The sequence below is a fragment of the Pseudomonas sp. 05L36 genome, from assembly GCF_056398125.1.
In genome coordinates this window covers 53,944-108,220 of sequence record NZ_JBFTOU010000005.1, presented here as the reverse complement: position 1 = coordinate 108,220, position 54,277 = coordinate 53,944, and the positions used below count along the sequence as shown (strand labels likewise).

Here is a 54,277-nt window from a genome sequence, read left to right as displayed (position 1 = left end):
CGTCGTGCATTACCTCACCGGTTGGCTGACCCTGCACAGCCTGCTGATGGTGCAATGGGCGCTCTTCATTGTGCTGTGCCTGGTGTTCCGCCTGCCGAACGTCACCACCCATCTGATCCCGCGCTCGGTGCGCCACTGGCGCGCCTCGAACCTGGCGCGCCGGCAGTTCCTGGAGCAGAACCTGCACCACACCGAGGGCAGCACTGGCGTGCTGATTTTCGTCTCCGAGGCCGAGCGTTATGTGGAGATCCTGGTGGATGAAGGGATTTCCAGTCGCCTGGACAACAAGAACTGGGACGCCATTGTCGCCACGTTCACCCAACAGGTGAAGCAGGGGCAGACGCTGCAAGGGTTTGTCAGCTGCATCGAAGCCTGTGGCGAATTGCTCAAAGTGCATGTGCCAGTGACCCATGCGCGCAATGAGTTGCCGAACCGGTTGGTAGTACTCGGCTAAGACTTTTCATCGTGTTATGTAGCGCTCGCCGCTACAACTCCCGTCGATTGTTCGGGTTCGGCCTGATCGTCAGTATTTCTCTCTAACAGTGGACGCCCAGCGACGGGTGTTCCCGCAAAGAGGGATTCTTATGTCAACCCAACAATCGAATGACTCTTTGGCGCGGGTAGCACCCGGCGGAGAGGGAAGTACACCAACGGCGAAGCTGACGGCGAAAGAAACACAAATCCTGATGTGGTGTTTCAAGGGCAAGACTTCCTGGGAAATCGCCAGGATCGAGAATTGCGCGGAATCTACCGTTAATTTTCACTTCGCCAATATTCGCCGAAAGTTCGACGTCAGCACTCGCAGTTCTGCCTTGCTCAAGGCGATCGAGTCGGGAGCGATCATCGTGGATTCGGTCGTTGCGCGAGGTGCACATGAGCCTGACTGATTCGACCTACAACGGTATCAGTGGGCTCATGTTGGGAATGGGGATTGCATCACTGCCAGTGGTTGATGGCGAGGTACTGTTTGGTGCAATGCTCGGCGCGTGGCTGGTTACAACCACTCGCACTGACTTCAAGGCCTGGCAACGCATCGGTTCCTGGTCGCTGTCTGCGGGTGTCGGTTACCTCTTCACGCCTGTCGCACATCCGCTGGTGCCTTTTCTGACAGCAGGCGTGACAGCCTTTCTTTGCGCACTGGTTGTTATTCCTATCAGCATCAAGTTCATGCAATGGATCGATAGCGTCGGTATCGGCGAAATCATTCGACACCTGCGAAGGCGAAGATGAGGGGCCATGAATGGATTGCTTTGGTGTGGGTGGCGGGCGCGGCATGTCTTGAAGCTATGAAACTTCGGATTACATAGGTCATCAAGTTTCATTCGAAGGTTTAAGTGTTGCCAGAATGGAGGCCATTTCGGAAAGCCTGAGTTCCATATCACGCAGTCGTTGCTTTTCCTCGAGTGCGTGTTGTATGGCGCAGCGATCATCTTCGTCGAGCAACCGCCAGAGCGTGAGAATGGTGTTTTCCCGTGTTGTGCTTTCCTGATTGGCTTCCGAAGAATTAGTAACTGTTTGTCTCAAAATCGGACCTTCGCCCAGCAGCAACCAATCAAGGGAGATACCCCGAGTTTGAGCAATTTCTACGCATAATGAGTACGGCGTGCTGTCGCGGCCTTTCCAGCTACTAAGGGTTTGCGGGCTGATCTGTAGCGCCGAAGATAAAGAAACATCGGTTTTAGTACCTGTAATTTGCTTTAAACGAGCCAGAACAGCTTGTGATTTTTTGCTACGCAATTTGAGCCTCTTCCTTTTGACATATGCTTTTTGAGTGACTAATTTATGCGTAATGAGTACTTTTTTTCTTGTAACTAATCAATCATCAAAGATGAGTCAGAAGAATACGATGTCGAAACTTCCTAATGCTATCAGGGTGATTTCCTACGAGCATGGCTCGAACCCATTACGCGACTGCCCGATGCACTTCCTTATGTCTGGCAGACACTGTTCGCAAGACCGGAGCGCCGCGATGAAACTCTCAAGCAGTATTGCGTTTGATCAGGTTGATTGCCACCCAATGACCGTCGGGAATCAAGCATGAGTACTTATAAAATGGTGTGCCCGCACTGCTTGAACAGGATGCGCATCCGCACCAGCGAAGGCCGACATATTTTCCTGCGGGTGGCGTATCTGCAATGCACGTCGGAAGTTTGCGGTTGGTCCGTGCGTGCCGAATTTGAAATGACCCATGAACTTTCGCCCAGTGGCATGCCCAATCCGGCCGTACGCCTGCCTTGCGCCGGACCCGATTTGCGCCGTGCCGCCCGGCCCGTAGCAATCAATCCTGCCACGACAGACGTGCCGCAGGAGACGTGAGCATGAAGGTCATCGATGAAAATGCAGATATGAATGAGGAACTGTTGGCTATAGCCCAAGCGTTTCTGGGGCGCCATGAAAGTGAAGGGGGGAACGATGATCAAGTCCTGTTTTGTCGCGCGGTGAAGCATCTGCAGAATATGGATGTACCGATGTACCTGGCGGAAAGGCTGGTCAGCCGTGCCTACGGCGTACTCAAGTCGTGCAACGACCGGCGGCGCCTGGATATCGATGCCAGTTCCGAAACGGTCGCCGTGGTGACGGACCCTGCCAATGGCCTGACTTGGGCGGTGCCAGTGGGGCTGATCGTCAAACACATCATCAACTCGCCGAATAACCGCAGGCTTCGCCTGGTGGAACCCTGAGTTTTCAGCGGTTGTATTGAGGTCCTGGGCACCATGACTGGGACCTGCCGCAAAATAACCCCGTGCCCAAAGTCCTCGTCCCCCTTAAAATACCGGCATTCTCCGATTTGCATCGCCTGAGGCCGTTTTTCCATGTCCGTCACCGCCACTCCCGCCAGCCTCGCGCCGGATCATCACGCCCAGTTCATCGACCTGGTGCAAACCAGCCTCGAGCAAAATGCGTTCATCAAACTGGTGCTGGCCAAGTACGTGGGCGATGAAACGGACCTGCAGCGGATCATCATCAAACCGGTGACGGTCAAGGCGCTGCCTTGCCTGTCCTTCGTCTACCGCTACAAGACCCGCGACATCACCAAGAACCTGCCGCTGGCCGAAGGCGTGGCGAGCATTGCCGAGCTGCTGCCAGCGTCGTTCAAAAATGCGCATTTGTTGGCGTTGACCGACGAAGCCCAGCTCGAATACAGCAAAAAGGGCAAGTCATCGCTGTTCAAGAGCAAACCTCAACAATTGCGCGAAGTGCCATCGGCCGAGCACAACCGTGAAAAAAACCGTTTTCTTGACCTGAGCCGGCCGTTTCTCGCCGACCTGGGTGTGACCAACAAGCAGCATGAACTGATCCCGGCGATGTCGCGCAAGTGGAAGCAGATCAACAAGTTCATCGAAGTGTTCAGCCATGCGCTGACCTCGTCGCCCCTGGCGCTGGACAAACCAGTGCGCGTGGCAGACTTCGGATCGGGCAAGGGTTACCTGACCTTCGCAATCCACGACTATCTGCGCAACACCTTGAAGGCCCAAGGCGAGGTGACCGGTGTCGAACTGCGTGAAGACATGGTCACCCTGTGCAATACAGCGGCCGCCAAGCTTGAGCACCCCGGCCTGGTGTTCAAGTGCGGTGACGTGCGCAGCGTGGCGCCGAGCGAGCTGGACGTGATGATCGCCCTGCATGCCTGCGATATCGCCACTGACTATGCGATCCACACCGGCATCCGTTCCGGCGCGGCGATCATCATGTGCTCGCCGTGCTGCCACAAGCAGATCCGCCTGCAAATCCAGAGCCCGGTGCTGCTCAAGCCGATGCTGCAATACGGTCTGCACTTGGGCCAGCAGGCGGAAATGGTCACCGACAGTTTGCGCGCGTTGTTCCTTGAGGCCTGCGGCTACGAGACCAAAGTGTTCGAGTTCATCTCACTGGACCACACCAACAAGAACAAGATGATCCTGGCGGTCAAACGCGCCGAGCCGGTGGCCCCGGCCTTGTTGCTGGCGAAGATTCAGGAGCTGAAGGATTTCTATCACATCAGCGAGCATTGCCTGGAAACCTTGCTGCGCGCTGACGGTTACCTCTAATCCCCCCACAATCCTGTAGGAGCTGGCTTGCCAGCGAAAGCGATCTCAAGGACGCCTTCGCCGGCAAGCCGGCTCCTACAGGTTATGCGGTAGCAACCCGCGCCGGGCGCACTGCTGTCTTGCGCCCGAGCATCACCGTCACGATCACCCCGCCAGCAAACAGCCAGGTAATCGGCTCCACATGTTCACCGAAAAACAGCGCCGAGAAGGCGATGGTGAAGAAAATCTGTAGCAACTGGATCTGGCTGACCCGGGCAATGCCGCCCATGGCCAGCCCGGCGTACCAGGCGAAGAAGCCGATGAACTGCGAAAATAGCGAAACATAACCGAAGGCCCACCAGGTCTTGGCGGAAACCTCGCCCTGATGCTGCAGCGCCAGATACACCACCGGGCCGATCAGCAGCGGCGTCGACAACACCAGCGCCCAGCAGATCACCTGCCAGCCACCCATCTCCCTGGCCAGTCGGCCTCCCTCGGCGTAGCCCAATCCGCCCACTGCAATGGCACCAAGCATCAGCAAATCTCCGGCCTGAATGCTGCCGGCACCGCTGATCAGTGCATAACCGAGCACCAACGCGCTGCCCAATGCCGCGCAGGCCCAGAAGGCTTTCGAAGGCCGCTCATGGGACAACCACGCGGCATACAGTGCCACGCACAGCGGCTGCAAACCGTTGACCAGCGCACCGTGGGACGCCGGCAAGGTTTGCATGGCCCAGGCCGACAATACCGGGAAGCCGAGAATCACCCCGGCCACCACCAGCGTCAGGCCTTTGACCTGCTTCCAGGTCGGCCATTTTTCCCGGTGCCACAGCAACAGCAACGCCGCAGGAACCGCCGCAAACAGTGCCCGGCCCAGGCCGTTGAGCAGCGGGTGCAGTTCCTGCACGACGATCCGCGTGAAGGGCAGGGTGAGGCTGAAGATCACAACGCCGAGCAGGCCCAGGGCCATGCCGGTGTTTTCGCGCGAGGACATGATGGCAACCAGAATCGTGGAAGGTGGGAGGTGGTGTTATCTAGCCATAAACCCGGTGTAAGCCGCTGTTACAGCTAGGTGCAGAGTTATCCGTACAGTTGCGAGCCTTCGGCAGCTCCTACAGTGGTCCTGTGCATTCGTAGTAGCCGGTTGTTACCCGCCCAGCCGGATAAGGACTACCTTGAATACTCCTGCAAGCCCACTTCCAGAGGAGTCCTCCCCATGGCTGCGAAAAAAATTCTGATGCTGGTCGGTGATTACGTCGAAGACTATGAAGTGATGGTGCCGTTCCAGGCGCTGCTGATGGTCGGCCATACGGTACACGCCGTTTGCCCGGACAAAGCCGCCGGCCAGACTGTGCGCACGGCGATCCATGACTTTGAAGGCGACCAGACCTACAGTGAAAAACCCGGTCACCTGTTTGCCCTGAACTTTGATTTCGCCAAGGTCAACGCCGTCGATTATGACGCCGTGCTGATTCCGGGCGGCCGTGCGCCGGAGTATCTGCGCCTGAACGAAAAAGTCCTGGAACTGGTGCGCGCATTCGACAAGGCCGGCAAACCTATCGCCGCCGTGTGCCATGGCGCGCAGTTGCTGGCGGCCGCGGGTGTTCTCGAAGGTCGCGAGTGCAGCGCTTATCCAGCCTGCGCCCCGGAAGTGCGCCTGGCGGGCGGTACGTATATCGACATTCCGGTGACGGACGGCCATGTTCAGGGCAATCTGGCCACGGCTCCGGCCTGGCCTGCACACCCGAACTGGCTGGCCGGTTTCCTGGGGTTGCTAGGTACCAAAATCACGCTGTAACGAGGGATAGGTCCATGTGCGAGCTGTACGTCAAAGCCGACCCGATACTCTACGAATCGCGCTCCCGCTCGCTGCGCATCTGCGGGGTGGTCACCACCCTGCGGCTGGAGAATCAGTTTTGGGACATCCTCAGCGAAATCGCCGAAGTCGACGGCATGACCACCAACCAATTGATCGCCAAGCTGTATGAAGAGGTGATGGACTATCGCGGTGAGGTGGTCAATTTCGCTTCGTTCCTGCGGGTGAGTTGTACGCGGTATCTGAGCCAGCGGCGGACATCGGCGCCGGAGTTGTCGGTGGTGCGGGCAGTGGTGAAATAGCTGCAACCGCATTGCCCCTTTCGCGAGCAAGCTCGCTCCCACAGGGGTCACGCTGAACCTGTGGGAGCGAGCTTGCTCGCGATGGGGCCGGTACAGGCGACAGAAACACCAGGCTGGTCTTTACTGTGAAGCGCGCAACCTCTCAATCACCCAGGAGAAAGAGCATGTCCGGATGGTATGAAGTGAGCAAAAGCAGCAATGGCCAGTTCAGGTTTGTCCTGAAGGCGGCCAACGCCGAGACCATTCTGACCAGCGAGCTGTACACCACCCACGCCGCCGCCGACAAAGGCATCGCCTCGGTCCAGGCCAACAGCCAGCTGGATGAACGTTACGAGAAGAAAACCACCAAGGATGGCCATCCGTATTTCAACCTCAAGGCGGGCAACCACGAGATCATCGGCAGCAGCGAGGCTTATTCCTCCGCTGCAGCCATGGAGAAAGGTATCGCCAGCGTGAAGGCCAACGGCTCGACCAAGGTGGTCAAGGACAAGACGTTGCCGGTGTTTTGAGTACAGCTTTCAAATCCAGCACAAATCCCTGTGGGGGAATGCATTCCAATGTAGGAGCGAGCCTGCTCGCGATAGCGGCAGCTGCGTCGCCGCTAAACCTCGACCGGAACCGCCAGCTTCGGACCACCCAGCCCATGGCTCTTCGAATCAAAAAACCGCAACTCAACCCCCGTCCCCTCAAACACCTTCGCGTAATGCCGTTTCTGGTGCTGGATGAAGGCCTTGCTGCGCGGGTAAATCGAGATCGCCAGCACCTGCGGTTTCGCCAGGCGCAAGGCGTGGATGATATGTCTGTCCTGCTCCCCCAACGCATGGCCGAAGATGCACAGTGCCTGGCCGTGACCGAGTAGTTGCTCGTAGCAGAACGACAGATAGTCCGAACTGCGGATGGTCTTGAGCTTGTCCGCGCTCGGCCCTTCGTTGACGAACAGCGGCACGTCGTCGAGGGTCTTGATCGTGTTGTTGATGGCGAAATTGCCCAGCAACGTGCCCTCGGTCGACATCAGCTTGCGCGCCGTGCCGTCCTGGTTGCGCACCAGGTGCAGGCCTCCGTGCAGGTACAGCAAACGGGTTTTGTCGGTGGCCGTGTCGCTCAGGTCGAAACCGGGTTCGCCTCCCTGGAACAGGTCGGTAATCGCCCCAGGTTGGTGTTGCACCGCCCAGTAGGAGAGCAAGTCGTAATTGGTGGTGAACACCGTGCGATAACTGGTCAGTTCCTGATTGATCGTCGCCAGCGTCGAAGGCACCACCAGCCGCCACGGGATATGTAGCGCATGCACGGTGTTGATCAGCGCTTCCTTGATCGCGTAATAGCGATTGCGTGGGGCGGCGGAGCTGACAGCCAGGGCCTTGTTAACCCGGCTGGTGGTTTTCAGTGCGCTCAATACCTGCTCGAAACTGCGGGTCTGCAGCGCATCGAACACGCTCAGCTCGGACGGGCTCAGGGGTTTTTCTTCAACGGTGCGGGCGTTTTCGAACAGCGACTCGTAGCCGAAATCGTCCCACACCGCGCGACTGGCGCCGTTGCCCACCAGCAAACCACTGAACGAAGCGGTGTTGCGCAAGACGTTCCAGTCTTCAAGTTGGGCATCGACATCCTGGAAATCGGTCATTGCGGTCTTCGTCTCACGGCAAAAGGTCTGTGGGCGGCGACTTTATCACGACCGGTGCCCGGACCACGGCACGACGCGGGCGAAGAACGCTATGCTGCGACTTTGCCTGAGCCGACTTCGCCGAGTACCCGATGCTGCAAAAAAGCCTGATCCGCCGTCTCGACCTGATCACTCTGCAACTGTTCGTCGCCGTCCATGAAGAAGGCACGCTGACCCGTGCCGCCTCGCGCGAAGCGATTGCCGTCTCGGCGGCGAGCAAGCGCTTGATGGAGCTGGAGGAGGCGCTGGGCATCAGTCTGTTCGTGCGCCAGGCCAAGGGCATGTCACTGACGCCGGCCGGTGAAACCCTGCTGCACCATGCCCGGCAGATGTTGTTCAACGTCGAAAAAATGGGCCTTGAACTGGGCGAGCACAGCCACGGTGTGCGCGGCTATGTGCGGATGCTCGCCAACCTGTCGGCGATCATTCAGTTTTTGCCCGAGGACCTGCGGGATTTTTCCGAGCGTCACCCACAGGTCAAGACCGACCTCGAAGAACGGCCCAGCGCCGGGGTGATTCAGGGCGTGCTCGACGGGGTGGCCGACCTCGGGATCTGTTCCATCGACAGTGACATCAAGGGCCTGCACAGCGTGCTGTATCGCCAGGACAAACTGGTGGTGTTGATGCCGCCCCATCATCCATTGGCGAGCCGGTCGAGCGTGGCGTTCGCCGATACGCTGGGCAGTGATTACGTTGGCTTGCATGCCGCCAGTTCGATCAACATGCGTACCCATGCCGCAGCCCGTGAGGCCGGCAAGGTGTTGCGGGTGCGCATTCATGTGCCAGGGTTCGATGCCATGTGCCGGATGATCCAGGCCAACATGGGGATTGGCATCCTTCCGCAGCGGGCCTATGAATTGTTTGGCCGGGCACTGGGCTTGCACGCGGTGCCGTTGACGGACGAATGGTCGGACCGGGCCTTGATTCTGGTGGTGCGCGATGAGGCGTTGCTGTCGCCGGTGAGCCGGATGTTGTTTGAGCATTTGCGGGGTTCAGCCTGATAGTTCTCGGCTGAATGGGCGGGCCTCATCGCGAGCAGGCTCGCTCCTACAGGGGATGTGTGATCGCCACGAATCAACTGTAGGAGTGAGCCTGCTCGCGATGGCGGACTGAAGGTCGCGATAATCCTCTTGTCGAGCGTTCGCATTTCGCGAACGCCCGTTGCTAACTGAAGGTTGGATTCCCGAGCCCCCTGTCCTCTAGCCTTGGCGCATATTCCAAGAACAAGAGGTACCCCGCGATGACTGCCCCCTTGAGTGCGATCAAAGTGATCGAGATCGGCACGCTGATCGCCGCGCCATTTGCGGCGCGCATGCTGGCCGAGTTCGGCGCCGAGGTGATCAAGATCGAAGCCATGGGCCAGGGCGATCCCCTGCGCAAATGGCGCAAGCTGCACGAAGGCACCTCGTTGTGGTGGTACCTGCAATCACGCAACAAGAAGTCCCTGGCGCTGAACCTCAAATCCCCCGAAGGTATAGAACTGGTCAAGCAACTGGCGACCAGCGCCGATGTGCTGATCGAAAACCTGCGCCCCGGCGCCCTGGAGAAACTGGGCCTCGGTTGGGACGTGTTGCACGCGCTCAATCCCAACCTGACGCTGGTGCGGATTTCCGGTTACGGCCAGACCGGCCCGTACCGCGATCGTCCGGGTTTTGGCGCCATCGGCGAGGCCATGGGCGGCATCCGCTACACCACCGGCACGCCAGGTTCGCCGCCGGCGCGGGTTGGCGTGAGCCTTGGCGATTCCCTGGCTTCGTTGCATGCGGTGATCGGTGCGCTGATGTCGCTGCTAAGGGTCAAGACCGGGCAGGGCGGCGGGCAAATCGTTGATGTGTCCCTGGCCGAAAGCGTGTTCAACGTCATGGAAAGCCTGGTGCCGGAATACGACATGCTTGGCCATGTGCGCGAACGTAGCGGCGGTGCCTTGCCGGGTATTGCGCCGTCCAACACTTACCTGACGGCTGATGGCGCCTACGTGGTGATTGCCGGCAACAGCGATCCGATCTACAAGCGCCTGATGCAAACCATCGGCCGCGCCGATCTGGCCGAGGCGGCGGAATTCGCTCACAACGACGGGCGTGCGGCCAAAAGCAATCTGCTTGATGCCGCCATCACCCACTGGACCAGCAGTCTGCCCATCGACGAAGTACTGGCCGCCCTGGAAGCCGCCGAAGTCCCGGCCGGGCGCATCTATTCGGTGGCCGACATCGTCGCCGATCCGCACTATCAGGCGCGGGACATGCTGCTCAATGCCGAGCTGCCCGGTGGCGCCACGGTGAAGATGCCGGGCATCGTGCCGAAACTCTCCGAGACGCCCGGCGGCGTGAACTGGTCCGGCCCCGGGCTGGGCCAGCACACCGACGGCATCCTCGCGCAATTGGGCCTGACCGCGATGGACATCGAACGCCTGAAAGTCGAAGGAGTGGTGCAATGATCACTGATTATTCCGATAGCCTGATCGTGCAGGAAGTGTCCCCGCGCGACGGTTTGCAAATCGAGCCGACCTGGGTTGAAACCGACGACAAGATTGCCTTGATCGATCAATTGTCGCAGGCCGGATTCAGCCGCATCGAAGCCGGTTCGTTCGTGTCACCCAAAGCCATTCCTGCACTGCGCGATGGCGAACTGGTGTTCAAGGGCATCGCCCGGCAACCGGGGGTGATCTACGTCGCGCTAATCCCCAACCTCAAAGGCGCGCAACGGGCACTGGCGTGCCGTGCCGATGAGCTGAACCTGGTGATGTCTGCCAGCCAGACTCATAACCGGGCGAACATGCGCATGGGTTGTGAAGATTCATTGGCCGCGTTCGGCGAGATTGTGCAGTTCGTCGGCGACAGTACCGTGCGACTCAACGCCAGCATCGCCACCACCTTCGGCTGCCCGTTCGAGGGCAAGATCGATGAGGACCGTGTACTGCACATCGTTGAGGCCTATCAGGAGCTCGGCATCCAGGGCATCACCCTGGCCGACACGACGGGCATGGCCAACCCGCGTCAGGTCGACCGACTGGTGCGCCGGGTGCTGCAGCGGGTGTCCCCGACGGACCTGACCCTGCACTTTCACAACACCCGCGGCCTCGGCCTGTGCAACGTGCTGGCCGCCTACGAGGCCGGTGCCCGGCGCTTCGACGCGGCCCTCGGTGGTCTCGGCGGCTGCCCGTTTGCGCCGGGGGCGTCGGGAAACATCTGCACCGAGGATCTGGTGAACCTGTGCGATGAAGTCGGCATTCACACCGGTATCGATTTGCCGCTGCTACTGAAACTGTCCCGAGGACTGCCGGCGCTGCTCGGCCATGAAGTGCCTGGACAACTGGCCAAGGCCGGGCGCAATTGTGATTTGCACCCGATCCCCACCTGACACCACAGAGCCCCTGTGGGAGCGAGCTTGCTCGCGATGACTGAGTCACAGTCAACATCAATGTTGGCTGACCCGACGCAATCGCGAGCAAGCTCGCTCCCACAGTAAAAAACACCTCAACCAGACAACAAAAACAATCGGACACCCACGGGAAGTCCGCCTGGAGAACTGCAATGAGCCTGAATGCACTGGAGGCCGGCGCGAGCCCGGCCGTTAGCCACGACACCGAAAAAGCCTTGGTCAGTAAAGTCGCCTGGCGCCTGATGCCGCTGATCATGGTCTGCTACCTGTTCGCCTTTTTCGACCGCATCAACATCAGCTTCGCCAAGTTTCAGCTGCAGACCGACCTGAGCCTGAGCGACACCGCGTACGGCCTCGGCGCCGGGTTGTTCGTGGTCGGTTACGTGATTTTCGAAGTGCCGAGCAACATGATGCTGTACAAGGTCGGCGCACGCCGCTGGATCGCCCGGATCATGATGTCCTGGGGCCTGGCCACGGCGGCCATGGTGTTCGTCAACAGCGAATGGCAGTTCTACGTGCTGCGCTTCGTGATCGGTGCGATGGAGGCGGGGTTTGCCCCGGGCGTGCTGTACTACCTGACCCTGTGGTTCCCGCAGCACTATCGCGGGCGTATCACCTCGATGCTGTTCCTGTCGTCGGCGTTCGCCGGCCTGGTGGGCGCGCCGTTCTCGGGGCTTGTGCTGCAACACCTCGACGGCGTGCTGCAAATGCGCGGCTGGCACTGGCTGTTCCTGCTCGGTGGCGTGCCGTGCATCGGCCTCGGTTTGCTGGTGCTGACCCTGCTCAAGGACCGCATCGAAGACGCCCATTGGCTGACGCCTTCGGAGAAGACCCTGCTGGCCAGCCGCATCGCCCAGCATGAGCCGCACAAGAGCGGTGGTTCGCTGCTCGCCGCGCTGCGGATTCCGGGTTTCCTGACCTTGGGCCTGATCTATTTCCTGATTCAGGTGGCGTCCTACGGCTTGAATTTCTGGGCGCCACAACTGATCCGCAGCGCAGGGACCGAAAGTCCGGTGATGATCGGCTTGCTGACAGCCATCCCGTACATCTGCGGTGCCATCAGCATGGTGGTGATCGGACGCCTGTCCGATGCTTCTGGCGAGCGCCGCAAGTTTGTCGCCGGTCTGGTGGCGGTCGGTGCGATCGGGTTCTTCTGCGCGGGGATCTTCGCCAACCACACGACCTTCCTGATTGTCGCGTTGGGCCTGCTCGGTGCCGGGATCATCGCCTCCATCCCGAGCTTCTGGACCTTGCCGCCGAAACTGCTGGCCGGTGCCGGCGCGGGCGCTGCCGGCGGGATTGCGGTGATCAACACCCTGGGCCAGTTCGGCGGCATCGTCAGCCCGGTGATGGTCGGCCGGATCAAGGACCTGACCGGCAGCACCACGCCGGCGCTGTATGTCATCGGTGTCTGTGCGCTGATCGCGGTGGCGCTGTTGCTGTGGGGATTGCCGCAGAAGTTGCGCACACTCGATAAGTTTTAAAAGATCGCAGCCTTCGGCAGCTCCTACACGGACCACGCATCCCCGTAGGAGCTGCCGGAGGCTGCGATCTTTTGATCTTCAAGAAGTCGCTGTCATCGCTTTTTCCGCACCGGCACTAAACTGAATCAACACCACCCCTGCCATCAACAGCGCCACCCCAAACACCTTCGGCAAGGTGACCTGCCGCTCCACCAACCCAAACCAGCCAAAGTGATCCAGCAACAACGACGCCACCACTTGCCCCGCCATCGCCAATGCCATGAACCCCGCGGCCCCGAGTTTGGGCAGCAGCACCAACGCCAGGGAAATAAAACACACCCCAAACGCGCCACCGGCCCACATCCAGAGCGGCGCCTTGCTGATGAACGCCAGTGACGGCAACGGCAAGCGCATTGCAACGATGATCGGCAACAACACCACAACACTCACCAGCAACGAGGCGAGCGTCGCCCACAACGGATGGCCCAACCCGCGCCCGAGATTGACGTTGATGGCGCTCTGAAACGGCACCACCGCCCCGGCGATTATCGCCAGCCCTATCAGACCGACCCAATGCAACGTACTCATGTTCATGCTCCAACAGGTTTTGCTGGACTCTAGGGTATTCGTCGCGCAGATTTAAATTCCGTTTTGCTATTCAGAACATGCAGCAGATGAATGATCTTCGACGCATCGACCTCAATTTGCTGGTAATCCTCGACGCCTTGCTCAGCGAGCAACACGTGACCCGGGCGGCCGAGCGTCTGCACTTGAGCCAGCCAGCGGTCAGTCATGCGCTGGCGCGATTGCGTGACCTGCTCGGCGATCCCCTGCTGGTGCGCGCCGGTGCCAGCCTAGTACCGACTCCGCGAGCGCTGGAACTGGTGGCACCGCTGGCCGAAGCCTTGGCCCAGGTGCAAGCGCTGCTGGCGCCGAACGCCTTCGATCCCGCGATCACCCAGCGCACCTTCCGCCTGGCGATGTCCGACTACGGCGCCGCCATTGTCCTGCCGGGGCTGATCCGAGCGTTGCGCCGCGAAGCGCCGGGCATTGACCTGCAAATCAGCCATGGCAGCCGCGAAAGCATGCTCGAAGGGGTGCTCAACGGTGACATTGATGTCGCCGCCGGTGTATTCCCGGAAATGCCCAACGAGTTGCGCAGCACGCCGATGTTCGAAGAGCACTACGCCTGCCTGCTGGACCGCAAAAGCCTGCCCGCCGATGGTGTACTCGACCTGCCCACTTATCTGGCACGCCCTCACGTCCTGCTGGAGATGCGCGGCAGCGGCACCCCGGAAATCGAGCGGGCGCTGACCGCATTGCGCGAACGCCGGCGTGTCGCCATCAGCCTGCCACACTGGAGCGTCGCCCCGCAGCTCATCAGCGGTACCGACCTGATCCTCACCGTCGCATCGCGCGGCTTACGCGATATCGATGAGTCCACATTGGTTGTCGTGCCACCGCCGTTTCACATTCCATCGTTCACTTTTGTGTTGGCGTGGCATACACGGCGGGGTGGGGATCAGGCATTGAACTGGTTGAATCGGAGGATTGGGGAGGGGATCGAACGCTAGAAGCTTTTCTAAAATGGCCTTTACCAATTGGAAGGTGGCAGGCGACGCGTATGAAAAACTCGTAGTACCTGAAGCCGACCTTGGCGAACCCGGTAGGGAATCAAATAGGGGCGATCAGGCATGACCCATTCCCGGGTACCGGGTAAGCGTCCTTCACGACCCGTCGCTGGAAATCGCGCAAGGTGATCGACACTGGCGAGAATCGCTCGAACAAAATCTGCTGCAGCTTCTGGATTCTCGATGGCGATGTAGGCGGCTTCGTCATCCAGATTCTTTAACGCCGTACGCAACCACTCAACGCGCATTCGCCGTCCACTTGTCAGCCATTGCGTTTACTTCTTCTTGTGTCGCGAAGTCACCTTCATCGGCTTCTTTCAAGGCTTTCTGAATTTCCTCGATTTGCCACGCTTCACGGGCCAGGTATTCACGCAGCGCATCCACGGCCAGAAATGATTTGCTGCGGCCCGTTGCCTTGGAAAGACTCGCGAGGGTATCGGCGATTTCGTCTGGTATGCGCAGGGACATAACTGACATGGTGGTCTCGATGTAGTGGTTTGTAATACAACATACTACACCGTCATCAGTGAGGCGGGGCCAGCCCGTTCGTCTGTCGAGATGTTTCAGTCGACAGGCAATGACCTGATATAGACTGGCGACCATTCACCACGCCGTTCAAAAGGACTCCCCATGACCCCATCGTTGCTAATGGCCGTGCTTGCCTCGGGTTTTATCTACGGCATCACCCCCGGTCCGGGTGTGCTGGCGGTGTTCGGCATTGGCGCGGCCCATGGGCGACGGGCCGGGGCGGGGTTTCTGTGCGGGCATTTGCTCGGCGATGTGATCTGGTGCAGTACGGCGCTGATCGCGATTGTCGGTGCGCGAGAGATCGGCAGTACCGCGTTCGACGTGCTCGGTGTGCTCAGCGGCCTGTACCTGTTCTGGCTCGGCTGGCGTGCGGTGCGCGCCCGGCGCAGCAGCGCTGATGCGCCACGGGGGCCGGCGCGGCAACCGTTCTGGCACGGCATTCTGTTCGGTTTGACCAATCCGAAGGCCTATCCGGTGGCCGTGGCGACGTTCACGGCACTGTTGTCGAGCCGCGCGGAACTGCTCAACTGGTCAATGCTGCCGGCGCTGATCGCCCTGAGTTTCGTCGGCGGGTTGCTCGCCTACGCTATTCTCATTGGCGTTGTCGGTGCGCGGCGAGTGCGCAGCTTGTACCAGCGTCATGAACTGGCAATCACCCGGTTGTGCGGGGTGATGTTCATCGGTTTCGCCATTAACGCGCTGGTCCATGCGTTGCCGGGGCTGATGCCGAACAAGGCTTGAATATGATCACAAGGATGCAAGGCCGACAGGGCAGGGATGATTGATAAGCGCTGCATTATCGGGACACCCACGCTGAACCATGGAAAACCGAAATTCCGCGCCGCTGGCGAGCTACATCGATCTGTTGCTGGACGCCGTCTGTGCGGTGGATAAACAGGGCCGCTTCGTCTTTGTCAGTGCGGCGTGCGAGCGCATATTCGGCTACAGCGCGGATGAGATGATCGGCCAGCCGATGATCGACATGGTGCACCCGGCCGATCGCCAGCGAACCCTCGATGCCGCCCGGGAAATCATGGGTGGCGAGCCCAAGCTCAACTTCGAAAACCGCTACCTGCGCAAGGATGGTCGCGTGGTGCACATCCTCTGGTCGGCGCGCTGGTCCGAGGACGATCAATTGCGCATCGCGGTGGCCCGCGACATAACCGAGCGCAAGCAGGCCGAATCCCGGCAGGCCGCGCTGTATGCGATTTCCGAGGCGGCCCATGCGGCAGAGGATCTGCTGGCGTTGTTCAAACGCATCCACATGATCATCGGCGAATGGTTGCCGGCACTGAATTTTTCCGTGGCACTGTACGACGAGCGCTGCGCACAGTTGAATTTCCCTTATCACGTCGATGACCACGAGCCACAGCCCGAACAGCCCGGAACAATGACCGGGCGCCTGTGCGCCGAAGTGATCCGCACGGGGCAGCCGATCCTGTTGACCCCGGACCAGTGCACACCGCCTGCCGGCTTCGAAGCGCTGTTAACCGAGCAGAACGCACCGTGTTGGCTGGGTGTGCCGCTGAACTCGCAAAACGGCACCATCGGTGCGTTGATCGTCAAAAGCATTCCGGGCGGCGAGCGCTACACCGAGCAAGACAAGGAACTGCTGCAATACGTCTGCGCCCAGGTCGCAACCGCCATCGAGCGCAAGCAACTGCATGCCCGCCTGCAATACATGGCCCAGTACGACCAACTGACCCAGTTACCCAACCGCGAACTGCTGCGCGACCGGCTCAAGGCATCACTGCAAGTGGCCCGGGAAGACCGCGGGCGCATGGCGCTGTTGTACGTCGACCTCGACCGCTTCAAGCACGTCAACGACACCCATGGCCACGCGGTCGGCGACATGCTGCTGCAAGCGGTGGCCAACCGGCTCAAGGGCTGCGTGCGGGAAACCGACACCGTGGCACGCATCGGCGGCGATGAGTTCGTGGTGTTGCTGCACAGCATTCGCGCTGCGGACGATACCGACATCGTGGTCGAGAAAATCCGTCAGGTCCTGGTCCAGCCCCTGCGTCTGGACGGGCACAGCCTGAACATCCAGCCAAGTATCGGCGTCGCCCGATACCCCGATCACGGCACCGAAGAGAAGCAATTGTTCAGGCATGCCGACGAAGCGATGTATTGCGCCAAACGCGAGCATCACCTGCGACTGGTCTGAAAACCAGGCACCGTTCGTCGTGGTATCCACATAATTTTCTAAACCTTTTGGGACGCGCAACTTCAGATTCTATGGGGGCTACAGCTCGCCGCGACTATCACCAAGAGGAAGAGAATCATGCCTAGCTCAAGAAACTCGAACTCGGGGAATTTCGCCAACGATCGAACGAAGGCTTCTGAAGCCGGTCGCAAGGGTGGGAAAACCACCACCACGACCGTCGAAAAAGACCCGGCGAAACCCGACATGGGCCGCAAGGGCGGTCAGAAATCCCGCTAAAGGATGCGGGTGGTTTTGATTGAGAAGCGGGGGCGAAAGCTCCCGTTTGAACTTTTCAAGGAGGGCGCGACCATGAACCGGATGGCCACCCGATTATGTAATGCCAGTTTTGCCACGTTATTGGGGCTGTTTGCCAGTAGCGTCTTTGCCCAGTCATCCGCCGAATTCATCGACGAAGCCTCGGCCAAAGGCATGGCCGACATCGAAGCCAGTCGTCTGGCGCACCAGAAATCCGAGTCCAAAGAGGTCAAGGACTACACCATCGTCGTCATCAACGACCGCACCACTGCGAACCAGCACCTGGCGAAAATCGCCAGGCAACTGGATTTGCCCGTCGCCCCGCGCGAAGAAATTGTCGAAAAGGCCAAAGCCCTGATGCCACAAGCCATGGATGGGACGACCTTTGATGAGGCCTATGCAGCCAGTCAGGTGAAGACCACCCAGGAAGCCATCGATCAGTTGCAGCAGGAAGCACAGACCACCGACGTGCCGGAAATCAAGGCGTTCGCCGAAGAAACCCTGCCCAAATTGCAAAATCATCTGCAAATGGCCAAGGCATTGCAGGCCAAAAGTTGAGCACAAGGATTGAACATAAACGGCGCGGGATTTCGGTCACGCGCCGTTTTTCTGTTCGGCACTGATCCAGATGCGGCTTGGGGTTTTGTGTTGGATTTTTCAGGCAGTGGCGGTCGAATGAAAATTCGATGTGACCGAAAAGGTGATTTTCTGAAACCTTTAGCGGTGCTTGCCGCGGTATCGTAGCGGCCCGAGGACAACGCACCGACAGGAGAACGCAATGAGTTGGTCCGCCAAACAGTACGTCGCTTTTGAAGATGAACGCACCCGTCCCGCCCGTGACCTGCTGGCGGCCATTCCTGCCGGGGACGTGCGTACGGCCGTCGACATCGGTTGCGGGCCTGGTAACTCCACCGAGTTGCTGGTGGAGCGCTTTGCCGGCGCCTCGGTGCAGGGGCTGGACAGTTCGACCGACATGATCGAAGCCGCCCGCAAGCGTCTGCCGCAAGTACGTTTCGACATCGCGGACATTGATAGCTGGAGCGGCACTGGCCCGTTCGATGTGATATTTGCCAACGCGGTATTGCAGTGGCTGCCTGATCACGCGACGCTGTTGCCTTCGCTGGTGGACAAGCTTGCACCAGGTGGCACCTTGGGCATTCAGATGCCGGACAACCTCAATGAGCCTTCACACCGTTTAATGCGCGAAGTGGCAGCTCATGGCCCTTGGGCCACCAAACTGGCCGGTGCTGCCGGGCAACGCACGGAAATGGCTGATGCCGGTGGCTATTACTCGATGTTGAAGCCCCACTGCGCCCGCGTCGATGTGTGGCGCACCACCTATCATCATCCGCTCGCGGACGGTGCGTCGGGTGTCGTCGAGTGGTTCAAGGGCAGCGGGTTGCGGCCGTTCCTCGACCCGCTGGACGAAGCGGAACGGGCGCAGTATCTGAAGCGGTATCAAGCGGCTATCGAACAGGCGTATCCGGCTTTGGCCGATGGTTCGGTGCTGTTGCCGTTCCCACGACTGTTTATCGTCGCAACCCGCTGATGCGAAAAAGCGACAGACTTATCCGTCCCTTTTTTATCCATCAACGCTGAGCGCCGACCAACATCATCATGGGCCGCTCCCGCTCTTCGGCAAGGGCCGGTTGCGCCGCCACCTCGGCATCGCTCGGCCCCCATTCGTCGACGTGCTGAATGCTGAATCCAGCGCCAATCAGCGTGTTGAGCAACGTGCCAATGGTGCGATGCTGTTTGATCACACCGTCCGCCAGCCAATTGGTCACGCGCTCGCCTTCACTCTGATAAGCGTCCACGGGCCAGCTCTTGCTGCCTTGGGCATCGATGATCCAGCCAGGATTACGCGGTGCCATGAAGATCGGATGTTCGATGGAAAACACGAAATGCGAACCGGGTTTGAGGGCTGCGTGGACACTGGCGAACAACCCCGGCAAGTCCTTGATGTAATGCAGCGCCAGGGAGCTGTAGGCCAGATCGAAACTGGCGGTGGGCAGATTGAGCTGCTCCAGATCGGCGCGCTCATAACGGATGTTCGAAGCGGATCTGGTTTTGCGCGCCTGCTCCAGCATCTTCTGCGAAACATCCAGGCCGAGCACGCTTTCGGCGCCTTGCTCACTGGCCCAGCGACAAAACCAACCGTAGCCGCAAGCGAGATCCACTACCTTCAGACCCTGCATTGGCGGCAGCATGGCCTTCAGTGCAGGCCATTCCGGCGCGGCATCGAGACCGCCGATGGAGCGGGCCATCTGGCTGTAGCCCTGGAAGAATTTAGGGTCGTCGTAGATGTTTTGGGTCATGTTTGGGACCTCTCATGGGATTGTTCACATGACAGCACAATTTTCCCGTGAGTGATGGCAACCCGTGGCGAGGGAGCTTGCTCCCGTTGGACTGCGTAGCAGTCCCTTTCGGGGTCGTGCCCTATGAGATGAAAGGTGCTTTTTCCAATATCCAGGCCGAGCAAGTCCAAGATATCCATGAGAGGTCTCCGCAAATCAGTGAGAAGCCCGGTAAGTTTAGATTTAACGGGGTTCCCGTACTGGGCTGACCATCTCATTAGGGTGGTGGCTGTACGCGGGTTGGCGAACCGGGCAACGGCAAAACCGGCAGACCCGAAGGTCTCCCACGCACAGCTACCGAAAAAAGGCAGCCAAGTGCGATTAAAAACGCTCCGAGTTAAGCTCGAAGGTTCCTATGCCGCTGACATCGAGTCGCCAAACCCGATACGCCATTTGGGCGCGCTCGGACTTTAGGGCTCATGACAAAGGCACAGCAATGCGCAAGTGTACGGACAATTCCTAGTGTCGTGTAGGACGCGGCTTTTTCTTGAAAATTGCCTGCAGCGCTTCACTAAATTCCCGCCCATAAAAAAACCGGCCACTTGGGGCCGGTTGATATATCAATGTAATAGGGTCATCAGCCTTGCTGCAGCACCTTGAGAGCAGCCGACGCCAAAAAACCCGAACGGCTTTTCTCTTCCGGGTGGTGCAGCACGTACTCATCGATTCGGTTGAGCAGGTAGCCGGGTAGTGTGATGTTCAGCTTCTGGGCCTTGCCCAGGTATTTAGTGACGTCGATGTCCACCAGTGCCCACGCACAGCCCGCGTACTTCGGATTAGCTGCATGCAGGGTCACTTTGTTGGCAGACGGAATGGGTGAACCATCTTCGGCCAGAATCTCGAAATGGCCCTCAATGGCTTCTCGGGCCATGGCCATCGCGTCGTCCAGATCTTCCCCAGCGGAAAAGCAGCCCGGAATGTCGGGGACTTCCACGCCCCAGGCGTGTTGGTCGTCGCCCATTGAAATTGCAATTGGGTACAGCATGTTGATTGTCCTCCACGTACGTAGCGCATTGGGCTCCTCAGAGCAGCGCCTGTTGCAAAATACTGATGGCCGTTTTCTTGAGCAGATCTTTCTTCGGGTGAGGGACAGTCACCAACCCCGGCTTGGTCGGATGCTTGAAGTGATGATGGCTGCCTCTGATACGTACCAGATACCAACCGTCCGCAATGATTTGGCTTATCAAAAATCGGCTATTCACATCACCTCCTTGTGGTGTGCTTGTGGTTACTATACCTACTAAAATATTTGAATCAACACTATAACCACCGAAATCGTCCTGGGGTCGATCGCATAGGGCGATAGGGATCGAGTCTAGGAGGGCTCTGCGGCCATGGCTTCAGGCATGGCCGAATTGAAGTGATATGTGTATTGCAAGGATTTGCCGCGCAGGCGTATGCGCGGGCAACAGGTGCGCCAGTCGTCTGCCAGGAGACGAAATCCTTTACGGAGGCGAGAAAAACGCTAACAGGACAGCGACTTTATGGCGAAACACTAATTTTTTGGTGAAAAAGCCAAATTCAAGATAGCCGGTGTCGGACCGAGGCATTGTTCACTCGCCACATGTTCAGTGTCACGCTTAACGGATTGGCGTTAGCCATCGCGAGAGGTTTCTGGTCGCGGCATTGCTGATGCAAAGAAGGGACAGACGTCGCTCAGCGTCATCTGTCCTTTTTTTGACCACTGTGAAAATCACTGCGGCTTACTTTTCTTTGAGCGCCTGGCACTCAAGTATTCAAAAATAAACGAAGCAAAGCCGAACAACCCGATCATTGAAACGATCATCATTCCCAACTCTGACCTGTCCATGGTGATCTCGGGGCAAAGGGTGAGCCGGGAGAATAAGGTATCTCCCGTCCGGCTCAACGCAGCGCTATTGCTTCTTTACGAGCAGGGGCGGATCTGTACCAAAACTATACGAGCGCTTGGCCCGGCGGGTCGATTTTGCGCTGTGAATGCAGGGTGAGCCTCGTGGCGCTATACGCCAACTGAGCTAACCTTTGGGTAGCAGGTTGGTATCCGACGAGAACAACTAGACTATGAAAAAATCAGTAAAAGCCATCGATTCCCCAGCAAAAATACTTAAAGCGGAATGGCCAAACTTAGTGTTGTGGGCTTTTTTGTTGTCGCCGATAATAATTAGATTGATCACAAACCATCGATACTCGAAAATTGATTTGTTGGCCATGTATACCACTGCTATTTCAGTGTTGTGGCTTTTGGCGATTCGATTCGCTTCGTTCAATCAGTTCAAAACTCACGTCGTTCTGCTTCCGTTCTATTTGTTGGCGGCCGTCGATCTATTCCTTGTTCTGAATTTCAATTCGAGATTAACGGCGGCCTATCTATTTATCGGTCTGAACAGCTACAAGGAAACGGGCGATTTTTTGCTGACTTATTGGCGGCCGGTGACCATTGTTTTGATAATATTCGTCGCTTTCTATGGGGTAGGGCTCATAGGCTTGTATAAGCGTGAATTTTATAAAAGCAAGGGTGTTTTTATTTTGGTAATTAGTGCCTTGCTTTTGGGGTATGGCGCGTATTTTTATAAAACAGTCAAATTCAATTCTTTCGGGAAACCTGCGGTCCTGGATCTCATTGCAAAAGATCAAAGCACGCCCGCCGGGTACTTATCGCAAGTCGGCCTCACTACTTACTTGTATTTGCAATCGGAGCAGTTTATCAAGCGGCGCCGGGAATCGGAGGTGGAAATAACCAGTGTTTCGAATGAGTCAAATATAGAAACTGTTGTTTTTGTAATCGGTGAGTCATCGCGGCCGCAAAATTGGTCTCTCTACGGATATGACAAGGAGACCACCCCGAATCTCGACAGGCTGGCAGGGATTTACAAGTTCAATCGCATGTGTACGACAGCCCCATATACTTCGGCCGCCGTTCCCTCAATGCTCAGCCTTGAGCCCATATCGGATTGGAATGCCATTGCGTCAAAAAAATCCTTGGTGGGTATATATCGCGCAGCCGGTTACATGACCTATTGGTTGTCAGTGCAGGAAGTCGATAGTTTCGGCGGAATAATTCCGCAAATAGCAGCAGAGGCACAAAGTAGTCAATATTTTGAAAGGAGCTATGACGGAGCAATGATGCCGGAATATGAAAAAATATTAAACAACGGCGCTACGCAAAAACAAGCCATATTTATCCATATCAAGGGCAGTCATTTCGAGTACTCGCGCCGGTATCCAGATGACTTCAAAAAATTCAAGCCGTCAAGCAATAGCGTAAAAGATAAAATCGCCGCGGATTATGATAATTCCATCTTGTATACGGACTGGCTGTTAAGCTCGATTATTGATCAATTGAAATTGAGTCAAAGACCATCGATATTGTTTTATTCATCGGACCATGGCGAAAATATCATGGATGATAGTCGAGGGCTGTTGGGTCATGGAATTGGCAATAAGTATGATATGTTGGTTTCGGCGTTTGTCTGGGCGTCCGATAATATTTCAAGCGAGCAAGCGCTCAAGCTTTCAAAGTTAAAGGAAAGGGAAAATCAAAGAGCTAGCATTTCGTCCTTGTCGCATACGCTTTTGAATATCACTGGCATTCTCACGAGTGAATACAAGAGTTCGAATGATTTGCTAAGTGATGATTTTGTGACATCGAAATGTCCACACCTGCTCGGCTCAGAATATGTTCCAACGTTTGATTTTGATGCGCGTTAGACCGGCCAGATCGTTTTCCGACGGGGCAACATGAAGTGGCGTGGCGGTATGGCGAAGGGAGGATTTGGTCTGCCGCTAGATGGTGAGACTAAACGTCCCCCAATGTGCCCCTCAGCTCGTTGACGATGCGTACGGACGCTGCTGGAAGCCTTGAAAATAGTGGAGCGGGTGAAGGGAATCGAACCCTCGTTATCAGCTTGGGAAGCTGGAGTAATGCCATTATACGACACCCGCTCAGAGCGGCTGACTTTGTACCAGATACGCGCGGGGATTTGAAGTTTTTCTTTGCACCAAATGGCTTTAGCGCAGGTGAAACGATGCATAGACCGCATGGCGGTCGTTCGCGGGCAAGCCTCGCTCCTACAGAAATGCGATTAACGCTGCGGGGCGAAGCTTGCTCGCGATGACTCTATTTCAGATTGCCAATGCATGGTGGTCCTGGACGTAGTGGTAACGCGGTCGGCTTTCGTGTTGTGAAGGTTTCAGGAAGCCCATCAGTGCGTTGCGGCTGTCTCGGCAGGCGGCTTTGTGCTCCATGTCGAGAAAGTGGCCGGTGGCCTGGAGGGTGCTGAATGTGCTGTGTTGTACGTGGCTGGCGAACAACCGGGCGTCGTCGGCGGCGGTGTATTCATCCCATTCGCCGTTGAGGAACAGCACTGGCACGTCGATTTTTTTCGCCGCATGCAGGTAGCACTGGCGGTCGCTGTGCAGCACGTCGTTGATGTGGAAGTGCATCTGCCCGTACTCATGTTCGGCCAGGGAGCTGACGTGGCGATAGTTGAAGCGCTTGAACAACGACGGCAGGTGTTTGCCGATGGTGTCGTTCACCAGGTGTCCGACCCGGTCGCGGTCCAGGTTGCCGAGGTGTTCGACGCCGCGCTCGAGGTAGTCGAGCATGTGTGCGTTGATCACCGGAGAGAACGAGCTGATCACGGCTTTTTCGATGCGCCGTGGTCGTTGCGACAACGCCATCATGGTCGCGGCGCCACCCCAGGAAAACGACAGCACGTGCTCGGCGGCGAAGTGGTCGATCAGCTCAAGCAGGATCTGCCCTTCGATTTCCTTTGTGAGCATTTTCTCATGCAGGTTGTGGGCTTTTGACCGGCCCGCGTAGGGCTGGTCGTAGCAGACGACGTTGAACTGCGGATGGAGGTTTTTCACGGTCTGTGCAAACGACGCAGTCGTGGCCATCGAGCCGTTGACCAAGATAATGGTCTTCTCTGCGGCGTCTGCGCGATAGAACTCCGTGTAAACCCGATACTGACCCTGTATATCCAGCACAGCGATTTCTGGCCTCATGTCATAAGACTCCTGGCAAGCGGGTATGCGCGCAATAGAGATTGCACGAGCTTTGTGACAGGTAGGCATACGCCTGGAATTTGAGAGGCCCATGTCGATCCATTGCAGGCAGGTCGACGGGTATTGTTATTGGCGGGCAGTCTGCCGGATGAGGCCGGAACCCTTGGGTTCCTAGCGGCAAAAAGTTTCTTAGAAGTATGTGGTGACTCGTCGGTCACATTTCGGCCGACGTCCTGATTCAAGCAGGGGTCACGTCATCGCGCAAGTGCTGTTGGTAAATTGTTCTACAACTTCTGCTCAGCGGTCGCGTGTTTAGACCGATCCGATCTCTTCATCGGTCATTGGGCGGTATTCGCCCGGTTCCAACGCGTCATCGAGCACCAACGGCCCCATGCGTTCGCGGTGCAGGCGCATCACCTTGTTGTTGAAGTGGCCGAACATGCGCTTGACCTGGTGATAACGGCCCTCGACGATGCTCAGGCGTGCGCATTTTGCCCCGAGCAGCTCTAGCCCGGCCGGTTGCGTGGTGAGGTCTTCGAAGGCGAAGTACAGCCCTTCGCTGAACTTGATCGCGTATTCGGGGCCGATGTCCTGTTCGGTTTCGACGTAATAGACCTTGGGCAGTTTGGTCTGTGGTTGGGTCAAGCGTCGCGACCAGCTGCCGTCGTTGGTGATCAGCATCAGACCGGTAGTATTGAAATCCAGGCGTCCGGCGATGTGCAGTTCTTCCTTGTCCGGTTCATGAATCAGGTCGAGCACGGTCGGGTGCTGCGGGTCCTTGGTAGCGCTGACGCAACCGGCAGGTTTGTGCAGCATGAAGTGGCGCAGGGGTTTACCGACTTGCAGCACGTCGTTGTCGACTTCGACGCGGCTGAATTCGCGGACTTCACTGTGCGGGTCGCTGACGACTTTTCCGTCAACCCTGACGCGTTTTTCCACCAGCAACAGGCGTACCTGCTTACGGTTGAAGCACGGCAGATTGCTGAGGAAACGGTCGACGCGCATGACTAAGGATCAGTGAGGAAAGGGGCGCGCATCTTACTAGAACGATTCGGGCGCTGCTTGCAACTGCGTCTCGACTTCGGCGCAACGCGGGCACAGGCACGAGGCGTTGCGTAGTTCCGTCGGCAGCGCCTGGAGCACCGCCGGGTCGATGCTGACGCCGTAGCACCAGCAGGCGCGGTCGGCGGTTCGCGGGTCAGCCAGAGTGCAGTCGTTGGGGGCGCCGCAGGCGGGGCAGAGATCAGGCTGGTTCATGGACGGAGTGAGACTTCTCTACGCAGGTTCGGTTGCGGCCACTTTGTTTGGCCCGATACATCGCATGATCCGCCCGTGACAGCAGGCTGTGCAAGGTGTCATCGGGCTGTGGGGAAATAACTGCTGGATTCATAGGGTAAATCGGCTGGGACCAGGTGCCGCGGTGCCTGGGCTGATGCCTTCGCTGGCAAGCCAGCTCCTACCAGTTCTGCGCTAACCCTGTAGGAGCTGGCTTGCCAGCGAATCGAAAGATCACAGCAGTGTTTTCAGATACATCCGCCAGCCGCCAAAGTGGCTGATGTTCACCGCACCCTCCAGCCCATACGCCTCACAGATAAACCCGCTCTCCCAGCGACCATCCGCCAGTTGCACCTTGCCCAGCCCCAGCGGTGCCGGAATCCCGGTCAGGAACGAGCCGAGTTCACGGCTTGGCAGCTCCCAGACCTCCACCGCAATCGCCACGCCGCCATCCTTCACCCGGACCATGCCCGGACGAAACGGCGAGCCGCCGGCCAGGGCATAGAGTTGATAGTCCGGCGAGCTGAATGTCGATTCCAGCAACCGGGCACCGCGCTGCTTGAGCTGCCAGTTCAACGCCAGCCCGTCCAGGTGCGCGCCGCAGACCACCAGCCGCGCCCGATCATGGCGTGCGACCGGCGCCGGTGCAGCTGCGGCCAAGCCTTGCTGACGCTGCAAGGCATCCGCCACGCTCAGCAGATACTGATCGGTGAAGGCCCGGCCAAACAGCGTCACGCCCCAGGGCATGCCGTTGTCCATGAAGGCGCTGGGCACGGCGACGGCGGCGTAGTCGAGCAGGTTCATGAAGTTGGTGTAGTAGCCCAGTTCCGAATTGCGCAGCACCGGTTCGGCCTCGAGTTCCGCCAGCGTCACCGGGCGGCCGATGGTCGGCGTGACGACACAATCGAGGCCCTCCAGCGCGTTGTCGCACAGGGCTTTGAGCGCTTGCAGGCGGTATTGGGCGCGAAAGGTTTGCACGCCGTCGACGGCGGGTGCCTTGGCCAATACGGCGCGAATCACTGGCAACACGGCCTCGGGGTTTTGCGCCATCAACTCACCGGCCACGCTGTAGCGCTCGGCCACCCACGGGCCTTCATAGAGCAAGCGGGCGGCCTCCAGAAATGGCGACAGGTCCAGTTCCACCGCTTCGCCACCCAAGGCCTTGAGGTGGTCGATGGCATCACCGAACAACAGCGGGCCTTCAGGGCAACCGAAAAATTGCAGGTCCTGCGCACGCGGCACGCCGAAACGGAACGGCCGCGGTGTGCCGAACGCCGAGCCGTCGTTCCACAACGGGTTGCTGCGGCTGTATTCGTCCCGTGGATCGAGGCGCGCGGTGAGTGCCAGCAACTGACTGGCCTCCCGCGCGGTGGCGGTGAACGTGGTGACGCAATCCAGCGTACGACAGGCCGGTACGACGCCGGCCGTTGAGATCAGGCCCTTGGTGGCTTTCAGGCCGATCAGATTATTCAACGCCGCCGGCACACGCCCGGAGCCTGCTGTGTCGGTGCCCAGGGAAAAACTCGCGATCCCGAGCGCCACCACCAGCGACGAACCGGCGCTGGAACCGCCCGACGGGTATTCCGGCAACACGCTGTTGGGGCACGCGCCGTACGGTGAGCGGCTGCCGTTGAGCCCGGTGGCGAACTGGTCGAGGTTGGTCTTGCCCAGCGGAATCGCACCGAGGGCCAGCAGTTGTTCGACGATGGTCGCCGAACGCTCCGGCACATAGGCAAATGCCGGGCACGCCGCCGTGGTCGGAATGCCCGCCAGGTCGATGTTGTCCTTGATCGCAAACGGCACGCCGTACAGCGGCAGGCTGTCGAGGTCGCGACCGTCGAGGGCGGCGAGGTAGGGCTCCAGTTCATCGACACTGAGCAAGTGGATGAACAGGTGATAGTCCGGGTTCAGCGCAGCGGCTTTGTCCCGCAGTTGCAGCAGTAATTGTCGTGGCGTGGTGCGGCCGTCGCGATAAGCGCCACGCACGGCGTCGAGTTGCAGATTGATGTTCATGGAATGAGTCCTTTTCAAAATGGGTTCAGTCGAGTTCCAGCACCACGACGCGCTGTCCGGCGCGCACCGCCGAACCCGGTTGCACGCGAATCTCGCGCACCACGCCGGCCATCGGCGCGAGCAGGGGGATTTCCATCTTCATCGACTCCAGGATCACCAGCACGTCACCGGCCTCGACGCGGCTGCCGACCTCGACCTGAACCTGCCAGAGGTTGCCGGCGATGTGGCTGTCGACGCTCTGTTGGCCGCCGGCCAGCGGCGTCTCTTCGGTCGTCTCCAGGGCCGGTTCTTCACTGTCGAAATGCGCCTGGCCGCTGGCGATCCAGCGTTCGCGCTCGGCATTGAATGCGCCTTTTTGCTGATCGCGAAACGCGTCGATGGTCTCGGCTTCCTGCGCCAGAAACGCCTGGTAATCCGCAAGGTTCAACTGACTGTGCTCGATGTTCAGGTCGAAGCGCCCGAGGGGGAAATCCCGGCGAATGCGCAGCAGTTCATCGGCGCTGACCGGGTAGAAACGGATCTGGTCGAAAAACCGCAGCAACCACGGTTTGCCATCGAACGCGGCAACGTCGCGGTAGCGGTTCCACATCTGCAACGTACGCCCGACAAACTGATAACCGCCGGGGCCTTCCATACCGTAGACGCACATGTAGGCGCCACCGATGCCCACCGAGTTTTCCGCGGTCCAGGTGCGCGCCGGGTTGTACTTGGTGGTGACCAGGCGATGACGCGGGTCGAGCGGGGTGGCGACCGGTGCGCCGAGGTAGACGTCACCCAGGCCCATCACCAGATAGCTGGCGTCGAACACCGTGCGTCGCACTTCATTGAGGTTCGGCAGGTCGTTGATGCGGCGGATGAACTCCAGGTTGCTCGGGCACCAGGGGGCGTCCTTACGCACGGTGGTCATGTATTTCTCGATGGCCAGCTGGCACGCCGGGTCATCCCAGGAAAGCGGCAGATGCACGATGCGCGACGGTACTTGCAGGTCTTTGGCTGCGCACACGGCGTCCCATTCGCCGGCAACGATGCCGAGCAGATCCGGTAGTGATAGTTGCTCGGGCTGATAATGGATTTGCAGTGAGCGGATGCCGGGGGTGAGGTCGGTCACACCGTGCAGGTGTTTGCTTTCCAGCGCCTGCATGAGGGCGTGGGCGCGGAAGCGCAGGACGAGGTCCAGTTCGGGGGCGCCGATTTCCAGCAGCAGGTGGGTGTCGCCCGAGAGCCTCGCCACCAGACGCGTGTCGTCCCGCCCCAAATCCAATACCACAGGCGACACAACCCCTTGTAGGAGCTGGCTTGCCAGCGAAGGGGCCCTGTCAGTCAACATTGATGTCGCTGACACACCGTTTTCGCTGGCAAGCCAGCTCCTACAGTGATCCCATTTCAAGGCGAGGGCTCGGGCAGTTTTGATATCGACCGGCAGGAACTGCACCTTGTCCCCCGCCTTGAGCTGCCCCAACTGCCAAAGATCCGCCTCGATCACCGTCACCGGGCACACGAACCCGCCGAGACTCGGACCATCCGGGCCGAGGATCACCGGCATGTCACCGGTAAAATCCACCGCGCCGATCGCGTACGGATTGTCGTGGATGTTCGACGGATGCAAACCGGCTTCACCTCCGTCGGCGCGCACCCACTCAGGCTTCGGTCCGATCAGGCGAACGCCCGTGCGGCTGGAGTTGAAATGCACTTCCCACTGCGTGGCGAAGAAGGTGCCGATGTAGTTTTCGGTGAAATATTCCGGAGCCCCGTGGGGGCCGTAAATCACTCGAATTCGCCGAACCGCAGGCAGTTCGGTGAGCTGATCTTCAGCCAGTTGCTGACCGGCGCTGTGGTCATTCAGGGCTGACAGGTGCAATACGTCACCGGCTCGCAAGGCGCGGCCACCGTGGCCGCCGAATTGGCCAAGGGTGAAGGTGCTTTTGCTGCCCAGATAATCCGGCACTTGCAGGCCGCCATGCAGGCTCAGATAGCTGCGGGCACCGGCTCCGACAATGGTGCCGAGGCTCAGGGTGGCGCCTGCCGGAACCATCAACGCAGTGTTCATCGGTACGCTTTCGCCATTGAGCCGCAATGGAATCATGGCGCCGGTCACGGCTACTACCGTCTCGCAATTGAAGCGCAGCAACGGCCCGCTCATGGTGATTTCCAGCGCCGCGGCGCCTTCTTCGTTGCCCAGCAAACGGTTGCCCAAACGCAGCGCGCGACTGTCCATCGGCCCCGACGGCGGTACACCCACCGCCCAGTAACCGAGGCGACCGGGATAGTCCTGCACGCTGGTCTGGGTGCCAGCACTGAGCACCTCGAACGTGTTGGCCTGATACACCAGACCCTCCAGGCAACGGGTCCATGGCTGGCCGCTGGCGAAAGGCGCATCGAGCAGAATCTGCCGCAGGTAATCGCGGTTGGTTTCCACGCCATAGAGCAGGCTGTCGCCCAGCGCCTGATGCAGGTCCGCAGTGGCTTCTTCGCGAGTCGGCGCCCAACTGATGACCTTGGCGATCATCGGGTCGAAGTAGGGCGGGATCTCGCAGCCAGCCTCGACCCAGGTGTCGATGCGCAGTTGAATGCCATTGGCCGGCGGGAAATCCACGGCGGTGAGCAAGCCTGGGCTCGGTTGAAAATCGCGCCCCGGATCCTCCGCGTATAACCGTGCCTGAATCGCATGACCCTGCGGTTTCAAACACTTTGCCAGATCGCTCAGCGGCGGCAGGTCACCGGCCGCCAGTTGCACCATCCAGCGCACCAGGTCGACCCCCCAAACCTGTTCGGTGACACCGTGTTCCACCTGCAAGCGGGTGTTCACTTCCAGAAAGTAGAAACGCTGGGCATCGCTGTCGAAGACGAACTCCACGGTGCCGGCGCTGCGGTAGTTCACTGCCTTGGCCAGTTTGATCGCCGCCGCACACAGTTCATCCGCCATGCCGTAGGGCAGGTTTGGCGCCGGGGTTTCCTCGAGGACTTTCTGGTTGCGCCGCTGCACCGAGCAATCGCGCACACCGAGGGCGATCACCTCGCCGCGACCATCGCCGAACACCTGTACTTCCAGATGGCGGGCACGCTGGATGTACTTCTCGATGAACACCCCGGCGTCGCTGAAGTTGTTCTGGCCCAGGCGTTTGACCGCTTCGAAGGACTCGCTCAACTCGGCCGCGCTGCGGCACACGCGCATGCCGATGCCGCCACCGCCGGCGGTGCTTTTGAGCATCACCGGATAGCCGACCTGTTCGCCGGCGACCAATGCGGCGTCGAAGCTGTCGAGCAATTCGGTGCCTTCGAGCATGGGCACGCCGTGTTGTTTGGCCAGGGCGCGGGCGGTGTGCTTGAGGCCGAACACGCGCAGTTGTTCTGGCGTCGGGCCGATAAAGGCGATGTTGGCGGCCTCGCAGGCTTCGGCGAACGCGGCGTTTTCCGAGAGAAAACCGTAGCCGGGATGGATCGCCGTGGCGCCGGTGGACTTGGCGATGGCGAGGATCTTGTCGACCGCAAGATAAGTTCCAGCCGCTGCACCCTCACCGAGGCTGTGGGCCTCGTCGGCTTGCAGGATGTGCAGGCTGGCGGCATCGGCTTCGGAATACACGGCGACACCCTGCACTTGCATCTCGCGCAAGGTCCGCAGGATGCGGCAGGCAATGGCGCCACGGTTGGCGATCAGGACTTTTTCGAACATGGCATAACCCCCGGAGGCGATAGCGCATCAGCCTCGACTGGGATGCGGGCCGTCCCGCAGTTTTTCGACAGGCGCCAGGGTCGTCCCCGACGGCAGAATCACCAGATTTGAAACGCCGGCCCCTTGTAGGAGCGAGCTTGCTCGCGATGGTCGTGAACGATTACGCGTAAAACCAGATGCCCAGCGGTGCTCTTGGGTTTTTCGCGAGCAAGCTCGCTCCTACAGGGGGGCCGGTGGTGGTTTTTACTTTTTCAGGCACTGCCCTGAACGGGCCTGGCACAAGGCAAACAACCAGCGGCGCAACCGCGAAAGTTTCAGTTCCATACCAGCAGCTCCGCAGGGGTGGGGTTGTAGGCGTTGCACGGGTTGTTCAGTTGCGGGCAGTTGGAGATCAGCACGATCACGTCCATCTCGGCCCGCAGGTCGACGTACTTGCCCGGTGCCGAGATGCCGTCTTCGAAGGTCAGGCCGCCGTCGGCGGTGACCGGCACGTTCATGAAGAAGTTGATGTTCGGCCCGATGTCGCCCTTGCCCAGGCGGCCATCGTGAGCACAGGCGCGCAGGTAGTTGTCGCGGCAGCTGTGCATGTAGCGTTTTTCCAGGGCGTAGCGCACGGTGTTGCTCTCTTGCGCACAGGCACCACCCAGGGTGTCGTGACGCCCGCAAGTGTCGGCAACGATGGTCAGCATCGGCTTGCCGAGGTTGGAATACAGCACGCTGCCGGTGCTCAGGTACACGCTGTTCTGCCGGCGCAGGGTGCGCTGCACGTCGTAGCGTTCCTTCGGGTTGGCAACGCTGTAGAACAGGGTGTCGACAGCCTGGTTACCCTCCAGGTCGAGGATGCGCAAAGTCTGGCCGGCCTTGACCTCCATCAGCCAGGGCTCTCCGGCGGGGATGGTGGCGCGGTAGACGGCCGTTTCAGGCGACTGTGGAGCGGTGGCGATTGCGAGTGACATGGCAGCGATCCTCAGGCGAACAAACGGTCGGTGTTGATGAATCCACGCTCGTTCTCCGGGTGCGAGGTGCGGCAGTGTTCGGCGACGCTGGCGTCGGCGTTCATCCAGCTGAGCTTCAGCGGTTTCGGTGCATATTCCGGCGACGGATCCATCGGGTGCTGCAGGGCGGTGAGTACCACCAGGGTGTCCATCGGCGCGTACAACTCGATGTAGTCGCCAGTCTTGGAATTGCCTTCGACGAAGTGGAAACGCCCGGCGTCATCGACGTTCACGCGGCTGAACAGGTTGAGGGTCATCAGCAGCTCGGACAGGCCCAGCCCCCACTTGCCCAGTTCCACCAACAGGTTGTCGGTGCCATTGCGGAAGAAGCCGTTGCGCAATTCCTGATAGCGGCCGGCGCCGTACTTTTCTGTCACTTCTTCAGCGCAGAGCACGCCGCCCAGGCTGTCGCTCCAGCCGCAGGTGTCGGCGGTGATGGCGGCCAGCACGCGGCCCATGTCCGAGTACAGGCAGTGGCCGGCGGTGAGCTTGGCGGTGTGTTGGCATTTGAGGCTGTCGGGCAGGTTCAAGCGCTCGGTTTTTTCATTGGCGTTGAGCAGCGTCAGGCTGACGTTGGCGCCGCCACGCAGGTCGGTCAGGCGCAGCAATTGACCGCGTTTGAGCACGAAGGAGCGATGGCCGCCGCCGGGGAGCATTTCCTCGGCGAAGGGCGGGAACAGTCGGGTCGAATCAGTCATGGGCAAAACCCTCTCAAGCGGTTCGAAGTGAACCCGCCAGTTGCACTGGCAGGACGTCGACGGCGGCACGGTGGGTGCGGCGGTCGCTGTTCAAAGGGATGTCGTAGGTGATGCGTGCGCCATAGCGGCCGGGTGCATGCGGGTCGAGACGGACCTTGTCGAACACCAGCAAGCGGGTGCCGAGGCTGAAGCCTTCGGACAGGTCATGGGTGACCATGAACACTGTCAGTCGGGTCTCGCGCCACAACTCCAGGAGCAAGGCGTGCATGTCTTTGCGGATGCCCGGGTCGAGGGCGCCGAACGGTTCGTCGAGCAGCAACACCCGCGGCTTCATGATCAGCGCCTGGGCGATGGCCAGCCGTTGTTGCATGCCGCCGGAGAGCTGCGCCGGGTACTTGTCCAGCGAGTGGCCCAGGCCGACTTTGTGCAGCAGCACCGAAGCCTGTTCGCGGGCCTCTTTTTTCGCGCTGCCAAACAGGCGTCCAAGCAAACGCGAACGAGGCAGTTCAAGGCCGAGAGCGACGTTGTCCAGTACGCTCAGATGCGGGAACACCGAGTAGCGCTGGAATACCACGCCACGGCTGGCGTCCGGCTCTGCGGCCAAGGGCTGGCCGTCGAGCAGGATCTCGCCGCGACTGGCGCGTTCCTGGCCGAGCAACAGGCGCAGGAAGGTCGATTTGCCGCAACCGGAGGCACCCACGAGGGTGCAGAACTCACCTTCGTTGACGTTCAGGTTCAGGCCTTCAAGCACCACTTGATCGGCGTATTGCTGCCAGACGTTTTTAACGGTGATGAAACTCATTTTGCGGCCCCTTCATACCAGGGAAAGGCACGGCGGGTGAGGTACTTGAGGCCCCAATCCATCAGCCAGGCGAGCAGGGTGATCCACACCACGTAGGGCAAAATCACGTCCATCGCCAGGTAGCGGCGCACCAGGAAAATCCGGTAGCCGAGGCCGTCGGTGGAGGCGATGGCTTCGGCGGCAATCAGGAACAGCCATGCCGAGCCGAGCATCAGTCGCAGCGAGATCAACAACCGTGGCAGCAGTTGCGGCAGCACCACCCGCAGCATCAGGGTCCAGGTAGACGCGCCGAGGGTCTGGGCCTTGATCAGCAGTTCCACGGGAATTTCCCGGGCGCGCTGTTCCAGGTCCCGGGCCAGCGCCGGAGTAATGCCGATCACGATCAGCATCACTTTCGACAACTCACCCAAACCGAAGACGATGAACAGGATTGGCAGGATCGCCAGCGGTGGCACCATCGACAGCACGGTCAGCAAGGGTGACAACGGCGCACCGAACAACGGCAGGGTACCGGCGGCGATGCCCAGGCACAGCCCGGCCAGGGCGCTGATGCCCAGGCCAATGGCCAGACGCTGCAGGCTGGACGCCGTGTCCTGCCAGAGCAGGTATTCGCCGGTGCGGCTGTCGGCCACGAACGCCAGGCGTTTCACCGCATCGGTCATCTGCACGGCACTGGGCAGCAGCTTGTCGTTGGGGTTGTCCGCCAGTCGCTCGGCCGAGCCCGTGAAGTAGGCGAACAGCACCAGGGCGAACGGCAGGATCACCAACAGCAGGCGACTCGGGCGGTCCGGGTGATGGTTGATCAGACGCATGGCCGGTTCTCCTGATTACAGCTTGGCGTCGGCGGCCATCTGCACGTAACTCGGGTCGAAGCGCAGCTTGAGGTTGCCCTTGTCGCCGCTGGTCACGCCGTTGGCGAAGGCCATGCCGACCGCGCTGGTGTCTTTGGCGCCTTCACCGAGCAAGCCGTGCTGGAACGAGAACTCGGCGACCTTGCGCATGGTTTCCGGCAGTTGCTTGCTGGTGCTGAACGCCAGGGCTTCCTTGGGCGTGGCGAACAGCCTGGTGGTGTCCAGTTGTGCCTGGAAACCCGCCAGGTCAGTGCCCGAGGCTTTGGCCATGTGTTCCAGCGCGGCTTTGCTGGCGGCGTTTTTCGCGCTCATCAACTCGACCACTTCGAACCAGGCGCCAGTCAATGCCTTGCCCAGGGCCGGGTTGTCTTTGAGGGTGGCGCTGTTGACCACCATCATGTCCATGATTTCGCCGGGGATCTGGCTGGAGTTGAACACCTCGGTCACGGCAGGCTTGGCCTTGATGTCCGAGAGCATCGGGTTCCAGGTGGTAACGGCGTTGACCTGATCGGTGTTGAAGGCGGCCGAGATATCGGCGTCGGAGGTGTTGACCACTTTCAGGTCTTTCTCGGTGAGGTCCACCGAATCCAGAGCCCGGGCCAGCAGGTAATGGGACACCGACAGCTCCACCAGGTTGACGTCCATGCCCTTGAGGTCGGCGACTTTTTTGCCTTCGCCCTTGAGCACGATGCCGTCGTTGCCGTTGGAGAAATCGCTGACGATCAGCGCAGTGCTGTCGACGCCGCCGGCGGCCGGAATGGTCAGCGCGTCCATGTTGGTCATGGTGCAGCCGTCGAATTGGCCGGCGGTGTACTGGTTGATGGATTCGACGTAGTCATTGAGTTGCACCACGTCGATCTTGATGCCGTACTTTTTCGCCCATTTATCGACAATGCCCTGGCTGCCGGCATATTCCCACGGCATCCAGCCGGCGTAGATCGTCCAGCACACGCTGAAGTGATCTTTCTGGGCGGCCTGGGACGAGAAGCTCACGAGGGCTGCGAACGCAGCGGCGAGCAGGGCGGGTAAACGAAGTTGGGACATGGTGGTTCTCCAGTTGATCAGGGACGGACAGGAAGGCAGCGGCACCGCGAACGGTGGCTTGTCTCCCGGGCTTTTGTCCCGCCGTGTAACCTCAACTGGAGGTCGCCAACTCTCGGACCAGTCACTCGCGATTGCGAGCCGGAACCCTAGTCAGCCATTGCAAATTGTGGTGCCGCGAACCTGTGGTGACGCCTGCACATTTTTTTGGAACAAGTGCGCTAAAGCGAGAGACGTGCCAAGTTGCTCCGAGCGCTCTAGCGTGGGCGACGGGGTGGTCGGCGGTTTTGATCGGGAGGGCAGGCTGCCTTGTGATGGTGCGCAGGTGCACCGCATTGGAACGTATCCGCCGCTGATCAGAAGGTGGATGCGGCGTTGCACTTGGCAGAGATTTACCAGTCAAAAAAGGTGTCAGCCGGTCTGTGCCGACTGCTGTCACGGGTCTTCACGGAGGCCGTCATGTTGCGTCGATTGTTGTTTGGTGCAGTGCTCGGTTTTGGATTGTCTGGCTGCTACTACTACGACGGTCCTGCCGACGACTACGCGGCACCTTATTACTATCCCGGTTACTACTCGCCTTATTACCACGGCGGCTATTACAGCCCACGTTACTACGGTGGTTATCGCTCCTATTACTATGGTGGTCACGGCTATCACGGCGGTGGATATCATGGCGGTGGATTTCACGGTGGCCACCGTTAATCATGGCGTGAATGGATGAAAAACCTTTCATCGGCCAGATGTTTCTACTTGTTTCAGGAGCGCACCAGGTTCCGAATTCGATGTCTGATATTTCGACAGTCACCGAACATTTGACTGTCGCCTGCCAGCGTCGCTGGCGTGGCTCATTCGCGGTCCAGGAGGCCGCCATGCTCTGTCAAAAAAAGCTGCGCCGAACTCTTCTGCTTGCTGTGTTGGGATTGTCCCTTGGTGGGTGCGTGCCTTACTACGACGAAGGAGGCAGTTACTACAGTTCCGAAGTCTATACCTCGCCTACGCCAACCCATTACGCCGAGGGGGGGGCCTACTATTCCAATGGTTACTACACACCGTCGCCTCGGTATTACATGCCGCCAGCGCGGTATTACCAGCCGACGCCGCGCTATTACTCGCAGCCGCGGATGTATCAGCCGTCCCCACGCTATTACCAGCCATATCGGGGCGATTACCGGATGCATCAGAACCATGGCTGGGACGGCCGTAACCGCGGGGGCTGGAACAATGACAATCGCGATCACGACTGGCGCGACCATCGTGGCGGACGTGGCGATCACAACTGGCGGGGTAATCACCGCTAATCATTCAGTCAAATACAAAACCTGTGGGAGCGAGCCTGCTCGCGATGGCGGAATGTCAGGCAACATTGATTTCGACTGACACTCCGTTTTCGCGAGCAGGCTCGCTCCCACAATTTTTATGCGCGGACTTTAGTACTCGGACAAATCCGCCAGCGGATGCCGACCTTCCCACGCCTTGTGAAAGTGCGCCTCTACCACCGCGTCCGGCACGTTATTGATATCCGGCCAGTGCCAGCGAGGCTTCTGATCCTTGTCGATCAACCGGGCACGTACGCCTTCGCTGAACTCCGGATGACGACAGCAGTTGAGGCTCAGGGTGTATTCCATCTGGAAAACTTCGGCCAGCGACAAGTGCCGGGAACGGATGATCTGCTCCCACACCAGATGAGCGGTCAGCGGCGCGCCTTCGCTCAGGGTCCTGGCTGCGCGGCTCAGCAACAGATCGGTGTGATCGCGCAAGGCGCTGATCGCTTTCCAGGCGCAACGCACGTCGCTGACGTCCAACAGCTCGTCGATCTGCTGTCGGCGCGGCAGCCACTGGGCTTCGGGCATCTGTGCCACGGCTTCCTGCTGCAAGGCCTTGAGCAGGCTGTTGAGCTGCATGGGTGTCTGTTCCTGCCAGTTCAATTGCAACAGGCCTTCGAGCAATTTCGGCTGCTGCTCATCGAGCAGGAAACGATCGGCCAGGTCCAGGTCGATGGCATCGCGGCCGTTCATATGCGCACCGGTCAGGCCCAGGAACAACCCGAGCTTGCCGGGCAGGCGCGACAGAAACCAACTGGCGCCAACATCCGGGTACAGGCCGATGCCGATCTCCGGCATCGCCAACCGGCTGCTCGGCGTGACGATGCGGATGCTTGCCCCTTGCAACAATCCCATGCCACCACCGAGCACATAGCCGTGGCCCCAACAGATCAACGGTTTCGGGTAGGTATGAAGTTTGAAGTCCAGGCGATATTCCGCCGCAAAAAAGTGCGCGGCCAGTAGTGGCACTTCCCCGGGTTGCTCGCGGCAGGCTTCCACCAGGCTGCGCACTTCACCCCCGGCGCAAAAAGCCTTGGCGCCATTACCGCGCAAGAGGACGCAGACGATCTGCGGGTCCTTGGCCCAGGCTTCCAGGCGGTCGCGCAGGGCGTTGATCATTGGCAGGGACAGGGCGTTCAGGGATTTTTCGGCATCCAGGCTGGCGATGCCGATGCGTGCGCCGTCGGTGCCGGTGAGTTCTTCGAAGTGCAGATTCATCGTGACCTCGATCGGGAATTTGAGGGTTAAGTATGATCGCTGTGTGGGAAAGTGCCGGATCTGCGTCAGATCAATTGACAAGCGTGATGCGCTTTCCTAGGGTTCGCCCCATTGTTTTTGCCGGATGTAACCATGACTGCTGAAGACCGTATCAAACTCGAACCGAGCTGGAAGGAGGCACTGCGTGCCGAATTCGACCAGCCCTACATGGCAGAGTTGCGAAACTTCCTGCAACAGGAGCGGGCGGCCGGCAAGGAGATCTATCCGCCGGGGCCGATGATCTTCAACGCGCTCAATTCCACGCCGCTGGACAAGGTCAAAGTGGTGATCCTCGGTCAGGATCCTTATCACGGTCCGGGACAGGCCCATGGTTTGTGCTTCTCTGTACAACCTGGAGTACCGGCGCCACCGTCGCTGGTGAACATTTACAAAGAACTCAAACGCGACCTGAACATCGACATCCCCAACCATGGCTACCTGCAGAGCTGGGCCGATCAGGGCGTGCTGATGCTCAACACCACCATGACCGTCGAGCGGGCCAACGCCAATGCGCACAAGGACAAGGGCTGGCAATTTTTCACCGATCGAATCATTGAAGTGGTCAGCCAACAACAACCGCACCTGGTGTTCATGCTGTGGGGCGCCCATGCCCAGAGCAAACAGAAGCTGATCGATGCCACCAAGCACCTGGTGTTGACCTCGGTGCACCCGTCTCCGCTGTCGGCCTATCGCGGCTTCCTCGGATGCGGGCACTTCGGTCGGACCAACAAGTTTCTGGAGCAGAATGGCGAGACGCCGATCGAGTGGCGGTTGCCGCCGGTTTGATGTGCTGACTGGGCCGGCCCCATCGCGAGCAAGCTCGCTCCCACAGGGAACACACGAACCCTATGGGAGCGAGCTTGCTCGCGATGAAGGCGACTCGGTCCATCAGACTGAATCCGGATTCCGGTTCCAGTACTTGAACAACGGCTCCGCCAGAAACAGCACAAACAACAACCGCATCACCTGCATCGCCGTCACCAGCGGCACCGACAGTTGCAGGGTTTCCGCCGTCAGGCTCATCTCGGCAATACCGCCGGGCATCATGCCCAAAGTCAGTGAACGCAGATCCAGATGGGTCATCGCACTCAAACCCAATGCCGCCACCGTGGCGATCAGCATGGTCAACACCGTGCCGATCAAGGTGCGCCCCATGAACGATGGCGCACGCCGGAAAAACTGCCGGTTGAAGTGACAGCCCAGACCGCTACCGATCAACCATTGACCGATCTGGCTACCGCCATTGGGCAAACCGATGTGCAGATCCCAGCCGATGCTGACTGCCGCGCTGACCAGCAACGGTCCGAACAGCCAGGGGTTGGGTTGACGCAGGCGTTCCCAGATCCAGGCCGCCAACGCTCCAGCGGGAAACAACACTGCCAGCCAGCGCCAATCGATGCTGCCGACATGGGCAATCGGCGCACCGTCGCCCAACAGATACTTGAAGGCTGCCGGTACGCACAGCACGACCACCAACACCCGCAAACTCTGCCCCGCCGCCACACGGCTGAGCACCGCACCATTGCGGGCGCCGAGGTTGACCATCTCCCCGGAACCACCGGGCATGCTGGAAAAGAACGCCGTGGCGCGATCTTCACCGGTGCGGCGCATCAGCCACACGCCGACGACCGCCGACAGGCTGGTGACCAACGCACCGAAGAAGATCAGACCGAAATGACTGAGTACCTGCTCCATCACCAGCGGGGTGAAATGCAGGCCGATACCGATACCGACGATCCACTGGCCGCACTTGCGGCCGCCAGGGATTTCCGCCAATTGCCAGGGTGTCAGGCAGCGCACGAGGATGATCGCCAGCAACGAGCCGACCATCCACGGCAAAGGCCAGCCGACCTGGCTGGCGAGGTAACCGCCCAGCAGGCCGACCAGCGGGGTTCCCCACCAGAGTTTGAAGGGGAACCGATCAGACATCGGCGATAACGCGTTGCGCGGCCGAACGTTTGCGCCAGATGCGGATGAGCGGCATCAGCAGCATGATCGCCGTGAGCACCCAGCAACCGAAGGTGATCGGGCTCGACCAGAGGATTTCCAGCGCACCGTTGGAAATCGACAGGGCGCGGCGCAGGTTCTGTTCCATCAGGCCGCCGAGGATGAAACCCAGCAATACCGGCGACAGCGGGAAGTCCAGCTTGCGCAGGATATAACCGAAGATGCCGATGCCGATCATCAGGAACAGGTCGAACGTTGTCGCGTGCACCGCGTAGACACCAATCCCGGTAATGATCGCGATCACCGGCACCAGTGCCCAGTTCGGCACGGCGAGGATGCGGGTAAAGATGCGGATCATCGGGATGTTGAGGATCACCAGCATCACGTTGGCGATGAACAACGAAGCGATCAGGCCCCAGACGATGTCCGGTTGCTGTTGGAACAGCAGCGGGCCCGGAGTGATGTTGTACAGCGACAGGGCGCCGATCATCACCGCCGTGGTGCCCGAACCTGGAACGCCGAGGGTCAGCATCGGCACCAGCGCACCGCAGGCCGCGCCGCCGATGGCGGTTTCCGGGGCGGCGAGGCCGCGCATGTCACCTTGACCGAATTTGCCGCCAGTACCGGCGATGCGTTTTTCGGTCATGTAGGCCACGGCACTGGCCAGGGTCGCACCGGCACCCGGCAACACGCCCATGATGAAACCCAGTACGCCGCAACGGATGTTCACCACGAACACCGACGCCGCTTCCTTGAAGTTGAACATCATCCGGCCTGTGGCTTTCACCGCTTCCTGGCCGTGATGGGTTTTTTCCAGCAGCAGAAGGATTTCGCTGATGGAGAACAGACCGAGCACCAGCACGACGAACTGGATGCCGTCAGTCAGGTGGATGTTGTCTCCGGTGAAGCGATACACACCGCTGTTGGCGTCGATGCCGACGGTCGACAGGAACAGACCGATCAGCGCCGCGATGAACGTCTTCAGCGGACGGTCACCGGCCATGCCGCCGAGGCAGACAATCGCGAACACCATCAACACGAAATATTCCGCCGGGCCGAAGGCAATCGCCCATTTCGCCAGCAACGGAGCGAACAGCACCATGCCGCAGGTGGCGATGAAGGCACCGATGAACGAGCTCCATGCCGACAGCGACAGTGCTACACCGGCCAGGCCCTGGCGGGCCATCGGGTAACCGTCGAGGGTGGTCATCACGGTGGACGCTTCGCCCGGGATGTTCAGCAGGATCGAGCTGATCCGGCCGCCGTATTCGCAACCCAGGTACACCGCTGCCAGCAGGATCAGCGCCGACTCCGGTGGCAGGCCGAGGGCGAATGCGATCGGGATCAGCAGTGCCACGCCGTTGATTGGCCCCAGGCCCGGCAACAGGCCGACCACGGTGCCGATCAGGGTGCCGCACAGCGCGGTCACCAGGTTGTACGGGCTCAGCGCGACGCCGAAACCCTGACCCAAATAGCCAAGAGTATCCATATCAGTTCTCCAGAACGTCGAGCACGCCAAGCGGCAGCGGCACGTCCATCAACTTGTCGAACAGCAGGTAGAGGCCGACGGCCATCAGACTGATGATCACGATGCTTGGCACCCAGCGACCGCCATACAGACGGGCCATGGGCACACCGATCAGGATGCTGGCGACGATGAAACCCAGCGGTTCGAAAGTGCCGGCGAACACCAGCAACAGCACCACGCAGATGCCGATCTTGGTCAGGGTTTCGCGGTCCAGCGGCGGCTCGTCAGCACTGTGCTTGATCGGTGCCGGACGGAACACCATGTACAACAGTGCCGAGCCCATCAGGCCGAGCATCAGCAATGGAAAGGCCCGAGGCCCCACCGGTTCGTAGGAAAAAGCCGCTTGATACGGCCATGCCATCAGCGCCAGGCCGAGGCAGACCAGCAGCAGCACCGAAGCAAAAATGCGTTGTAAGAGCATGGGGAACTCCTGTGCCGCGACTCCGCCAAACGGAGCCGCGGCCGCTAGACAGAGGCGATCACTGGATCAGGCCGAACTCTTTGGCCAGCACTTTGTAGTCCGCGACCTGCTTCTTCACGTAGGTGTCCAGCTCCGGGCCGGTCATGGCGAACGGGAAGAGCTCGCGCTGATCGCGCAACTTGGCGAAGTCTTCGGAAGCCAGCAGTTTGTCGAAGGCCGCTTTCCACCAGGCGTAGTCTTCGTCGCTGACTTTTGGCCCGAGGTAGAAGCCGCGCACCACCGGCCAGACGATGTCGTAGCCTTGCTCGCGGGCTGTCGGGATGTCCTTCATTTCCGGCTCGTCCAGGCGTTTGTCGGAGAACACCGCCAGTAGGCGCATGTCGCCGCTCAGGATGTGCGGCATGGAGTCGGAGATGTCGGTGCTGCCGACCTGGATGTGCCCACCGAGCAGGGCGGTGGCAATCTCGCCGCCACCTTCGAGGGCGACGTAACGCAGGTCACGCGGGTTGATTCCGGCGGCCTTGGCGATCAGCGCGGTTTGCATCCAGTCCTGACTGCCGACGGTGCCGCCGGAACCGATCACCACTTTGCTCGGATCTTTCTTCAGTGCCTGGACCAGATCGTCGAGGTTCTTGTAAGGCGAATCGCTTTTCACCGCGATGGCGCCATAGCTGGTGCCAACGGCAGCGAGCCAGCGAACGTTGGTTTCATCGAAACGACCGAATTTGCCTTGGGCCAGGTTCAGCAGCGAACCGCTGGACCAGGCCACCAGGGTGCCAGCATCGGCCGGACGCTGGGCGACCACCGCGTTGTACGCCACCGCGCCGACACCACCGGGCATGTAGGTCACGCGCATCGGCTTGGTCAGCAGTTTTTCGTTGACCAGCGCGCTTTGCGCCAGTTTGCAGGTCAGGTCGAAACCACCGCCGGGCGAGGCCGGGGCGATGCATTCCGGACGTTTGGGTTCGGCAAGCGCTTGGCCGGTGAACAGCAGGACGCTGGCGGCGAGGGCTAGTTTACGCATTGACAGGTTCATTCAAGTCTCCTTGGGAGTTGTTGTTATTGACGTACTGAATTACCAGAGGGCAACGCTATAGCTCACCAGCAGACGCACTTCATCGGCATCGCGAGCGGAGTAGTTGGAACGGTAGGTGGCATTGCGCAGACGCACGGCGACATCCTTGAGCGCGCCGCTTTGTACAACATATTTAATCTCGCTGTTGCGTTCCCATTCTTTACCTTCGTCTCCGTTCTTGAGCTTGATGTTGTCACCGCTTACGTAACGGCTCATGAAAGTCAGGCCGGGGACGCCGAGGGTGACGAAGTCGAAGTCATAACGCGCTTGCCAGGAGCGTTCTTCGGCCCCGGCAAAGTCGTTGATCTGCACGAAGTTCACCAGGTACGGGTCGGCGCCATCCACATACGGGAACGCGCTGTCGCCGGACATGTGCTGGTAGCCCGCGCTGAACTTGTGCCCGCTCAAGGCGTAACTCACCAGACCGTTGAGGGATTTGTTGTCGATCTTGCCACCACGGGCCTCGCCCTGGTCGTCACTGATGGCAAACCGCAGATCAGTGCCAAAGGTGCCGGGGCCGAATGGCTGCGAGGCGATCAAGCCGAGGAAATGCTGGTTGTAGACTTCATCGAGTTGCGCGAAGTGGTAGCTGCCGGTGATCTTGTCGGTGAGCTTGTAGTCCAGGCCGCCAAAATCAAAGTGCTTGCCGGCCACGGTGCCAGCGAAACGGCCGTTCTTGTTGTTGAGGGCAATGTCCTCGAAGTTGGTGCTGTCGCGGTCCTTGGCTTTGTCCAGACGACCGCCGGTAAAGGTCAGGTTCTTGATCTCTTTGGAGGTCAGCATGCCGCCTTCAAAGGTCTGCGGCAGGATGCGCCCGTCGTTGGGCTTGAGGATCGGCAGTTCCGGAATCAGGGTGCCGATCTTCAGCTCGCTGGCGGAGATTTTCACTTTGCCGGTCAGGCCGAGCTTGGAGTATTCATCGACGGCTCGCCCATCGTCGGTCGGCAGCAGGCCGGTACCGGTGCGGTCAGGGCTTGAATCGAGCTTGACCCCCAACATGCCCAACGCATCGACACCGAACCCCACGGTGCCGTCGGTGTAGCCTGATTTCAGATTGAGCATGAAACCCTGGGCCCACTCGTCACGCTTGGACTGTTGGGCACTGGTACCGTCGCGATAATCGCGATTGAAGTACATGTTGCGGGTTTCGAAAGTCGCCGAGCTGTCGTCGAAGAATGCGGCCTGGCTCAGCGGTGAAAAGCCGGCAAGGGCGGCAGCGCTGGCAAGCACAGTGTGGCCGAAACGGGAGAGGCGGGCAGGCGCGATAGCCTGGGTCTGCAGGGACTGCATGGATGAGTTACTCCGTTTATTGTTCTTATTTGTCGAAAACGCTTCGAGGCGTTTTTCGTATCGCTGTGTGGCTGCAGCGACGGCAGTCGAAACTGTCCGTGGCTGGACTGTAACGGGCTAACCTTTCGCTAAGCTTTCAGCTGACTTTCACGGTTTTCGGGCTTCACAGCGGCGGTTGCGGCTGTAAACTTCGCGCCAGAGAATGGCGTCGACCATCCCGGAATGAGGTAAAGATCCATGCGTGTCCTGCTCGTCGAAGACCATTTGCAGCTCGCCGAAAGTGTCGCCCAGGCGCTCAAGAGCACCGGGCTGACCGTGGACGTTCTGCACGATGGCGTGGCAGCCGACCTGGCGCTGGGCAGCGAGGAATACGCCATGGCGATCCTCGACGTCGGCTTGCCGCGCATGGATGGTTTCGAAGTGCTGGCGCGTTTGCGGGCGCGGGGCAAGAACCTGCCGGTGTTGATGCTGACCGCCCGCAGCGACGTCAAGGATCGGGTCCACGGCCTGAACCTCGGCGCCGACGACTACCTGGCCAAACCGTTCGAACTGACCGAGCTCGAAGCCCGGGTCAAAGCCTTGTTGCGCCGCAGTGTGCTGGGCGGTGAACGCATTCAGCGTTGCGGTGTGCTGGCCTATGACCTGGAAACCCGGCGTTTCACCCTCGGTGAAGAATTGCTGACCCTGACCTCCCGCGAACAGGCCGTACTCGAAGCCCTGATCGCGCGCCCCGGTCGGGTGATGAGCAAGGAGCAACTGGCTTCTCAAGTATTCGGCCTCGATGAAGAGGCCAGCCCCGATGCGATCGAAATCTACGTGCACCGCCTGCGCAAGAAGCTCGACGGCCAGCCGGTCGCTATCGTGACCTTCCGCGGCCTCGGTTACTTGCTGGAAAGCCGCGATGCATAAGCCCAGCAGCCTGCGCTGGCGGTTGCTGTGGAACCTGGCGCTGTTGCTGGTTGTATTGATGCTGGCCAGTGGTTTGAGCGCCTACTGGAACGGGCGCGAAGCCGCCGACACGGCCTATGACCGGACCCTGCTGGCCTCGGCGCGGACGATCGCCGCCGGCGTCTCCCAGCGCGACGGCACCTTGAGTGCCGACGTGCCCTACGTGGCCCTCGATACCTTTGCCTACGACAGTGCCGGGCGAATTTTCTACCTGGTCAACGACATCAATCAGAAGCTGATTTCCGGTTATGAAAACCTGCCCGCGCCACCGCCGGGAACGCCGCGCACCGATGACTATCCGGCGCTGGCACGCTTCTACAACGCCCAGTATCGCGGGCAGAACGTGCGTGTGGTGAGCCTGCTCAAACCCGTGAGCGAGCCGAACATGAACGGCATGGCGGAAATTCGCGTAGCGGAAACCGATGAAGCGCGGGTGAGCATGGCCCGCAGTCTGGCGACAGATACTTTGCTGCGCCTGGGCATGCTGGCGGGTGGGGCCTTGATGTTGGTGTGGTTCGCGGTGAGTGCCGCGTTGCGCCCGCTGGAGCGCTTGCGCACAGCGGTGGAAGAGCGCCAGCCGGACGATCTGCGCCCCTTGCCGTTGGTGGAAGTGCAGCGCGAATTATGGCCACTGGTGCGCGCGCTCAATCACTTTACCGAGCGCTTGCGCGGGCAGTTCGAGAAACAGGCGCAGTTCATTGCCGATGCCGCCCACGAACTGCGTACGCCATTGGCAGCACTCAAGGCGCGACTGGAACTGGGCATGCGCTCGGCCGAGCCCGATACCTGGCGCAGTACTTTGGAGACCGCCGCCCAGGGCACTGATCGCTTGACCCATCTGGCCAATCAGTTGCTGTCCCTGGCACGGGTCGAAAATGGCGCCCGGGCGATTGCCGAGGGTGGCGCGCAGTTGCTCGACCTCAGTCAGTTGGCTCGGGACCTGGGCATGGCCATGGCGCCGCTGGCCCACAAGCGCGGCATCGCGCTGGCGCTGGAAGCGGATGAACCCGTCTGGTTGCGGGGCGAGCCGACATTATTGAACGAACTGCTGAGCAATCTGGTGGATAACGCACTGGCTCACACGCCGCCGGGTGGCAACGTGATACTGCGGGTCTCGGCGCCCGCCGTGCTGGAAGTCGAAGATGATGGACCCGGCATACCTCTTGCGGAACGCGATCGGGTGTTCGAGCGCTTTTACCGACGCAATCAGCAAGTGGCCGGTTCTGGGTTGGGTCTGGCGATTGTCGGTGAGATCTGCCGCGCGCATCTGGCGCAGATCAGCCTGCACGATGGTGAGCACGCGGGGTTGAAGGTGCGGGTGAGTTTTGTTGCGGGGGATTGATGGCGCTTGTTTTGGCCCCATCGTCGGAACGCCGCCCGGAGCAGGCTCGCTCCCACATGGGATCTATGCAGCACCACAAATCCTTGTGGGAGCGAGCCTGCTCGCGATGGGGGCGACGCGGTCTTGGTCAGTAAAACATCGAGCGCGTTTCTTCCAGATCAGCACACATCGCCTTGTCGTCCGGATCGATCCCGAACTTGACGAAAGCGGGCACGCTGAAGGGATCGATGCGCGAGATCAGATGGTCAGTGTCTTTGTGGCAATACAGGCTGGCCACCTGTACCAGATCCACATAATCGACCTGCGCAGACTGGCGTTTGAAGTTCAGGTACAACTGCGGCACTTGCACCAGCATGTCGGGAAATTCCCAGACCCTGAGCAGTTTTTCGCCGATCAGCGGATGAATCTGGTCGATCACATGGTTGAGGCTGACCGGGTCGGACAGCAGCTCATAGTGATCTTCGGCGTAGGTCAGGATCGGCAGCACGCCGATCTGATGCACCAGCCCGCCAAGGGCCGCCTGATCGGGCTTGAGTCGGGTATGGCTACGGCACAGGGCGTAGCTGACACCGGCGATTTCCAGGCTTCTACGCCAGACATCGCGCATCTTCTGTTCCACCACATCGGAGCGGGCATGGAAAATCTGCTCCATGACCAGGCCGATCGCCAGGTTACAGCTGTAGTTGATGCCCAGGCGGGTGATCGCGGTATGCAGATCGGTCACTTCCTGGGTCGCGCGCAACAGTGGGCTGTTGACCACTTTGATCAGGCGTGCCGACAGCGCGGTATCACGGCCGATCACTTTGCTCAGGGTACTGACGCTGACTTCCGGGTTTTCCGCGGCCTTGCGAATCTGCAGAGCCACTTCCGGTAACGTTGGCAGAACCAGGTCATCGTTATTGATGGCCTCAACCAAATCCTTTTGGACCTTTTCCGCCAGTTCGCTCATTTAGTCTCTCTAGGTGTCGCGCCAAGTGCTGCCGTTATTGCTGAATTTCGCGATCGCGGTCCAGTTCATAAGGCAGGTCGAGCAGCTGCAGGGACGGCCCTTCGAGCGCGCCCAGGTGGATGTCCCCACTGTCTGCTGCTTCGGCTTGCAACACCGCCAGGAGTTCAATGTTTTGCTCGGCGCGGGCAGCCAGCACCACTTCGCCGATGGAGCTGCCGTGGGATGGGGAAAACAGCGCGGTACCCGGTTCAGGCAACTCGCTGGCAGCCAGTTGCAGGCGATACAAGCGGCGCTTGAGTTTGCCCAGGTACTGCATGCGCGCGACGATTTCCTGCCCGGTGTAGCAACCTTTCTTGAAACTCACGCCACCGACCGCTTGCAGGTTGAGCATCTGCGGGATGAACAATTCGCGGGTGCCGGGCATGACCTGGCCGATCCCTGCGCGGACCTGGCCCAGCAGCCATTGATTCAGATCGCCTTCGCTCAGCACCGCCGATAGCTTGCCTTTGACCGCATCGGCTTGACTGGCGGCGACCCACAGCTCGGCGCGGTCAGGCGAGACACGGATGGCGATCAGCCCATCGTTGCGTACGACGCTGTCGGTTTCTGCCGGCAGGTCCAGCCCGAGGCTGGCCAGTACAGTATCGCCATGCTCAACGCCGAAGCGGACCCAGGCGGCACTTTCGTCGGTCAGTTTCGACTTGGAAAACACCGCGTATTTTTTCAGGTCCGCCAGTTGCGGTTCGAGCAATTCGGTGGCCATGGCCAAGACCACGCCGTCCTCTTCGAGCAGGATGCGGAAACTCGATTGCATCCGGCCTTTTTGCGTGCAGCGGGCACCGAGGCTGGCCCGGGAATCGCTCAGGTAGTTGAGGTTGCAGGTCAGTTGGCCTTGCAGGAATTTGCTGGCGTCCGCGCCGCGGACCGCGAGAACACCTTCATGAGAAAGGGTGCAGAAAAAAGCAGAATCGGCCATGGGTCATCGCAGGGTAAAGAGTCTGGTGGACATCATAAGGGGGCGCCTTGGAAATGGGTAGTTCACAAAGGATCATCGGCGCCCGACCAAAGCCGACTGTTCGATGGGGCGCGGGCCTGTATACTTGCGGCCTATTTGAGGAGCGCTCCATGGTCGAAGATGTTGAACTGAACCGCCTCTACTGGCACAGCCGCCGCGGCATGCTTGAGCTTGACGTGTTGCTGGTGCCGTTTGTGAAAGAGGTTTACCCGCACCTCAGCGAGGTTGATCGCGCCTGCTACGTCAGGTTGCTCGAATGCGAAGATCAGGACATGTTCGGCTGGTTCATGGAACGCAGCGAATCGGAAGATCCTGAGCTGCAACGCATGGTTCGCATGATCCTGGACCGTGTCCAGCCCAAGTAATTCGTTCGAATGCCGCTGGCATGCCTCACGGCAGTTGCTGGCGGCGTATCTTCTGGCCCAGCTGTTCGCGTTGGGTTCGTTGTTTTTACTGTCAATTCCGCTCTGGGCCAGCGCGCTCGGCGCCGTGCTGTGCGTGGCTCACGGAGTCTGGTTGTTACCTCGGCAAATCCTGCTGACCCACCCGCAGGCCTTTTGCGGCTTGCGCCGCGATGCCGATGGCTGGCAGTTGTGGAGTCGGGCCAAGGGTTGGCAGCCCGTGCAACTGAGACCGGACAGCCTGACGCTGCCGTTGGTGGTGGTACTGCGTTTCCGACTACGTGGTGAGCGCCGGGTCCGGGCCATTTGCGTGCCCCGGGATGCGCAGGCGGCGGATGTGCACCGACGCCTGCGGGTCCGGCTCAAGTTCAGCCGACGTAGGTGGGCGGCACCAGAATAGTGTCCAGCGCGACCGGCAGCAGGTTCGGGTAGTCGAGGGTGTAATGCAGGCCACGGCTTTCCTTGCGCTCCATGGCTGACAGAATCATCAGCTCGGCCACTTGAGCCAGGTTGCGCAGCTCGATCAAATCCCGGCTGACCTTGTAGTTACTGTAGAACTCGTCGATTTCATCCAGCAACAGTCGCACGCGGTGTTGCGCCCGTTGCAGACGCTTGTTGGTGCGCACGATGCCAACGTAGTCCCACATGAAGCGCCGCAATTCATCCCAGTTGTGCGCAATGATCACGTCTTCATCGGAATCGGTGACCTGGCTCGCATCCCAGGCGGGAAGGGGGACTGGCATCGGAATCCGGGGCAGCTGTTCAAGAATGTCCGCGGCCGCCGAGCGAGCATAAACGAAACATTCCAGCAGCGAGTTGCTGGCCATGCGGTTGGCGCCGTGCAGGCCGGTGAAACTGGTTTCGCCAATGGCATACAGACCCGGCACGTCGGTGCGGCCCTGTTGATCGACCATCACACCACCACAGGTGTAGTGCGCTGCCGGGACCACCGGAATCGGTTGCTTGGTGATGTCGATGGAAAATTCCAGGCAGCGTTCGTACACCGTCGGGAAGTGCGTCTTGATGAAGGCTTCGGGCTTGTGGCTGATGTCCAGATACACGCAATCGACACCCAAGCGCTTCATTTCATGGTCGATGGCCCGGGCGACGATGTCCCGTGGTGCCAACTCGGCCCGAGGATCGAAGCGCTGCATGAAGCGCTCACCGTTGGGCAACTTCAGGTGGGCACCTTCGCCTCGCAGGGCTTCAGTAACCAGGAAGCTCTTGGCTTGCGGGTGATACAGGCAAGTAGGGTGGAACTGGTTGAATTCCAGGTTCGCCACCCGGCAGCCCGAGCGCCAGGCCATGGCAATGCCATCGCCGCAGGCGCCGTCAGGGTTACTGGTGTAGAGGTAAACCTTGGCCGCACCACCGGAGGCGAGGATCACAAAGCGCGCGCCGTAGGTGTCGACTTCGCCTGTGCCGCGATTGAGCACATAGGCGCCGAGGCAGCGATCACCTTCCAGGCCCAGGCGTTTCTCGGTGATCAGGTCAACCGCCACCCGCTGTTCCAGCAGTTCGATGTTCGGCCGTTTCCTGGCCTGGTCGAGCAGGGTTGTGAAAATGGCTGCACCGGTGGCATCGGCGGCGTGGATGATGCGCCGATGGCTGTGACCGCCCTCGCGGGTCAGGTGGAACTCGAACCCGCCATCTTCGTTACCCGACTGTTCATCGCGGGTAAAGGGTACGCCCTGGTCGATCAGCCACTGAATGGCTTCCCTGCTGTGCTCGACAGTAAAGCGCACGGCGTCCTCATGGCACAGGCCGCCGCCGGCATTGAGCGTGTCATCGACATGGGATTCAACGGTATCGGTGTCATCCAGCACGGCCGCAACGCCGCCCTGGGCCCAGAAAGTCGAGCCATTGGCGAGGTTGCCCTTGCTCAGTACGGCAATGCGCAAATGACCGGGCAAGGTCAGCGCAAGGCTCAAGCCGGCAGCACCGCTGCCAATTACCAGAACATCGTGTTGAAACTGTTGGCTCATTTCAGGATTCCGCTCAAAGCGACCCGGGTCGGGGGTGGCGCAACTGGACTGTCGAGTCAAGGCAGCCGCACAGCCCACTAGTATATAGAGGGGGGGAGCGGCACAATACCCGAGCTGGCATGGCATTGTGAAACTACCGTGACGCAAAACATCGGTCGCTTCGTCGGATGTTTTTCTGCCCGTTGGGCGCGAGAATGACTGTATCGCCGATTTAACAGTCTTTTTCCCTTCACGGTTGCACAATGTCAGGTCGGCGCGGCTATAAATATTTGGAACTTTTGCCAAAGGGCCAAGATCAATAGACGGTTGCCTGAAACAAGGGACAGTGTCGGCTTCAGTGGAGGATCGCAGTGCGATCCTTGCCGAAGAATCCGATGACAAGATTATCCGCGCAGCCGGGTCAACTCGTGCTGCGCTTTTCGTGCGTGCCAAATCAGAGCCCGCAGGAAACTTGCCTGGAGGGGGAGAACTTTTGCGAAAAGCCCGAGTCTATGTTTGCAAGTCTGGTGGTTTACTTCTGCAAGCCTCCTCCGAGCTCATCGAGGAGTGTTCATGCTAACCCAGGAAGAGGATCAGCAACTGGTCGAGCGCGTTCAGCGCGGCGACAAGCGTGCTTTCGATCTGCTAGTGCTGAAATACCAGCACAAAATTCTCGGGTTGATCGTGCGTTTCGTGCACGACACCCATGAAGCCCAGGATGTGGCACAAGAAGCCTTTATCAAGGCATACCGTGCACTTGGAAATTTTCGCGGAGACAGCGCGTTTTATACGTGGCTTTACCGCATCGCCATCAACACGGCGAAAAACTATCTGGTTTCACGCGGCCGTCGGCCGCCGGATAGCGATGTCAGTTCCGAGGATGCAGAGTTCTACGATGGCGATCATGGCCTCAAGGATCTCGAGTCGCCAGAGCGGGCCTTGCTGCGGGATGAGATCGAAGGCACCGTCCATCGAACCATTCAGCAACTGCCGGAAGATTTGCGTACGGCTTTAACTTTACGTGAGTTTGATGGTCTGAGTTACGAGGACATTGCGAGCGTCATGCAATGTCCGGTAGGCACCGTGCGCTCCCGGATCTTCCGCGCCCGGGAGGCCATCGACAAAGCCCTGCAGCCGTTGTTGCAGGAAAACTAAAGACAGCGGCGACAGCCAAGAGAGGAACGCCATGAGTCGTGAAGCCCTGCAGGAATCGCTGTCCGCAGTGATGGATAACGAAGCGGACGAATTGGAATTGCGTCGGGTATTGAATGCCTGCGACGATGTTGAAACCCGTGAAACATGGGCTCGTTATCAGATCGCTCGGGCAGTGATGCACAAGGATCTGCTGCTCCCACGTCTGGACATCGCTGCGGCTGTTTCTGCTGCCCTGGCTGACGAAGCCGTACCGGCAAAACCTTCCCGTGGTCCATGGCGCAGCCTGGGTCGTCTGGCGGTCGCAGCTTCCGTGACCCTGGCGGTGCTGGCCGGTGTGCGTCTGTACAACCAGGATGAGATCGCCGGCGTCGAACTGGCCCAGCAATCCAATCAACCCGGACTGGCCGTTCCTCAAGTAAAAGGCCCTGCTGTTCTGGCAGGCTACAATGAGAGTTCGCAAGCTACCGGCCCAATGGCCAATGGCGTTTTGCAAGGTCAGCCAGGCTGGCACGACCAGCGTCTGCCAGGTTACTTGCGCCAACATGCACAACAGGCTGCACTGAAAGGCACTGAGAGCGCTCTGCCTTACGCTCGTGCCGCAAGTCTGGAAAACCGTTAAGGAGGATCATGCGCGCCATACCTCTACTTTCGCTTCTGTTCAGCGGCTGGTTCATTGTTCCAGCCCAAGCCGATGATGCCCAGGACTGGTTGAGCCGCCTGGGTCAGGCAGAGCAACAGCAAAGCTTTCAGGGTACTTTCGTCTACGAGCGTAACGGTAGTTTTTCTACCCATAACATCTGGCACCGCGTCCAGGATGGAAAGGTCCGCGAGCGATTGATCCAGCTCGACGGTTCCGCTCAGGAAGTCGTTCGCATTGATGGGCAAACTCAATGCGTCAGCGGCACACTGATAGCAGGGCTTGGGGACTCACCCAACTCCGCTGCCCGTGCACTCGATCCTCAGAAGCTCAAGAACTGGTATGACCTCGCCGTCATCGGCAAGTCGCGTGTCGCCGGGCGTTCGGCGGTGATCGTATCGCTGACACCCCGTGATCAACACCGCTACGGTTTTGAACTGCATCTGGATAAAGAAACCGGCCTGCCTCTGAAGTCTTTGCTATTGGACGACAAGGGGCGGTTGTTGGAGCGCTTCCAGTTCACACAACTGGATACCGCTGACGTTCCTTCCGAAAAAGACCTGCAGGCCAGTAATGATTGCAAGCCAGTCAATCTCGAAAGTGACAAGGCTTCTGCCGTCAAGTCTGCCCAGGTCTGGCGTTCCGACTGGTTGCCGCCCGGCTTCGAGTTGACCAGCAGCACCGCTCGCAAGGATCCGGAGACCAAAACCCAGGTCAATAGCCTGATGTATGACGACGGTCTGACGCGCTTTTCGGTATTCCTCGAGCCGTTGAATGGCGCAACAGTCACTGACACCCGCACTCAGTTGGGGCCCACCGTTGCCGTTTCCCGGCGCCTGGCCACGGCACAGGGCGACATGATGGTGACCGTCGTCGGCGAGATACCGGTCGGTACTGCTGAACGGATAGCGCTTTCGATGCGCACCGACGCCGCTGCAACCAAGCAGTGAGCTGAATTCGAAATGTTTCGTGAGCATTTCAATTTGCAAAAAACCCGTAAATTTCTTATAGGTCAGAGCCCCTCGGCTCTGGCCTTGTTTGTTGTTCCCGGAACAAAAATACCGGCGTATTGTTCCCGGTGTTCCTTGCTCC

General features: G+C 59.7%; 58 protein-coding genes, 1 tRNA gene, 1 pseudogene and 1 riboswitch (1 of these 61 cut by a window edge). Of the genes and pseudogenes, 30 read left to right on the top strand and 30 right to left on the bottom strand.

The features are described from left to right. The 3 genes from AC1DKH_RS07620 to AC1DKH_RS07610 all read left to right on the top strand — a co-directional run. Positions 1–454 carry the 3' portion of a TPM domain-containing protein gene (locus tag AC1DKH_RS07620; protein ID WP_477756456.1) on the top strand. The gene continues 164 nt to the left of window position 1, outside the view, so 454 of the gene's 618 nt are visible here — the last part of the coding sequence; the start codon falls outside the window, past its left edge; it ends in the stop codon at positions 452–454. A 130-nt stretch (positions 455–584) separates the two neighbouring features. Beyond that, positions 585–887, top strand: a complete 303-nt coding sequence (locus AC1DKH_RS07615) for a helix-turn-helix transcriptional regulator (protein ID WP_477756457.1) — start codon at positions 585–587, stop codon at positions 885–887. Next, the gene (locus AC1DKH_RS07610; RefSeq protein ID WP_477756458.1) at positions 874–1,230 is read left to right on the top strand and encodes a putative holin; all 357 of its coding nucleotides are present in this window, start codon (positions 874–876) and stop codon (positions 1,228–1,230) included. Before AC1DKH_RS07615 ends, AC1DKH_RS07610 begins: the two co-directional genes overlap by 14 nt. 81 nt (positions 1,231–1,311) lie before the next feature. Here AC1DKH_RS07610 and AC1DKH_RS07605 read toward each other — a convergent pair whose 3' ends face one another. Then, positions 1,312–1,737 (bottom strand): helix-turn-helix domain-containing protein, encoded by a 426-nt coding sequence (locus AC1DKH_RS07605; protein WP_477765088.1) that lies wholly within the window; start codon positions 1,735–1,737, stop codon positions 1,312–1,314. Between the two features lie 300 nt (positions 1,738–2,037). Here AC1DKH_RS07605 and AC1DKH_RS07600 point away from each other — a divergent pair, with 300 nt between their 5' ends. From AC1DKH_RS07600 to AC1DKH_RS07590, 3 genes are all read left to right on the top strand, one after another. After that, complete coding sequence (locus AC1DKH_RS07600) at positions 2,038–2,316, top strand: Ogr/Delta-like zinc finger protein (protein ID WP_477797865.1); 279 nt, start codon at positions 2,038–2,040, stop codon at positions 2,314–2,316. 2 nt (positions 2,317–2,318) lie between these two features. Beyond that, positions 2,319–2,681, top strand: coding sequence for a hypothetical protein (locus AC1DKH_RS07595; protein ID WP_477756057.1), 363 nt, complete (start codon positions 2,319–2,321; stop codon positions 2,679–2,681). 132 nt (positions 2,682–2,813) lie between these two features. Further along, positions 2,814–4,028: a class I SAM-dependent methyltransferase gene (locus AC1DKH_RS07590; protein ID WP_477756056.1), complete on the top strand. Its 1,215-nt coding sequence runs from the start codon at positions 2,814–2,816 to the stop codon at positions 4,026–4,028. 82 nt (positions 4,029–4,110) lie between these two features. Here AC1DKH_RS07590 and AC1DKH_RS07585 read toward each other — a convergent pair whose 3' ends face one another. Further along, positions 4,111–5,001: a DMT family transporter gene (locus AC1DKH_RS07585; protein ID WP_477797864.1), complete on the bottom strand. Its 891-nt coding sequence runs from the start codon at positions 4,999–5,001 to the stop codon at positions 4,111–4,113. A 222-nt stretch (positions 5,002–5,223) separates the two neighbouring features. On the opposite strand from AC1DKH_RS07585, the gene AC1DKH_RS07580 reads away from it, so the two are divergent. From AC1DKH_RS07580 to AC1DKH_RS07570, 3 genes are all read left to right on the top strand, one after another. Then, complete coding sequence (locus AC1DKH_RS07580) at positions 5,224–5,805, top strand: DJ-1/PfpI family protein (protein WP_477756054.1); 582 nt, start codon at positions 5,224–5,226, stop codon at positions 5,803–5,805. A gap of 14 nt (positions 5,806–5,819) precedes the next feature. Continuing rightward, the gene (locus AC1DKH_RS07575) at positions 5,820–6,125 is read left to right on the top strand and encodes a ribbon-helix-helix domain-containing protein (RefSeq protein ID WP_008051823.1); all 306 of its coding nucleotides are present in this window, start codon (positions 5,820–5,822) and stop codon (positions 6,123–6,125) included. A 164-nt stretch (positions 6,126–6,289) separates the two neighbouring features. Beyond that, on the top strand, positions 6,290–6,634 hold the full coding sequence (locus tag AC1DKH_RS07570) for a YegP family protein (RefSeq protein ID WP_477756052.1): 345 nt from the start codon (positions 6,290–6,292) through the stop codon (positions 6,632–6,634). A gap of 92 nt (positions 6,635–6,726) precedes the next feature. Here AC1DKH_RS07570 and AC1DKH_RS07565 read toward each other — a convergent pair whose 3' ends face one another. Next, on the bottom strand, positions 6,727–7,746 hold the full coding sequence (locus AC1DKH_RS07565) for a DUF4917 family protein (RefSeq protein ID WP_477797863.1): 1,020 nt from the start codon (positions 7,744–7,746) through the stop codon (positions 6,727–6,729). A 131-nt stretch (positions 7,747–7,877) separates the two neighbouring features. Here AC1DKH_RS07565 and AC1DKH_RS07560 point away from each other — a divergent pair, with 131 nt between their 5' ends. From AC1DKH_RS07560 to AC1DKH_RS07545, 4 genes are all read left to right on the top strand, one after another. Then, positions 7,878–8,786, top strand: coding sequence for a LysR family transcriptional regulator (locus AC1DKH_RS07560; protein WP_477755349.1), 909 nt, complete (start codon positions 7,878–7,880; stop codon positions 8,784–8,786). Positions 8,787–9,025: 239 nt separating this feature from the next. Further along, positions 9,026–10,219, top strand: a complete 1,194-nt coding sequence (locus AC1DKH_RS07555; RefSeq protein ID WP_477765094.1) for a CaiB/BaiF CoA transferase family protein — start codon at positions 9,026–9,028, stop codon at positions 10,217–10,219. Next, positions 10,216–11,142, top strand: a complete 927-nt coding sequence (locus tag AC1DKH_RS07550; RefSeq protein ID WP_477797862.1) for a hydroxymethylglutaryl-CoA lyase — start codon at positions 10,216–10,218, stop codon at positions 11,140–11,142. Before AC1DKH_RS07555 ends, AC1DKH_RS07550 begins: the two co-directional genes overlap by 4 nt. Positions 11,143–11,315: 173 nt before the next feature. Then, entirely contained in the window at positions 11,316–12,647 is a 1,332-nt protein-coding gene (locus AC1DKH_RS07545) for an MFS transporter (RefSeq protein WP_223462967.1), read from the top strand. 78 nt (positions 12,648–12,725) lie between these two features. Here AC1DKH_RS07545 and AC1DKH_RS07540 read toward each other — a convergent pair whose 3' ends face one another. Next, complete coding sequence (locus AC1DKH_RS07540; protein WP_477797861.1) at positions 12,726–13,214, bottom strand: DMT family transporter; 489 nt, start codon at positions 13,212–13,214, stop codon at positions 12,726–12,728. A 77-nt stretch (positions 13,215–13,291) separates the two neighbouring features. Here AC1DKH_RS07540 and AC1DKH_RS07535 point away from each other — a divergent pair, with 77 nt between their 5' ends. Then, the gene (locus tag AC1DKH_RS07535; RefSeq protein WP_477797860.1) at positions 13,292–14,200 is read left to right on the top strand and encodes a LysR substrate-binding domain-containing protein; all 909 of its coding nucleotides are present in this window, start codon (positions 13,292–13,294) and stop codon (positions 14,198–14,200) included. Positions 14,201–14,220: 20 nt separating this feature from the next. Here AC1DKH_RS07535 and AC1DKH_RS07530 read toward each other — a convergent pair whose 3' ends face one another. Together AC1DKH_RS07530 and AC1DKH_RS07525 are read right to left on the bottom strand one after the other, a co-directional pair. Continuing rightward, the gene (locus AC1DKH_RS07530; RefSeq protein WP_477755355.1) at positions 14,221–14,505 is read right to left on the bottom strand and encodes a type II toxin-antitoxin system RelE/ParE family toxin; all 285 of its coding nucleotides are present in this window, start codon (positions 14,503–14,505) and stop codon (positions 14,221–14,223) included. After that, positions 14,495–14,734, bottom strand: coding sequence for a CopG family ribbon-helix-helix protein (locus AC1DKH_RS07525; RefSeq protein WP_150727562.1), 240 nt, complete (start codon positions 14,732–14,734; stop codon positions 14,495–14,497). Before AC1DKH_RS07525 ends, AC1DKH_RS07530 begins: the two co-directional genes overlap by 11 nt. Positions 14,735–14,887: 153 nt before the next feature. Between AC1DKH_RS07525 and AC1DKH_RS07520 the strand changes: the two genes are divergently transcribed. The 5 genes from AC1DKH_RS07520 (at position 14,888) to tam (ending at position 18,795) form a co-directional block, all read left to right on the top strand. Further along, positions 14,888–15,526 carry a LysE family translocator gene (locus tag AC1DKH_RS07520; RefSeq protein WP_477765098.1) on the top strand — a complete coding sequence of 213 codons (639 nt, stop codon included), beginning with the start codon at positions 14,888–14,890 and terminating at the stop codon, positions 15,524–15,526. A gap of 79 nt (positions 15,527–15,605) precedes the next feature. Next, positions 15,606–16,952 (top strand): sensor domain-containing protein, encoded by a 1,347-nt coding sequence (locus tag AC1DKH_RS07515; protein ID WP_477797859.1) that lies wholly within the window; start codon positions 15,606–15,608, stop codon positions 16,950–16,952. A 117-nt stretch (positions 16,953–17,069) separates the two neighbouring features. After that, positions 17,070–17,228, top strand: coding sequence for a KGG domain-containing protein (locus tag AC1DKH_RS07510; protein WP_477755358.1), 159 nt, complete (start codon positions 17,070–17,072; stop codon positions 17,226–17,228). Between the two features lie 72 nt (positions 17,229–17,300). Continuing rightward, positions 17,301–17,804, top strand: a complete 504-nt coding sequence (locus AC1DKH_RS07505) for a DUF4142 domain-containing protein (protein ID WP_477755359.1) — start codon at positions 17,301–17,303, stop codon at positions 17,802–17,804. Between the two features lie 220 nt (positions 17,805–18,024). Next, the gene (gene tam / locus AC1DKH_RS07500; protein WP_477797858.1) at positions 18,025–18,795 is read left to right on the top strand and encodes a trans-aconitate 2-methyltransferase; all 771 of its coding nucleotides are present in this window, start codon (positions 18,025–18,027) and stop codon (positions 18,793–18,795) included. A 40-nt stretch (positions 18,796–18,835) separates the two neighbouring features. On the opposite strand, the gene AC1DKH_RS07495 is transcribed toward tam, so the two are convergent. From AC1DKH_RS07495 to AC1DKH_RS07485, 3 genes are all read right to left on the bottom strand, one after another. Then, positions 18,836–19,564 carry a class I SAM-dependent methyltransferase gene (locus AC1DKH_RS07495; protein ID WP_477797857.1) on the bottom strand — a complete coding sequence of 243 codons (729 nt, stop codon included), beginning with the start codon at positions 19,562–19,564 and terminating at the stop codon, positions 18,836–18,838. Positions 19,565–20,180: 616 nt separating this feature from the next. After that, positions 20,181–20,588, bottom strand: coding sequence for a type II toxin-antitoxin system HicB family antitoxin (locus AC1DKH_RS07490; protein ID WP_477797856.1), 408 nt, complete (start codon positions 20,586–20,588; stop codon positions 20,181–20,183). A gap of 37 nt (positions 20,589–20,625) precedes the next feature. Beyond that, positions 20,626–20,805, bottom strand: coding sequence for a type II toxin-antitoxin system HicA family toxin (locus tag AC1DKH_RS07485; RefSeq protein ID WP_034150107.1), 180 nt, complete (start codon positions 20,803–20,805; stop codon positions 20,626–20,628). Between the two features lie 838 nt (positions 20,806–21,643). Between AC1DKH_RS07485 and AC1DKH_RS07480 the strand changes: the two genes are divergently transcribed. Then, positions 21,644–23,290, top strand: a complete 1,647-nt coding sequence (locus tag AC1DKH_RS07480; protein WP_477760574.1) for a phosphoethanolamine transferase — start codon at positions 21,644–21,646, stop codon at positions 23,288–23,290. Between the two features lie 160 nt (positions 23,291–23,450). Here the strand turns inward: AC1DKH_RS07480 and AC1DKH_RS07475 are convergent. The 12 genes and pseudogenes from AC1DKH_RS07475 to AC1DKH_RS07420 form a co-directional block, all read right to left on the bottom strand. Then, positions 23,451–23,524 (bottom strand) — tRNA-Gly (locus AC1DKH_RS07475). 180 nt (positions 23,525–23,704) lie between these two features. After that, complete coding sequence (locus AC1DKH_RS07470) at positions 23,705–24,589, bottom strand: alpha/beta fold hydrolase (RefSeq protein ID WP_477797855.1); 885 nt, start codon at positions 24,587–24,589, stop codon at positions 23,705–23,707. A 312-nt stretch (positions 24,590–24,901) separates the two neighbouring features. After that, a complete protein-coding gene (locus tag AC1DKH_RS07465) occupies positions 24,902–25,594 on the bottom strand; it encodes a pseudouridine synthase (RefSeq protein WP_477797854.1) in 693 nt (230 codons plus the stop codon). 36 nt (positions 25,595–25,630) lie between these two features. Further along, positions 25,631–25,846, bottom strand: a complete 216-nt coding sequence (locus tag AC1DKH_RS07460; protein WP_477755882.1) for a cysteine-rich CWC family protein — start codon at positions 25,844–25,846, stop codon at positions 25,631–25,633. Next, positions 25,833–25,955 (bottom strand): annotated as a pseudogene (locus AC1DKH_RS07455) (hypothetical protein); the annotation flags it as partial. The pseudogene AC1DKH_RS07455 and the gene AC1DKH_RS07460, both read right to left, overlap by 14 nt. 143 nt (positions 25,956–26,098) lie before the next feature. Then, on the bottom strand, positions 26,099–27,877 hold the full coding sequence (gene atzF / locus AC1DKH_RS07450) for an allophanate hydrolase (protein WP_477797853.1): 1,779 nt from the start codon (positions 27,875–27,877) through the stop codon (positions 26,099–26,101). Between the two features lie 25 nt (positions 27,878–27,902). Continuing rightward, positions 27,903–31,547, bottom strand: a complete 3,645-nt coding sequence (uca, locus tag AC1DKH_RS07445; protein WP_477797852.1) for an urea carboxylase — start codon at positions 31,545–31,547, stop codon at positions 27,903–27,905. A gap of 314 nt (positions 31,548–31,861) precedes the next feature. Beyond that, positions 31,862–32,503, bottom strand: coding sequence for an urea amidolyase associated protein UAAP2 (locus AC1DKH_RS07440; RefSeq protein WP_108216808.1), 642 nt, complete (start codon positions 32,501–32,503; stop codon positions 31,862–31,864). Between the two features lie 11 nt (positions 32,504–32,514). Continuing rightward, positions 32,515–33,240, bottom strand: a complete 726-nt coding sequence (locus tag AC1DKH_RS07435; RefSeq protein ID WP_477797851.1) for an urea amidolyase associated protein UAAP1 — start codon at positions 33,238–33,240, stop codon at positions 32,515–32,517. Positions 33,241–33,253: 13 nt separating this feature from the next. Further along, positions 33,254–34,042 carry an ABC transporter ATP-binding protein gene (locus tag AC1DKH_RS07430; RefSeq protein WP_477797850.1) on the bottom strand — a complete coding sequence of 263 codons (789 nt, stop codon included), beginning with the start codon at positions 34,040–34,042 and terminating at the stop codon, positions 33,254–33,256. After that, positions 34,039–34,854, bottom strand: a complete 816-nt coding sequence (locus AC1DKH_RS07425) for an ABC transporter permease (RefSeq protein ID WP_477765108.1) — start codon at positions 34,852–34,854, stop codon at positions 34,039–34,041. Before AC1DKH_RS07425 ends, AC1DKH_RS07430 begins: the two co-directional genes overlap by 4 nt. Positions 34,855–34,869: 15 nt before the next feature. Next, positions 34,870–35,937 carry a putative urea ABC transporter substrate-binding protein gene (locus AC1DKH_RS07420; protein ID WP_477797849.1) on the bottom strand — a complete coding sequence of 356 codons (1,068 nt, stop codon included), beginning with the start codon at positions 35,935–35,937 and terminating at the stop codon, positions 34,870–34,872. A 60-nt stretch (positions 35,938–35,997) separates the two neighbouring features. After that, positions 35,998–36,098: riboswitch (guanidine-I (ykkC/yxkD leader) on the bottom strand. Between the two features lie 295 nt (positions 36,099–36,393). On the opposite strand from AC1DKH_RS07420, the gene AC1DKH_RS07415 reads away from it, so the two are divergent. Both AC1DKH_RS07415 and AC1DKH_RS07410 read left to right on the top strand, forming a co-directional pair. Next, positions 36,394–36,636, top strand: a complete 243-nt coding sequence (locus AC1DKH_RS07415) for a hypothetical protein (protein ID WP_477756183.1) — start codon at positions 36,394–36,396, stop codon at positions 36,634–36,636. Between the two features lie 167 nt (positions 36,637–36,803). Beyond that, positions 36,804–37,232, top strand: coding sequence for a hypothetical protein (locus tag AC1DKH_RS07410; RefSeq protein WP_477797848.1), 429 nt, complete (start codon positions 36,804–36,806; stop codon positions 37,230–37,232). Between the two features lie 129 nt (positions 37,233–37,361). Here the strand turns inward: AC1DKH_RS07410 and AC1DKH_RS07405 are convergent, their stop codons facing one another. Next, positions 37,362–38,474, bottom strand: coding sequence for an enoyl-CoA hydratase/isomerase family protein (locus tag AC1DKH_RS07405; protein ID WP_477797847.1), 1,113 nt, complete (start codon positions 38,472–38,474; stop codon positions 37,362–37,364). Between the two features lie 132 nt (positions 38,475–38,606). Between AC1DKH_RS07405 and ung the strand changes: the two genes are divergently transcribed. Beyond that, complete coding sequence (ung, locus tag AC1DKH_RS07400) at positions 38,607–39,299, top strand: uracil-DNA glycosylase (protein ID WP_477756793.1); 693 nt, start codon at positions 38,607–38,609, stop codon at positions 39,297–39,299. A gap of 102 nt (positions 39,300–39,401) precedes the next feature. Here ung and AC1DKH_RS07395 read toward each other — a convergent pair whose 3' ends face one another. The 5 genes from AC1DKH_RS07395 to AC1DKH_RS07375 are packed head-to-tail and all read right to left on the bottom strand — an operon-like array spanning position 39,402 to position 44,774. Then, entirely contained in the window at positions 39,402–40,442 is a 1,041-nt protein-coding gene (locus AC1DKH_RS07395; protein WP_477797846.1) for an AbrB family transcriptional regulator, read from the bottom strand. Beyond that, the gene (locus tag AC1DKH_RS07390) at positions 40,435–41,949 is read right to left on the bottom strand and encodes a tripartite tricarboxylate transporter permease (protein ID WP_477756855.1); all 1,515 of its coding nucleotides are present in this window, start codon (positions 41,947–41,949) and stop codon (positions 40,435–40,437) included. Before AC1DKH_RS07390 ends, AC1DKH_RS07395 begins: the two co-directional genes overlap by 8 nt. Position 41,950: 1 nt before the next feature. After that, on the bottom strand, positions 41,951–42,409 hold the full coding sequence (locus AC1DKH_RS07385) for a tripartite tricarboxylate transporter TctB family protein (protein ID WP_046041541.1): 459 nt from the start codon (positions 42,407–42,409) through the stop codon (positions 41,951–41,953). Between the two features lie 58 nt (positions 42,410–42,467). Next, positions 42,468–43,445 carry a Bug family tripartite tricarboxylate transporter substrate binding protein gene (locus AC1DKH_RS07380; RefSeq protein WP_477755586.1) on the bottom strand — a complete coding sequence of 326 codons (978 nt, stop codon included), beginning with the start codon at positions 43,443–43,445 and terminating at the stop codon, positions 42,468–42,470. Positions 43,446–43,484: 39 nt separating this feature from the next. Further along, on the bottom strand, positions 43,485–44,774 hold the full coding sequence (locus AC1DKH_RS07375; RefSeq protein ID WP_477797845.1) for an OprD family porin: 1,290 nt from the start codon (positions 44,772–44,774) through the stop codon (positions 43,485–43,487). 237 nt (positions 44,775–45,011) lie between these two features. Here AC1DKH_RS07375 and AC1DKH_RS07370 point away from each other — a divergent pair, with 237 nt between their 5' ends. Together AC1DKH_RS07370 and AC1DKH_RS07365 are read left to right on the top strand one after the other, a co-directional pair. Beyond that, positions 45,012–45,683 carry a response regulator gene (locus AC1DKH_RS07370; protein ID WP_007979804.1) on the top strand — a complete coding sequence of 224 codons (672 nt, stop codon included), beginning with the start codon at positions 45,012–45,014 and terminating at the stop codon, positions 45,681–45,683. Then, positions 45,676–47,064: a sensor histidine kinase N-terminal domain-containing protein gene (locus AC1DKH_RS07365; protein WP_477797844.1), complete on the top strand. Its 1,389-nt coding sequence runs from the start codon at positions 45,676–45,678 to the stop codon at positions 47,062–47,064. The genes AC1DKH_RS07370 and AC1DKH_RS07365 overlap by 8 nt, the downstream gene beginning before the upstream one ends. A gap of 127 nt (positions 47,065–47,191) precedes the next feature. On the opposite strand, the gene AC1DKH_RS07360 is transcribed toward AC1DKH_RS07365, so the two are convergent. After that, the gene (locus AC1DKH_RS07360) at positions 47,192–48,013 is read right to left on the bottom strand and encodes an HDOD domain-containing protein (protein WP_477797843.1); all 822 of its coding nucleotides are present in this window, start codon (positions 48,011–48,013) and stop codon (positions 47,192–47,194) included. Between the two features lie 34 nt (positions 48,014–48,047). After that, complete coding sequence (ygfZ, locus tag AC1DKH_RS07355; RefSeq protein WP_477797842.1) at positions 48,048–48,989, bottom strand: CAF17-like 4Fe-4S cluster assembly/insertion protein YgfZ; 942 nt, start codon at positions 48,987–48,989, stop codon at positions 48,048–48,050. A gap of 149 nt (positions 48,990–49,138) precedes the next feature. Between ygfZ and AC1DKH_RS07350 the strand changes: the two genes are divergently transcribed. Together AC1DKH_RS07350 and AC1DKH_RS07345 are read left to right on the top strand one after the other, a co-directional pair. Continuing rightward, complete coding sequence (locus AC1DKH_RS07350; RefSeq protein WP_477755591.1) at positions 49,139–49,393, top strand: FAD assembly factor SdhE; 255 nt, start codon at positions 49,139–49,141, stop codon at positions 49,391–49,393. After that, on the top strand, positions 49,377–49,829 hold the full coding sequence (locus AC1DKH_RS07345; protein ID WP_477797841.1) for a protein YgfX: 453 nt from the start codon (positions 49,377–49,379) through the stop codon (positions 49,827–49,829). The genes AC1DKH_RS07350 and AC1DKH_RS07345 overlap by 17 nt, the downstream gene beginning before the upstream one ends. Here the strand turns inward: AC1DKH_RS07345 and nadB are convergent. Then, on the bottom strand, positions 49,798–51,414 hold the full coding sequence (gene nadB / locus AC1DKH_RS07340) for an L-aspartate oxidase (protein WP_477765118.1): 1,617 nt from the start codon (positions 51,412–51,414) through the stop codon (positions 49,798–49,800). The genes AC1DKH_RS07345 and nadB overlap by 32 nt on opposite strands. Before the next feature lie 552 nt (positions 51,415–51,966). On the opposite strand from nadB, the gene rpoE reads away from it, so the two are divergent. From rpoE to AC1DKH_RS07325, 3 genes are read left to right on the top strand one after another with little or no spacing between them, the layout of a single operon-like run. After that, a complete protein-coding gene (gene rpoE / locus AC1DKH_RS07335) occupies positions 51,967–52,548 on the top strand; it encodes an RNA polymerase sigma factor RpoE/AlgU (RefSeq protein WP_003172477.1) in 582 nt (193 codons plus the stop codon). Positions 52,549–52,579: 31 nt separating this feature from the next. Next, the gene (locus AC1DKH_RS07330; protein WP_477756735.1) at positions 52,580–53,167 is read left to right on the top strand and encodes a sigma-E factor negative regulatory protein; all 588 of its coding nucleotides are present in this window, start codon (positions 52,580–52,582) and stop codon (positions 53,165–53,167) included. Between the two features lie 8 nt (positions 53,168–53,175). Beyond that, complete coding sequence (locus AC1DKH_RS07325) at positions 53,176–54,135, top strand: MucB/RseB C-terminal domain-containing protein (RefSeq protein ID WP_477797840.1); 960 nt, start codon at positions 53,176–53,178, stop codon at positions 54,133–54,135. The last annotated feature ends 142 nt before the right edge of the window (positions 54,136–54,277 follow it).

Coding starts and splice junctions, on each gene's coding strand:
- AC1DKH_RS07615 (WP_477756457.1), top strand. CDS start 585: ATGTCAACCCAACAATCGAATGACTCTTTGGCGCGGGTAGCACCCGGC.
- AC1DKH_RS07610 (WP_477756458.1), top strand. CDS start 874: ATGAGCCTGACTGATTCGACCTACAACGGTATCAGTGGGCTCATGTTG.
- AC1DKH_RS07600 (WP_477797865.1), top strand. CDS start 2,038: ATGAGTACTTATAAAATGGTGTGCCCGCACTGCTTGAACAGGATGCGC.
- AC1DKH_RS07595 (WP_477756057.1), top strand. CDS start 2,319: ATGAAGGTCATCGATGAAAATGCAGATATGAATGAGGAACTGTTGGCT.
- AC1DKH_RS07590 (WP_477756056.1), top strand. CDS start 2,814: ATGTCCGTCACCGCCACTCCCGCCAGCCTCGCGCCGGATCATCACGCC.
- AC1DKH_RS07585 (WP_477797864.1), bottom strand. CDS start 5,001: ATGTCCTCGCGCGAAAACACCGGCATGGCCCTGGGCCTGCTCGGCGTT.
- AC1DKH_RS07580 (WP_477756054.1), top strand. CDS start 5,224: ATGGCTGCGAAAAAAATTCTGATGCTGGTCGGTGATTACGTCGAAGAC.
- AC1DKH_RS07575 (WP_008051823.1), top strand. CDS start 5,820: ATGTGCGAGCTGTACGTCAAAGCCGACCCGATACTCTACGAATCGCGC.
- AC1DKH_RS07570 (WP_477756052.1), top strand. CDS start 6,290: ATGTCCGGATGGTATGAAGTGAGCAAAAGCAGCAATGGCCAGTTCAGG.
- AC1DKH_RS07565 (WP_477797863.1), bottom strand. CDS start 7,746: ATGACCGATTTCCAGGATGTCGATGCCCAACTTGAAGACTGGAACGTC.
- AC1DKH_RS07560 (WP_477755349.1), top strand. CDS start 7,878: ATGCTGCAAAAAAGCCTGATCCGCCGTCTCGACCTGATCACTCTGCAA.
- AC1DKH_RS07555 (WP_477765094.1), top strand. CDS start 9,026: ATGACTGCCCCCTTGAGTGCGATCAAAGTGATCGAGATCGGCACGCTG.
- AC1DKH_RS07550 (WP_477797862.1), top strand. CDS start 10,216: ATGATCACTGATTATTCCGATAGCCTGATCGTGCAGGAAGTGTCCCCG.
- AC1DKH_RS07545 (WP_223462967.1), top strand. CDS start 11,316: ATGAGCCTGAATGCACTGGAGGCCGGCGCGAGCCCGGCCGTTAGCCAC.
- AC1DKH_RS07540 (WP_477797861.1), bottom strand. CDS start 13,214: ATGAGTACGTTGCATTGGGTCGGTCTGATAGGGCTGGCGATAATCGCC.
- AC1DKH_RS07535 (WP_477797860.1), top strand. CDS start 13,292: ATGCAGCAGATGAATGATCTTCGACGCATCGACCTCAATTTGCTGGTA.
- AC1DKH_RS07530 (WP_477755355.1), bottom strand. CDS start 14,505: ATGCGCGTTGAGTGGTTGCGTACGGCGTTAAAGAATCTGGATGACGAA.
- AC1DKH_RS07525 (WP_150727562.1), bottom strand. CDS start 14,734: ATGTCAGTTATGTCCCTGCGCATACCAGACGAAATCGCCGATACCCTC.
- AC1DKH_RS07520 (WP_477765098.1), top strand. CDS start 14,888: ATGACCCCATCGTTGCTAATGGCCGTGCTTGCCTCGGGTTTTATCTAC.
- AC1DKH_RS07515 (WP_477797859.1), top strand. CDS start 15,606: ATGGAAAACCGAAATTCCGCGCCGCTGGCGAGCTACATCGATCTGTTG.
- AC1DKH_RS07510 (WP_477755358.1), top strand. CDS start 17,070: ATGCCTAGCTCAAGAAACTCGAACTCGGGGAATTTCGCCAACGATCGA.
- AC1DKH_RS07505 (WP_477755359.1), top strand. CDS start 17,301: ATGAACCGGATGGCCACCCGATTATGTAATGCCAGTTTTGCCACGTTA.
- tam (WP_477797858.1), top strand. CDS start 18,025: ATGAGTTGGTCCGCCAAACAGTACGTCGCTTTTGAAGATGAACGCACC.
- AC1DKH_RS07495 (WP_477797857.1), bottom strand. CDS start 19,564: ATGACCCAAAACATCTACGACGACCCTAAATTCTTCCAGGGCTACAGC.
- AC1DKH_RS07490 (WP_477797856.1), bottom strand. CDS start 20,588: ATGCTGTACCCAATTGCAATTTCAATGGGCGACGACCAACACGCCTGG.
- AC1DKH_RS07480 (WP_477760574.1), top strand. CDS start 21,644: ATGAAAAAATCAGTAAAAGCCATCGATTCCCCAGCAAAAATACTTAAA.
- AC1DKH_RS07470 (WP_477797855.1), bottom strand. CDS start 24,589: ATGAGGCCAGAAATCGCTGTGCTGGATATACAGGGTCAGTATCGGGTT.
- AC1DKH_RS07465 (WP_477797854.1), bottom strand. CDS start 25,594: ATGCGCGTCGACCGTTTCCTCAGCAATCTGCCGTGCTTCAACCGTAAG.
- AC1DKH_RS07460 (WP_477755882.1), bottom strand. CDS start 25,846: ATGAACCAGCCTGATCTCTGCCCCGCCTGCGGCGCCCCCAACGACTGC.
- atzF (WP_477797853.1), bottom strand. CDS start 27,877: ATGAACATCAATCTGCAACTCGACGCCGTGCGTGGCGCTTATCGCGAC.
- uca (WP_477797852.1), bottom strand. CDS start 31,547: ATGTTCGAAAAAGTCCTGATCGCCAACCGTGGCGCCATTGCCTGCCGC.
- AC1DKH_RS07440 (WP_108216808.1), bottom strand. CDS start 32,503: ATGTCACTCGCAATCGCCACCGCTCCACAGTCGCCTGAAACGGCCGTC.
- AC1DKH_RS07435 (WP_477797851.1), bottom strand. CDS start 33,240: ATGACTGATTCGACCCGACTGTTCCCGCCCTTCGCCGAGGAAATGCTC.
- AC1DKH_RS07430 (WP_477797850.1), bottom strand. CDS start 34,042: ATGAGTTTCATCACCGTTAAAAACGTCTGGCAGCAATACGCCGATCAA.
- AC1DKH_RS07425 (WP_477765108.1), bottom strand. CDS start 34,854: ATGCGTCTGATCAACCATCACCCGGACCGCCCGAGTCGCCTGCTGTTG.
- AC1DKH_RS07420 (WP_477797849.1), bottom strand. CDS start 35,937: ATGTCCCAACTTCGTTTACCCGCCCTGCTCGCCGCTGCGTTCGCAGCC.
- AC1DKH_RS07415 (WP_477756183.1), top strand. CDS start 36,394: ATGTTGCGTCGATTGTTGTTTGGTGCAGTGCTCGGTTTTGGATTGTCT.
- AC1DKH_RS07410 (WP_477797848.1), top strand. CDS start 36,804: ATGCTCTGTCAAAAAAAGCTGCGCCGAACTCTTCTGCTTGCTGTGTTG.
- AC1DKH_RS07405 (WP_477797847.1), bottom strand. CDS start 38,474: ATGAATCTGCACTTCGAAGAACTCACCGGCACCGACGGCGCACGCATC.
- ung (WP_477756793.1), top strand. CDS start 38,607: ATGACTGCTGAAGACCGTATCAAACTCGAACCGAGCTGGAAGGAGGCA.
- AC1DKH_RS07395 (WP_477797846.1), bottom strand. CDS start 40,442: ATGTCTGATCGGTTCCCCTTCAAACTCTGGTGGGGAACCCCGCTGGTC.
- AC1DKH_RS07390 (WP_477756855.1), bottom strand. CDS start 41,949: ATGGATACTCTTGGCTATTTGGGTCAGGGTTTCGGCGTCGCGCTGAGC.
- AC1DKH_RS07385 (WP_046041541.1), bottom strand. CDS start 42,409: ATGCTCTTACAACGCATTTTTGCTTCGGTGCTGCTGCTGGTCTGCCTC.
- AC1DKH_RS07380 (WP_477755586.1), bottom strand. CDS start 43,445: ATGAACCTGTCAATGCGTAAACTAGCCCTCGCCGCCAGCGTCCTGCTG.
- AC1DKH_RS07375 (WP_477797845.1), bottom strand. CDS start 44,774: ATGCAGTCCCTGCAGACCCAGGCTATCGCGCCTGCCCGCCTCTCCCGT.
- AC1DKH_RS07370 (WP_007979804.1), top strand. CDS start 45,012: ATGCGTGTCCTGCTCGTCGAAGACCATTTGCAGCTCGCCGAAAGTGTC.
- AC1DKH_RS07365 (WP_477797844.1), top strand. CDS start 45,676: ATGCATAAGCCCAGCAGCCTGCGCTGGCGGTTGCTGTGGAACCTGGCG.
- AC1DKH_RS07360 (WP_477797843.1), bottom strand. CDS start 48,013: ATGAGCGAACTGGCGGAAAAGGTCCAAAAGGATTTGGTTGAGGCCATC.
- ygfZ (WP_477797842.1), bottom strand. CDS start 48,989: ATGGCCGATTCTGCTTTTTTCTGCACCCTTTCTCATGAAGGTGTTCTC.
- AC1DKH_RS07350 (WP_477755591.1), top strand. CDS start 49,139: ATGGTCGAAGATGTTGAACTGAACCGCCTCTACTGGCACAGCCGCCGC.
- nadB (WP_477765118.1), bottom strand. CDS start 51,414: ATGAGCCAACAGTTTCAACACGATGTTCTGGTAATTGGCAGCGGTGCT.
- rpoE (WP_003172477.1), top strand. CDS start 51,967: ATGCTAACCCAGGAAGAGGATCAGCAACTGGTCGAGCGCGTTCAGCGC.
- AC1DKH_RS07330 (WP_477756735.1), top strand. CDS start 52,580: ATGAGTCGTGAAGCCCTGCAGGAATCGCTGTCCGCAGTGATGGATAAC.
- AC1DKH_RS07325 (WP_477797840.1), top strand. CDS start 53,176: ATGCGCGCCATACCTCTACTTTCGCTTCTGTTCAGCGGCTGGTTCATT.